This is a genomic window from Saccharothrix sp. NRRL B-16348 (assembly GCF_001280085.1).
GTDB lineage: Bacteria > Actinomycetota > Actinomycetes > Mycobacteriales > Pseudonocardiaceae > Actinosynnema.
Genome location: NZ_LGED01000001.1, coordinates 224,817 through 281,635, shown reverse-complemented (window position 1 = coordinate 281,635; position 56,819 = coordinate 224,817). Strand labels below are relative to the sequence as shown.

The window sequence follows — 56,819 nt, the reverse complement described above, 5'->3', positions numbered from 1 at the left end:
GGTCGGCTCGGAGGAGGCGGACCGCTTCTACGCGCAGGCCGCCATCGACGCCGGTGTGGCGTTCGTCAACGCGCTGCCGGTGTTCATCGCCTCCGACCCGGAGTGGGCGGAGAAGTTCCGCGCGGCGGGCGTGCCGATCGTCGGCGACGACATCAAGTCGCAGGTCGGCGCCACCATCACGCACCGCGTGCTGGCCAAGCTGTTCGAGGACCGCGGCGTCCAGCTGGACCGGACGATGCAGCTCAACGTGGGCGGGAACATGGACTTCCTGAACATGAAGGAGCTGGAGCGGCTCGAGTCCAAGAAGGTCTCCAAGACGCAGGCGGTGACCTCGCAGGTCGACCGCGACCTCGGCAAGCGGAACGTGCACATCGGGCCGTCCGACTACGTGGCGTGGCTGGACGACCGCAAGTGGGCGTACGTGCGGCTGGAGGGTCGCGCGTTCGGCGACGTGCCGCTGAGCCTGGAGTACAAGCTCGAGGTGTGGGACTCGCCGAACTCGGCGGGCATCATCATCGACGCGGTGCGCGCCGCGAAGATCGCGCTCGACCGGGGCATCGGCGGCCCGATCCTGTCGGCGTCGTCGTACTTCATGAAGTCGCCGCCCGTGCAGTACTCGGACTCCGCCGCGCACGAGGCGGTCGAGGCGTTCATCCGCGGCGACGTGGAGCGCTGACCTCCGCGGACAGGCCCCCTGCACCCGGTCCGGGCGCAGGGGGTTCGCCGGGTCAGCGCTTGGACAGCCGCAGCGACTGCCACGAGCCGTCGGCCGTCCAGCCGCCGTCCACCGGCAGCGCGACGCCGTTGATGAAACCGCTCCGGCTCGGGTCGGCCAGGAAGGCGACGGCCTGCGCGATGTCGTCGGGCGCCGCGAACCGGCCCATCGGGACGTGGTCGGTGATGTCGGCGTCGTCGTAGTGCCCGCCGGCCTGCGACTCGACGTCCATCTCGGTCTTCACCCAGCCGGGGCACACCGCGTTGACCCGGACACCGCGCCCGCCCCACTCCACGGCGAGCGTGCGCGTCATGCCGATCAGCCCGTGCTTGGTGGTGTTGTAGACGGCCCGGTCGGCGACACCGCGCAACCCGGCCACGGACGCGATGTTCACCACCGCGCCCTGCCCGCGGGCCAGCATCACCCGCCCCAACGCCTGCGTCAGCAGGAACGGCCCGGTCAGGTTGACCGCCACCATCCGCTCCCACAGCTCCAAGGACGTGTCCTCGAACGGCACGATCCCCGCGATCCCGGCGTTGTTCACCAGCACGTCGACCCGGTCGCCCACCCGCTCGACCACCCTGGCCACGTCGTACGGCGACGACACGTCGCCCACCACGCCGCCCTCGGTCTCCGCGAGGTCGAACCCGACCACCTCGTACCCGTCCGCGCGCAACACCCGGGCCACCCGCAACCCGATCCCCTGCGCCGCCCCGGTGACCACCGCAACTCGTCGCTCCATGGTGGGCACGCTAGGGCGTCGGCAGCGCGCCGGGCAGGTCCGACAGCCGCCGCAGCACGGTGACGTGCGCCAACACCGCCGGATCCGGCGGGAAGTGCTCGTTCGGGACGGCGTAGACGGTCATGCCGGCGGACAGGGCGGCGCGCAGGCCGTTGGTCGAGTCCTCCACCGCCGCGCTGTGGGTCGGGTCGACGCCCAGCTTCGACGTCGCCAGGAGGTAGACGTCCGGCGCCGGCTTGCCCGCGCCCGCCTGTTCGCTGGAGATCGCCACCTGGACGACGTCGGTGAGGTCGGTGGCGGCGAGGAACGACTTGATCAGGACCGGCGGTGACGAGCTGGCGATGGCGACCGGGTAGCGGGACGCCACCTCGCGCACGACGTCCACCGCGCCCGGCAGCACGGGCGGGCCCTCGGCGTACCGCTCGGCCATCTCGCCGATCACGCCCGCCGCCGCCTCGGCCGGTGTCAGCCGCACGCCGACCTCGGTCACCAGGTACGTCGCCCACTCGGGCGTGCTCATGCCCTGCATCGCCCTGGTCGCCGCCGGCCGCCACGTGCCACCGTGCCGGGCGGCGAAGGCTTGGCGCACCTCGTCCCACATCCGCTCGGAGTCCACCAGCACGCCGTCGAGGTCGAACACCACCGCATCCACACCCATGACCGTAGTGCGGGCCCAGTCGCTTCGTCATGCTCAGCAATTGGCCGGGGCCGGCCGCGGACCGAAGTGATTCCCGCCGGCGAGGACTTGCCGGGTTAACAACGGGTGAACGCCGGCCTACTGTCGGTTGGTCCCGTACTGACCGTAGGAGGCCACCGTGGTGCGTCACCTTCCCCTGCTGGCCAACCACTCCGCCGGCCGCGCGGCGATCACCTGCGAGTACCGCTGCGGCGACGCGTGCTTCCACGCCGTGCCGAACACCTCGGGCAACCCGTACTTCGGCGACCTGGTCGACCGGCGCACCGCGATCAAAGCGGCGGTGATCGTCGCCGCCCTCGGCGGTGGCGCGGGCAGTGCGGCAGCGGAACCCCGTCCCACCGAACCGCGTCCCGCCGGCCTGGACTTCGAACCGGTCGCGCCGAACACGCTCGACGCCGTCGTCGTCCCCGAGGGCTATCGCCAGGAAGTCGTGATCCGCTGGGGCGACCCGCTCTTCCCCGACGCGCCGGAGTTCGACTTCGACCGCCAGACCGCCGCCGCGCAGGCCCGCCAGTTCGGGTACAACTGCGACTTCGCCGCGCTGCTGCCGCTCGACCCGACCGGCCGGACGAGCCTGCTGGTGACCAACCACGAGTACACCGGCGAGCCGTTCATGTTCCGCGGCTACGACGCCGAGCACCCCACCCGCGAGCAGGTCGAGATCGCGTGGGCGGCGCACGGCCTGTCCGTCGTGCAGGTCCGCCAGTCCGGCGACGGCCGCCTGAGCACGCGGTTCTCCCGCTACAACCGCCGCATCACGGCCACCACACCGTTCCGGCTGACGGGTCCGGCGGCGGGCTCGGACTACCTGAAGACCTCCGCCGACCCGACCGGCACGAAGGTGTTGGGCACGCTCAACAACCGGCACGAAGGTGTTGGGCACGCTCAACAACTGCGCCGGCGGCGTGACGCCGTGGGGCACGATCCTGTCCGGCGAGGAGAACTTCAACCAGTACTTCGGCAACGCCGACGCGCTCGCCGACCCCCGCCTGACCCGCTACGGCATCACCGGCACGGCCACCACCCGCAAGTGGGAGCGGTTCGACAAGCGGTTCGACCTCGCCCAGGAGCCCAACGAGGCCAACCGGTTCGGCTACGTCGTCGAGATCGACCCGACCGACCCCGAGTCCACACCGGTCAAGCACACCGCGCTCGGCCGCTTCAAGCACGAGTGCGCCAACGTCCGCGTCGCCGGCGACGGCCGGGTGGTCGCCTACTCCGGCGACGACGAGCGGTTCGAGTACGTCTACAAGTTCGTCTCCACCGGCAAGGTCCGCCGGGGCGACAGCAAGGCCGCCCGCCGGCACAACATGACCCTCCTCGACGACGGCACGCTGTACGTCGCCCGCTTCACTGGCGACAGCCCGCCCGCCGAGATCGACGGCTCCGGCACGCTGCCCTCCGACGGCCGGTTCGACGGCCGCGGCGAGTGGATCCCGCTGGTCAGCGGCACGCGGTCGTTCGTGCCGGGCATGACCGCCGAGGAGGTCTACGTCTTCACCCGGCTCGCCGCGGACAAGGTCGGCGCGACCAGGATGGACCGACCGGAGGACATCCAGACCCACCCGCGCACCGGCGTCGTCTACCTCGCCCTGAGCAACAACGTCGACCGCGGCAAGGAGGGCAAGGAAGGCGCGACCGAGCCGAACCCGCGGGTGGCCAACAAGCACGGCCAGGTGCTGGAGCTCGCCGAACGCGGCGGCGACGCCCTCGCGCTCACGTTCACGTGGAACCTCATGCTGGTGTGCGGCGACCCGGCGTCGCCCGACACCTACTTCGCGGGCTACGACAAGACCCGCGTGTCCCCGATCTCCAGCCCCGACAACGTGGCGTTCGACCGGCACGGCAACCTGTGGATCTCCAGCGACTCGGGCGGCGCGCTCAACGGGTACAACGACGGCCTGTACGCGGTGCCGGTGTCCGGGGCGCAGCGCGGGCGGCTCCAGGCGTTCCTGACCGTGCCGCGCGGCGCGGAGACGTGCGGGCCGGTGATCGGCGAACGCGTGGTCACGGTGTGCGTGCAGCACCCCGGCGAGGTGGACGGCGCGAGCGCGGACAACCCGGTCTCGCACTGGCCGGACGGCGGCGACTCGCAACCCCGCCCGGCTGTGGTCGCGGTGTGGCGGGAACACCACCGCATCGGTGCGTGACCGCCCGGCGACACGCGGTGTGAGCTGGTGGTTTCGGCACGCTAACGATCGAGGAGTTCGCCTCGCGTTCACTTCGAAGTCCGCTGCAGGTGGGCTTGCCCTCTTACGGTCGCCCGGTTCCCACTGAGCGATCTCGGAGGTCCGTGTGTCCTCATCCACCGATCGGGGGCGGCGCCTGCTGCCCCTGCTGCCCAACCACCCCCTCGGGCGTTCGGCGATCACCTGCAAGTACCGCTGCGGCGACGCGTGCGCGCACGAGGCGCCCAACACGTCCGACAACGCCTACTTCGGTGACGTCGTCGGCGAGGTCGTGCGTCGGCGCGGCCTGCTGAAGGCGGGCGCGGTGCTCGCCGTCGCGGGCGCGGGTGTCGGGCTGGTCGGTGCCGGCAGCGCCGCCGCGAAGCCCGAGGTCGAGGTCGACGCCGACCTGGGCGGCGGCCGTCGCCGTGACGGCCTCAACTTCGCCGCCGTCGCGCCCAACACCGAGGACCGCGTCGTCACGCCCGAGGGCTACGAGCAGGGCGTCGTGCTGCGCTGGGGCGACCCGGTGCTGCCCGGCGCGCCCGCGTTCGACTTCGACCGGCAGACCCCGGCGGCGCAGGCGAAGCAGTTCGGCTACAACTGCGACTTCGTCGGCCTGGTCCCGGTCGGCAGGCACGACCAGTGGGTGCTCGTGGCGAACCACGAGTACACCTCCGAGGACTTCCTGTTCACGGACTGGGACGCGGACAACCCCACCCGCGAGCAGACCGAGATCGCCTGGGCCGCGCACGGCGCGTCGGTGGTGCTGGTCGAGCGCGACCGGCGCAGCGGCAAGCTGGTGCCCAAGCTGGACCGGCGCTACAACCGGCGGCTGACCGCGACCTCGGAGTTCAAGGTCACCGGCCCGGCGGCGGGCTCGAAGTACCTCAAGACCTCCGCCGACCCGACCCGGCACGAAGGTGTTGGGCACGCTCAACAACTGCGCCGGCGGCGTGACGCCGTGGGGCACGATCCTGTCCGGCGAGGAGAACTTCAACCAGTACTTCGCCAACGCGGACTCGATCACCGACCCGGTCGCCAAGGCGCGGCTGGCCCGCTACGGCCTGCGCGGCGCGGCGTCCGAGCGCAAGTGGGAGCGGTTCGACAAGCGGTTCGACGTGGCGCAGGAGCTCAACGAGACCAACCGGTTCGGCTGGGTCGTCGAGATCGACCCGCTCGACCCCGACTCGACGCCGGTCAAGCACACCGCGCTCGGCCGCTTCAAGCACGAGGGCGCGAACGTGATCGTCGCCCGTGACGGCCGCGTGGTCGCGTACATGGGCGACGACGAGCGCTTCGACTACATGTACAAGTTCGTGTCCGACGAACGGGTCAAGCCGGGCAACAGCAAGCACGCGCGCGAGCACAACAAGAAGCTGCTCGACAAGGGCACGCTGTACGTCGCCAAGTTCACCGGCGACAGCCCGGTCGCCGAGATCGACGGCTCCGGCAAGCTGCCCGCCGACGGCGCGTTCGACGGCACCGGCGAGTGGATCCCGCTGGCCGCGGGCGACCGCTCGTTCGTGCCCGGCTTCACCGCCGAGGAGGTCTACGTCTTCACGCGGCTCGCGGCGGACGCCGTCGGCCCGACCAAGATGGACCGTCCCGAGGACGTCGAGCCGAACCCGCGCAACCGCCGGGTGTATGCGGCGCTGACCAACAACACCGACCGCGGCAAGGCGGGCAAGGAAGGCGCGACCGAGCCGAACCCGCGCCCCAACAACCGGCACGGGCACGTGCTGGAGCTGGAGGAGCGCCGCGGCGACAACACCGCCACGTCGTTCTCGTGGAAGCTGATGCTGGTGTGCGGCGACCCGACGTCGGCCGACACGTACTTCGGCGGTTACGACAAGACCCAGGTCTCGCCGATCTCGTGCCCGGACAACGTGGCGTTCGACGCGCAGGGCAACCTGTGGATCTCCACCGACGGCAACGCGCTGAAGTCCAACGACGGCCTGTTCGCGGTGCCGGTCGAGGGCCCGTACCGCGGCCGGGTGAAGCAGTTCCTGACCGTGCCGAAGGGCGCCGAGACGTGCGGCCCGGTCATCGAGGACGACTTCGTGCTCGTGGCCGTGCAGCACCCCGGTGAGATCGACGGCGCGTCGGCAGGCAACCCGCTGTCGCACTGGCCGGACGGCGGCACCTCCCAGCCCCGCCCGTCCGTGGTCGCGGTGTGGAAGAAGGACAAGGGCCGCATCTGCGGCTGACCCCGAGGTGGAGGGCTCGCGCCCAGCGCCGAGCCCTCCACACCTCGAGAGTCCTACGCCCAGCCCTCGAGAGTCCTACGTTCACGGAGCCTGAATTCAACGCTCACGACGAGCGGCAGAACGCCGAGTGTTGAATTCACCGGTCCTGGAGGTAGGACTCTCGCGCGCTGAACGTAGGACTCTCGCGACGTGGAGGTAGGACTCTCGCGGCGCGAACGTAGGACTCTCGCGGTTTAGGGTGCTGGTATGAGTCGACCCGTTGCCCTGATCACCGGCGCGTCGCGCGGCATCGGCGCGGCCGTCGCGCGTGTCCTCGCGCCGACGCACGACCTGCTGCTCGGCGGTCGGGACGAGAGCGCGTTGGCGGAGCTGGCCGGGTCGCTGGAGTCCGCCCGACCGTGGCCGGTCGAGCTGACCGACGCCGACGCCCTGGCCGACGCCACCGCCGGCCTCACCCGCCTGGACGTCCTGGTGCACAGCGCGGGCATCGCCGAACTCGGCCCGCTCGCCGAGGCGACGGCGGACGTCTGGCGCCGCACCCTCGAGGTCAACGTGGTCGCCGTCGCCGAACTCACCCGGCTGACGCTCCCCCTGCTGCGCGCCGCCCGCGGCCACGTGGTGCTGATCAACTCCGGCGCCGGCCTGCGCGCCAACCCCGGCTGGGGCGTCTACGCGGCGAGCAAGTTCGCCCTGCGCGCGTTCGGTGACGCCCTGCGCGCCGAAGAAGAAGACCTCCGCGTCACGTCCGTCCACCCCGGACGCGTCGACACCGACATGCAGCGCGGTGTCCGCGAGCAGGAGAGCGGCGACTACCAGCCGCACCTCTACCTGCACGCGGACTCGGTGGCACAGGCCGTCGCCACCGCCGTGCACGCGGGCGACGACGCCCACTTCACCGAGGTCGTCGTCCGCCCGCGCCCCCGCTGACCTACCGCAGCCGCGCCGCCACCTCGCGCACGCCCGCCTGCGCCTCACGCCGGTCCACGTTCGTCGTCTCGCCGTCGGCCACGACCTGCTTGCCCGCCACCCACACGTCCTTGACCCGCCGCGTGCCCGAAGCCCACACGAGGTTCGCCAGCACCTGCTCGTCCGGCGCGTCCAACCCCGTGGCGAACGCCGGGTCGTCCACGTCCACGTGCACCACGTCGCCCCACCGGCCGGGTTCCAACGCGCCGAGGTCGTCACGGCCCAACGCCGCCGCACCGCCGCGCGTGGCCAGCAGCAACGCGTCCGCCGCACGCATCGCCATCGCGTCACCCGACGTCACGCGCGCCAGCAACGCCGCCAACCTGGCCTCCTCGAACAGGTCCAGGTCGTCGTTGGACGCCGGCCCGTCCGTGCCCAGCCCGACGGCGACGCCCGCGTCGAGGTACGACCGCAGCGGCGCGATGCCGGACGCCAGCTTGGTGTTCGAGCCGGGGCAGTGCGCGATGCCGACCCCGTGCCTGGCGTAGATCGCCACGTCCTCCGGCGACAGGTGCACGGAGTGCGCCGACAGCACCCGCCCGCCCAACACGCCCGCCTGCTCCAGCAAACGCGGGACGGACCCGTGCGACGCCCGCTGCGCCACGTCCTCCTCCGCCGACTCGGCCACGTGCACCTGCACCAGCGCGCTGCGGTCGCGCGCCTCGCCGGCGATCTCGCCGAGCGCCTCGGGCGTCAGGATGTACGCCGAGTGCGGCCCGTAGCTCAGCTCGACCCGTTCGTCCGGCCCGAACCGCAGCCCGTCGGCGTCGATCCACCGGGTGATCTCGTCGGTCATCGGCCGCCACGGCAGGCCCGGCAGGTCCATGATCGCCGCACCGAACAGCACGCGCGACCCGGCCGCCAGCACCGCGTCCGCGAGCTGCTCGCCGTGGAAGTACATCTCCGCGCTGGTGGTCACGCCGTTGCGCAGCATCTCCACCGCGCCGAGCAGCATCCCGACCCGGATGTCGGCCGGCTTCATCTTCGCCTCGGCGGGCCACATCGCCTCACGCAGCCAGCGCAGCAGCGGCAGGTCGCCGCCCATGCCGCGCAGCAGCACCATCGGGCTGTGCGCGTGCGCGTTGACGAGACCGGGCAGCAGGATCCCGCTCAACCGGCGCACCTCGCCGGTGAACTCGGGCGCGTCGGCCTCCGCGCCGACGTGGGCGATCCGGCCGTCGACGACGTCGACCACGGCGTCGCGCAGGACGGTGCAGGCGGGATCGCAGGGCAGGACCACGGGGGCGTGCAGGCGCAGCGACATGCCCCGATCCTGCCGCACTCGATCGAGCGACACACAACGTGGCGGCGCACGCGTCACCCCGTAACCCGAACAGTGGGTTTGACCATCTGGGGCGGTGGTGATCCGCCGGATGGACGTAATCTCCGAAACGTTGGGAGAGGTGGTGGTCCCGCTGATCCGGCGAAGGAGTGACAGTGGCTCGTAACGGTGGAAGTGCTCAACCCGGCGAGCGTCGCGGCAGGGGGGAACCCGCGGCGGCGGTCCTGCGATCGGAGGCTGACTTCTCCGAGCCGGACCTCTCCCGGGAGCGCCGATGGCTCGCGCTGTTCCTGTTGGTGCACTTGGTGGACGACAACGGTCGGATGAGCACCGCGTACCGGCGGGTGCTCCGGCGTGCGGCGCGAACACCCGGGCACTGGGCGCACGGCCGGTCGCTCGGCGCGGTCCGGGCCGAGGTGTCGCGCTGGATCGGCGTGCAGGCGCGGCCCGACAGCGTGCCGCCGTGGGAGCGGATCGCCGGCCTGGTCCACGCCGCCGTGCACCCGACGCTCGCGCCGGACGTGCTGGCGACCGCCCGCTACCTGCACGGTCTCGTCGTCGGCGTGGAGACCGACGACCCGCGCCCGCGCTGGCTGGACGCGTCGGTCGACAACATCACCACGGCGATGATCGGCGGCCCGGAGTGGGCGCGCGAACACGGCCTGGCCGCACCCGACGACCTCGCGGACGACACCACCGCCGATGCCGCGGCCGACGGGCAAGCGATGTCGGCCACGGAGTCGAGCGCGTACGAGATGCTGTGGACGGTGGTCCGGGTGCACCGCGACGCGGAGGCGCGGATCGCGGAGCTTGAGCACCAGGTCCGTCAGCTGCACGAGGAGAACGCGAGGCTCTCCGGCGACGTGACCACGTGGTTGGGCGACTACCGGCCGACGATCCCCGACCAGGACCGCGGTCCCCGCCGCCGTCCCGTCGTCGACCGCCACCTCGCCGCGGAGGACCCGGGACGGTCCTTCACCTACCCGCTGCCCGCCGAACTGCCCGCGTCACACCCGACCGCGGGCTGACGGCGGCGGCCGCGGCGCCGGTTCGGCGCGGAGGACCCGCGTGGCCCCGGCGGGTCACCGCGTCACGGGCAGGGCGGCGCGCACTTCCCAACCGCCGCCCGCCCGCGCGCCCGCGCTGAACCGGCCGCCCAGCAGCTCGACCCGTTCCCTCATGCCCACCAACCCGTAGCCACCGGACCCGCCGACCGGCGCCGTCTTCTGCGCCCGTCCGTCGTCGGACACCAGCACGTGCACCACACCGTCCGAAACGGACACCGAGACGTCCACTGAGGACACGCCCTCGGCGTGCTTGCGCGCGTTGGTCAGCGACTCCTGCACCAACCGCAGCACCGAGCGCCCCAACGACGGCGGCACGGACACCGGCAGGTCGACGTGCAGCCGCACGGGCTGGCCGGACCGCTCCACCACGCCCCGCACGTCGTCGGCCAGGTCGCTGGACGCGGTGGGCGCGTCGGCCTCGGTGCCGCGCAGCGTGCCCACCAGGCGGCGCATCTCGGTCAACGCCTCGTTGCCGCTGCGCACGATGATCGGCAACGCCTCCTGCGCCGCCGCCGGCACGGCCTGCGCCGCCTGCGCGTGCACGACCATCCCGGTCACGTAGTGCGCGATCACGTCGTGCAGCTCGCGGGCCAGCGCCATCCGCTCGGCGTGCTGCGCCGCGGCGACCTCGGCCTGCACGGCGGTGGCGCGTTCCCGGTCGCGGGCGCGGAAGTACAGCCCGGTGCCGATCGACAGCGCCAGCAGCACCCCGCCGAACACCGTCTGCGGCCAGAACCCGGGCCCGCTGTAGCCGTCCGGCCAGTACGGCGACCGGTACTCCGGCCGCACGACGGCGGCGATCGCCGACACCGCGACGAGCAGCACCACCCCGGCCACCACCCGCGCCGGCGGCACGTGCCGCACCACCACCGCGACGATCGCCATCAGCGCCGCCACCTCGGCCACGACCAGGCCGCCGATCATCGGTGAGATGGGCGCGACGCCCACCACCCGCAGCATCAGGGAGCTCGCCACCACCGCGGTCGCCGCGGTCAGCGCCGCGTCGAACGGGCGCCGGGGCGCGAGCACGGCCAGCGCGCACACCACGACCGCGCCGGGGACGTGCCACCAGCCCACGTCACCGAGGAACTCACCGCCGACGAGGAAGAGCAGTGCGCAGGCCAGCGGCCACTGGCGGCGGAGCAGGGACCGCCACCCGAGCTGAGTGCTCTCCACGGGACCTCACCGTAGGTGGTCGCGGCTCAGGGCGCGTCCGACCCCGGTCGGGCGGCCCGTCAGCCGCAAGGCTGACCCGAACGCCTGGTCAACCACACCAGTGGCCGATGTCGGATGACGAATCGCGGGGTGACTCTTGAGTGGTGAGTCGGGGAACGGGAGGAACACCATGTTCGGAGTGGTCGCTACTTGGGCGGGCGCGGTGCTCGGCCTGCTGGTGCTGGTCCTGATGGCGTTGGCCGGCGTGTTGATCGATTCCCAGCGCTGATCCGGGGTGTTCTCCCGGCTCAGTCGCCGAAACCCGCCACGCGTCGGCGGAGCAGTTCGGCGAGGCGTCCGGGTGACTGCGGCTGGGTCGTTTCCACGGGGGCGGGGGCGAAGCGGGCGGGGCCGCCGGCGCGGGCGCGGCGGGCCGCCGACGGGTCGAGTCGGAACGCGGGCCGGTTGCCGGAGTGGCGTTGCCGCGAGCGCAGCCACGACAGCCGGTGCCGCGACTCGGCGTGGTGGTCGGTGATGGTGACGGCGTCGCGGTCGAAGGAGTGCAGCACGGCCCGGTTCAGCTCGACCACCGCGCGGTCGCGCCACAGCGAGCGCTCGGTGGTCGTGTCCAGGCCGAGTGCCTCGGCGACGGACCGGGCGACGCCGCAGGCGTTCTCGTCGGCGAGGCTCCTGGCGCCGATCTCGGAGCCGACGAACCACGAGTTGAACGGCGCGGCGGGGTAGGTGACGCCGCCGATGGTCAGCCGCATGTTGCTGATCACGGGCACCGCGTGCCAGCGCAGGCCGAGCTGCCCGAACCAGGGCAGGTCGGGGTGTTCGAGGGCCACCTCGTGCACCACGTCCGGCGGCACGGTGAACAGCCGCACGCCCTCGTGCGCGGTCTCCACCACCAGCGGCAGCAGGTCGAAGCGGCCGGGCGGCGAGGGCGGCTGCCAGCCCAGGCCCCGCACGGCGTCGGTGAACCCGCGGTAGCGCAGGTCGCCCGTGCCGTCGCCGTGGCCCGCGTACCGGATCAGCTGCTCGTTCCAGACGCACGGTCCCGGCGCGGTGGGCGTGTCCGGCGCGAACACCGTGACCAGCGGGCGGATCTCGCCGCCGTTGGTGGCCAGGCGCAGGTGCTCGACGCACTCGCCGGCCACGGCGGCGGCGTTGCGGACGCCGCGCAGGTCGCGGACCTTGAGCCGGCGCCACGGCACGCCGCTGGTGCACCAGCCGGAGTCGCGCAGCGCGATCCGCGCGCCGTAGGCCAGCTCGTGGGTGGTGTGCCGGTAGGTGCCGGTCTCGGCGATCTCGGCGCGCACCTCGCCGAGGCGGGGTCCGACGGGTCCGGCTTCGGGGTGGGCGATGTGGAACATGCGGAGGAAGCCCTCCGCCGCGTCCACGTCGAACGTTATCGGTTCGTTGTCAACTACGGTCACGGGCGGCAACCGTAGTTGCGGATCGGTGTCACGCGTCACTGCCAGACGGGGCACATCGGGTGATCGACAAACTCCACCCGATCCGGTGACGAATCCACCCGCAGTCGCCGCTATCGGTCGCCGAGGACCGTGACTTCATGCCACGGTCAGGTGAGCTCGACCCGCTCGAACATCAGGTCGTGGCTGATCCGGTCCTCCTCGACCGCCCGCTGCTCGAACTTCGTCACGGGCCGCCACTCCGGCCGCGGCGCCCACCCGTCGAACCGGTTGCGCAGCAGCGGCTCGGCCGAGCACACCCGGAGCATCTGCTCGGCGTACTCCTCCCAGTCCGTCGCCAGGTGCAGCGTGCCGCCCGGCCGCAGGCGCGACGCCACGAGCTGCACGAACTCCGGCTGCACGAGCCGGCGCTTGTGGTGCTTCTTCTTCGGCCACGGGTCGGGGAAGTAGATCCGCACCTCGGCGAGCGAGCCGGGCTCCACGTGCTCGGTGAGCAGGTCGACCGCGTCACCGCGCAGGACCCGCAGGTTGGTCACGTCGAGCGCCTCGGCGCGCAGCAGCAGCTGCGCCAGGCCGGGCTTGTAGACCTCGACGGCCACGTAGTTGACGTCGGGCGCGGCGGCGACCAGCTGCGAGGTGGTCTCACCCATCCCGGAACCGATCTCCAGCACGACGGGCGCCTCGCGCCCGAACCACTCGTCGAAGCGCACGGGACCGGCCGGGAGCGCCTTGACCTCGTGGCCCAAGCGCTCCCAGTGGCGGTCCCATGCGCGCTGCTGCCCCACGGTCATCCGTTCGCCGCGTTGGACATAGCTGACGACGGAACGGTGGTGCGGCGGTCGCTGGTGGCTGGACGTCACGGGCGTACAGCCTAGGTGGTGCGCTAGGCGATGTTCTCCAGGTCCTCGATCTGCTCGCGCAGCTCGGCGGGGGTGAACTCGATGGGTTGGCGCTGACCGGGGCCCCGGTGCGCGGGGAGCAGGTCGACGAAACCGGGGTGCCGGTCGGTGAACTGCACGGTGGTCGGCTCGGCGGGGCCGTAGACGCCGCTCTCGGACGGCACGAACTCCCAGTAGCCGACCTCGCCCTCGGTCGCCCACGGGACGAACACCCAACCCGGCCGACTGCCCAGCAGCCGGGTCACCTCGTCCTCCAGGGCGAACGCCGCCGCGCGCGAGGCGATCCGGCCCCGGTCGAGGGCCCTGAGCCACCACGGTGCGGGTGCGTCGGGGCCTACCGCGCGGAACAGGGCGAGCACTTGCTGTTCGTCGGCCCGGTGGATCCAGGCTCGACGCGTCTGTGCGGGTGAGTCGGCGACACCGACCCCTCCCGCGGCTTCGATCGCGTGCGACCATTCCAACGCCAACATCGGTTCGACGCGAAGGGCGTGGTCGCGTTGCCGTGGCAGCTCATTGGACCCGGTTGCCGAGTGGTCGGCGTTCAGGTCCGGATCAAGCACCGTCACGGGTTCACCTCCGGGGGGTTCCTTGACGGGGGGTATCCGAATTCGCGTGCGGGCAGGCGCCTGCCTCACGATTCGCGCTTTCCATCTGACCGGGTTCAGAAGCGCTTGTCATGGGGCTGTGCCGGAGTTCACGACGTCTTAACGAACGCCTTACTCCGCTTGCCGGAATCCAGAACTGTGAAACATGATTGACCTGGAATATCTGTGATCCCGAACACAGGGGGAATTGGTGACGGGGAGAGCGGTGGTCGCCGCGATCTTGATCGCGGTGGTCGTGCCGGGCGTTGCCCGCGCGCAGACGATCGAGGAGCAGCAGTGGCACCTCACCGCCTTGGAGGTGTCCGCGGCGCACGCCACCACACGGGGTGACGGGGTGGTCGTCGCGGTGGTCGACTCGGGCGTCGACGACACCCGCCCGGACCTCGCGGGCGCGCTGCTGCCGGGCACCGGGTTCGGCTCCGCGAGCGGCACGGACGGCACCGAGGACAACGACGGCCACGGCACCGCGATGGCGACGTTGATCGCCGGGCGGGCGGTGGACGGCGGCGCGCTCGGCGTGGCGCCCGGCGCGATGATCCTGCCGATCTCGGTCGGCGCGGACGGCGACAAGTTCACCACCGCGTCCGTCGCCGAGGGCGTGACCTGGGCCGTCGACCACGGCGCCGAGGTCATCAACCTGTCCCTGACCTCGCTCGCGACGCTCACCCCCGACCTGCTGCGGGCGGTCAACTACGCGTTCGACAACGACGCCGTGGTGGTCGCGGGCACCGGCAACGACGGCGACGAGCACGTGGGCGCGCCCGCCAACATCAAGGGCGTGATCGCGGTCTCCGGCACGATCGAGGGCAACGGGCCGTGGCCGGAGTCCAACACCGGTCCGGAGACCGTGCTGGCCGCGCCCGCGCAGCGCATCGTCACCGCCGTGCCGGTGAAGGTCGTGGACACCGGCTACGCCGAGGTGGACGGCACGAGCGCGGCGACGGCGCTGGTCTCGGGCGCGGCGGCGCTGGTGCGCGCCCGCTACCCCGAGATGGACGCGGGCAACGTGGTGAACCGGCTCATCGCCACCGCCACCGACCTGCTCGCGCCCGGCCGGGACAACGTCACCGGGTTCGGCCAGGTCGACCCGGTCGCCGCGCTGACCGCGGACGTGCCGCCGGTGGAGCGCAACCCGCTGGCGCCGCCACCGCGCGAGTCCTCGGCCGAACCGCCGCCGCCGACGTCGGACGAGGCCTTGGCCGTGCGGCCGACCGACCCGGACGGCGGCACCAGGCTGATGGTGGCGTTCGGCGGGTTGACCGCGGTCGGGATCGTGGTGGCGGCGGTGGGCCTGCTGCTGGCCCGGCGCAGTCGGGTCCGGCGCGCGCCCGCGCCGGTCGTCACCGAAATCCCGCCGCCGTCCGACGACTTCTGGCGCAACGACCGGTTCTGACCCGCCGCGCGGTCGGCGAATCGTTTCCCGGCGCCGGAGGGGAGAACCGGTCAGTCGGCCGCGTGGTATTCCACGGATTCCTTCGTGAGTTGCATGAAGGCCTCCTCGAGGGAACCGAGTTGCGGGCTCAACTCGTGCAACGTGATGCCGTTGGCCGCGGCCAACTCGCCGATGAACGACGGTTCCACGCCGTGCACGACGAGCGCGCCGTCCGACGCCGCGGCGTCCGCGATGCGGGCCCGTCCGGCCAGCAGTTCGCGCAGCCGGTCGAGCTGCGGCGAGCGGACCCGCACGGTGTCCTCGGTGGCGTCCTTGATGAACTGCTCGGTGCTCGTCTGCGAGATGAGCTTGCCGCGCCCGATCACGATCAGGTCCTGCGCGGTCTGGGCCATCTCCGACAGCAGGTGGCTCGACACGAACACGGTGCGGCCCTCGTCGGCGAGCCGGTGCATGAACTGGCGGATCCAGAGGATGCCCTCCGGGTCCAGGCCGTTGACCGGCTCGTCGAACATCAGCACCTCGGGGTCGCCGAGCAGCGCGCCCGCGATGCCGAGGCGCTGGGACATGCCCAGGGAGAACCCGCCCGCCCGGCGCTTGGCGACCTGGGTGAGGCCGACGATGTCCAACACCTCGTCCACGCGCCGGCTCGGGATCCGGTTGGACTTGGCCAGCCACTGCAGGTGCGCCCGCGCGGAGCGGTTGGGGTGCACCCACTTGGCGTCCAGCAGCGCGCCGACCACGCGCAGCGGGTCGTGCAGCGACCGGTAGTCCCGGCCCTTCACGGTGACCTTGCCGCGGGTGGGGCTGTCGAGGCCGAGGATCATCCGCATGGTGGTGGACTTGCCCGCGCCGTTGGGTCCGAGGAAGCCGGTGACCCGGCCCGGCTGCACGCTGAACGACAGGTCGTCCACGGCCACGGTCTTGCCGTAGTGCTTGGTGAGGCCGGTCGCTTCGATCATGACATCTCCCGTCCGATCACACGCTGGTGGCGGAACCTGAAGCAGAAGAGCCCGGGCCACCCCCCGAAGGTGACCCGAGCTCCCCCTTTCCCCCGGCTGCCCGGCCGCCTGCCCCCGAATGCCTGCGGCGCGGGCGTGCCCGTCTACGCGTCGCGCCGCTTCACCACGACGAGCGAGATGATGTAGATCGCCAGCGCGATGCCGGCGAAGTACGCGAACGAACCCCACGGGCTCAGCTCGCCGATCGCGGGCGGGCCGGCGCCGTCCGGGATACCGCTCGGGTCCGGGTCGCCCAGGATGAACTTCTGGGCCACCAGGAACGGCATCCAGTTCTGGATGTCGTCGCCGATGTTCGGGATGAGGCCGACCACGTTCTCCAGCACGAGCGCGAACACCAGGATGATCGACACGGCGCCCGCGGTCTGCCGCACCAGCGCGCCGATGCCCAGGGCGAGCAGCGCGCCCGCGCCGAAGACGAGGCCGACGCCGGCGACGTGCCGCCAGTCGTTGCCGGAGCTGAGCGCGAGCTGCGAGGTGTCGTCCGCGAGCAGCCAGCTCAGGCCCCACGACCCGAACGAGGCGGCCAGGCCGACCAGGGCGGACAGCAGTACCACGACGACGGCCTTGGCGATCATCGGCGACGTGCGGTCCGGAGCGGCCTGGAACGTCGACTTGATGGTGCCGAAGCGGTACTCGGTGGTGACCGCCAGCGCGGCCATCACCATGATCACGTAAAGCCCGAACGTGTGGGTGAACACCGCGCCCATCACGGGCATCGGCGAACCGTCCCAGTTGGCCGCGATGATCGCGGTCAGGCCGACGGTCAACCCGAGCGCCAGCAGCATGCACCACCAGGGCGAGCGGGTGGAGAAGAGCTTGATCCGTTCAACGGCGAGCAGAGTCATCGGTGGTCACTTCCCCGTCTCGGCGAGTTCGGCGTGGTACTCGACAGAATCGCCGGTGAGCTGCATGAATGCTTGTTCGAGCGAACCGCGTTGCGGGCTCAGCTCGTGCAGCACCACGCCGCTGCCCGCCGCGATGTCACCGATCTCGTCACTGAGGGCACCCGACACGGTGAGCGAACCGTCGGAGTCCTCACGGACGGTGAAGCCCTTGTCGATGAGCATCGCACCCAGCTTGTCCGCGTGCGGGCTGCGCACCCGGACGGTGTTCTCGGTAGACCGCTCGACGAACTCGGTGGTGCTGGACTGCGAGATGAGCTTGCCGCGCCCGATGACCACGAGGTCCTGGGCGGTCAGCGCCATCTCCGACAGCAGGTGGCTCGAGACCAGCACGGTCCGGCCCTCGGTGGCCAGGCCCTGCATGAACTTGCGGATCCAGAGGATGCCCTCCGGGTCGAGGCCGTTGACCGGCTCGTCGAACAGCAACACCTTCGGGTCACCCAGCAGGGCGCCCGCGATGCCGAGCCGCTGGGACATGCCGAGGGAGAAGCCGCCCGCGCGGCGCTTGGCGACCTTGGTCAGGCCGACCATGTCCAGCACCTCGTCGACCCGGCGGTCGGGCAGGCCGTTGGACTTGGCCAGCCACTGCAGGTGCGCCCGCGCGGAGCGGTTGGGGTGCACCCACTTGGCGTCCAGCAGCGCGCCGACGGTCCGCAGCGGGCGGTCGAGCTGCGCGTACGGCTTGCCGCCGATCAGCACCTGGCCCGCGCTCGGCCGGTCGAGGCCGAGGATCATGCGCATGGTGGTGGACTTGCCCGCGCCGTTGGGACCGAGGAACCCGGTGACCCGACCGGGCTGGACGGTGAAGGACAGGTTGTCCACCGCCACCGTCTTCCCGTAGCGCTTGGTGAGGCCGACAGCCTCGATCATGGTTTCTCCCCTGGACGACACATCCCCCGGACTACGTTGAACCTTGCCTGGTCCACCGGGTCGCGCACATCGGCCTGTAGTTGACTCGTCCGTGCGACTTCAGTCTTATCGTGGTAGCTACCTCGGTCGTAGTAATCCGTGTTCACCCTGAGTTGTCCCCTAGGCGTTCACCGGGTCGTTCTCAGGGATGGGATGGCCCTACGGTGTTCGGTCATGGCTCACACCGACGCACCCGAGGGCTGGTGGCGCGAGTTCGTGTCGGCCCTGCCCGCCCGGACCGGCAAGCTGGCGATCGTCCGCGCGGACGGGTCGCCGCACGTCACACCCGTCTGGGTGGACCTCGACGGCGGCACGCTCGTGTTCACCACGAACGTGGGGTCGATCAAGGGCAGGGCGATCCGGCGCGACGGCCGGGTGTCGGTCTGCCTGGACGACGAACGGCCGCCGTTCGCCTTCGTCACCGTGTCCGGGCGCGCCGAGGTCGACGACGACCCGGAGCAGGTGCGCTACTGGGCGGGCCGCATCGGCGCCCGGTACATGGGCGCGCGGCGGGCGAACGAGTTCGCCGAGCTCAACGGCGGGCCGGGCGAGGTGGTCGTCCGCATCCGCGACGCCGTGGTCGTCGCCAAGACCGAGGTGGCGCCGCCCGCGCCCTAGCGGCCGTGCCGCGGTGTCCGGGCCGCAGGCGTCCGACCTGCGCCGATCGTGCCGTCCGGGTGTCCGGGACTGTCCCGTACACCCGAACCCGTTGCCCCGCGGTCACCGGGACGGCTTGCCTGGCTCCCATCCCCGCCGCCATCTCCCAGGGTCGTTCGCGCGCCCGGTGGCGGTGGGAGGAGGGAAGCCCGGACACATGTCACGGAAATCGGTACCGGCGCCACGGCGAAGGCCTGCCACGCCACCGACCGACCCACCGGGGGCGCGGGTCTCGCCGCGCGGCCGCTGGCTCGGGATCGCACTCATGTTCACGTCGGCCGCCGCGGTGGCCGCCGTCGCGTACATCGTCGGTTCCTCGCACGGCGCCGACGCGGCCCGCGTCTCCTTCGAGACCGCGACCTCGTCGCCCGCCGCGGTCGAGGTGCCGCCGTCGGACGAGGACTTCCCCACGATCACCGAGGACGACCTGGCGCCGTCCGAGCCGACGGAGCCGACGCCGCCCGCCGACGAGCCCGCGGAGGTCCCGGCGGACGTGCCGGTCGAGGCCCCGGTCGAGTACGCGCCCGTCGTGGTCGAGGCGCCCGCCGAGCCCGCGTACGCGCCGTTGGTCGACAGCGCCGAGGTGGCCGAACTCGTGGCCGTCACGGTCGCGGACGCGGTCGCCGACCTGGACGCCGAGGTGGCCGCCCTGCGGGCGGTCGTGCCGGACGTCGTGGCCGATGTCGTGCCGGACGTCGCCGTGCCGGAGGCGGTGGAGGAGACCGTCGCGGACGTCACCGCCCTCGCCGACCGCTCCGCCGAGCCGGTCGAGGCGCTGTTCGCTCCGCCGGCCGTCGAGTCCCCTGCCGTCGAGTCCCCTGCCGTCGAGTCGCCGGTCGTCGAGTCGCCGGTCGTCGAGTCCCCGGTCGTCGAGTCCCCGGTCGCCGAGTCGTTCGGCACCAGGGTGTTGGAGAGCGGGCCGCCGGAGGGCGAGCCGTATGCGCCGGCCACGCCGGACTTCGAACACTTCTACGCGGGCGAGCACGAGATCACCTGGTCGGGTGACCACGGGGCGTTGGTGTCCGGGGTCGGCGCCGACGAGGTCGAGATCGCGCCCGCCTTCTCCGGCGGGTGGTGAGCGGCATGTCGGACCACACCGAAGTGGCGGACGTGGCACGGTCGCCGTGGCCGGACCGCGTCCGGCGCGGCCTGGCCGGGCTGGTGGCCGCGGCGGTCGCCGGCGGCGTGATGCTGTCGGGACCGGTCGCGATGGCCGCGCCCCCTCCGCCTCCGTCGTCGTCCGCCGATGCCGGCGGGGACGCGGACAAACCCGACCACCGCAAGCCCAAGGAGTACACGGGCAAGCACCGCGAACCGGGTCGGCCGAGCGTCTGGCCGCCGGTGTTCGGCAAGCCCGGCAAGCACCGCGATGCCGGGATCTTCGAAACGCCGCACGTGGCCAAGCACATCAAGCGCGGCCCCGTGACGCAGACGCTCGTCACGGCCAAGAACAAGGTCACCGGGAAGACCGTCTCGGTCTGGCTCGAGCTCGACAGCAGGATGAGCAAGTCCGAGCGCAACGAGATCATCCGGTGCGTCTTCAAGTGCCTCGGCAAGAAGTACTTCGGGGGCGAGGAAGCGAACCTGGCGGAGATCTCGGGCAAGACCTACGCCCAAGCCGCGTTCGAGTGCGCCGCGACCTGCCTGGACGAGTGGCGCAAGCGCAAGGCGAAGAAGGACAAGGACGGCGACGACGGCGACGACACCGGCGGCACGCCGGCCAAGCAGGATCCGAAGAAGCCGCTGGGACCGTCGTCCGGCGTCACCAAGACGCCCGACGGCACGTCGCCGTCGACCAAGACGCCGGTCAAGACGCCCGTCAAGACCGGGTCGCTGCCGGTGGTCGGCCCCAAGGTGCGCGTGCCGACCGGTGTGCGCGGTGGCCGCAGCGGCATGGTCGGTGACATCTACGGCGGCGTGATGACCCAGGTCGTCGTCGGCGACATGGCGCGGCGGCAGGAGGAGTGGTACCAGAAAGCGCTGAAGGACCCCAAGCTGCGCGATCGGATGATCGACGACTACCTGGCCGGCAAGAAGCTCAACCCGTTCCAGAAGATGGTGCGCCCGCAGCAGGAGTTCTCGCACAACACCGCGCTCATGCTCGGCGAGAGGCTGATCGCGCACCGGAACGCCCTCACCACCGCGAAGAAGGTGGCGGACAAGTCCAACTCCGATCCGCTGTACCAGCAGGCTCGGCGTGAGTGCGGCGGTTACGACACGTGCGTGACGGATCGCGTGAAGAAGTTGCGTGACAAGAACGCGAAGGACATCGCGAAGGCGGACAAGAACGCCAGGAAGTCCAACGCGGATCCGCTGTACCAGCAGGCTCGGCGTGAGTGCGGCGGTTACGACACGTGTGTGATGGATCGCGTGAAGAAGTTGCGTGACAAGAACGCGAAGGACATCGCGAAGGCGGACAAGAACGCCAGGAAGTCCAACGCGGATCCGCTGTACCAGCAAGCCCGGCGCGAGTGCGGGGGCTACGACACGTGCGTGATGGACCGCGTGAAGAAGCTCCGGGCGGCCAAGGCGGCGGCCAAGCCGGTGAAGACGCCGACCAAGCCCGAGAAGGTCACGACGAAGAAGCAGACCGTCGAGCCGAAGAAGCCCGTCGAGACCAAGAAGGTCACGAAGAAGCCGACCGAGAAGAAGATCGACCCGGCGGTGGCGAAGAAGCAGTACGAGGCCGCCTCGAAGGTCTGCGGCGGCTACGACACCTGCGTCAAGGACCGGCTCGCCAAGGTGCGCGGCACCGGCACGAAGGCCGAGACCGTGCCCAAGAAGCAGGAGCCGAAGAAGGCGAAGGAGCCGAAGAAGAAGACCAAGAAGTAGTGGTCTGAGCACGCTGTCCTGGCGGCGGGCCGGCCCGCCGCCAGGGCACCGCGGTTACGCGGCGAAGTACCGGTCCAGCACGGCCGCGGCGCCGTCGTCGAAGATCGTGCCAGTGACCGCGTCCGCGACCTCTCGCACGGCGACGGGCGCCTGTCCCATCGCGACGCCGTGCGCGGCCCACCGCAGCATCTCGACGTCGTTGGAGCCGTCGCCGATGGCCAGCGTGTCCCGCTCGGGCACGCCGAGCTTGGACCGCAGGTCCTCCAGCGCCGCGCCCTTGGTCACGCCGGGAGGCGACAACGTCAGCCACGGCTCGTTGTGGTCGCACGACGCCGTCACGCCGGGCAGCTCGACGTCGAGCATCCGCAGCGCCAGCTCCTCCGGCGTGCGGCCGACCCAGCGCATGACCAGCCGGGACGTCGGCGTGGCCGCCAGCTCGCCGTACGACACCTCGCGCACCTCGCCCCACAGGTCGCCGTCCGGGAACCGGCCGAACGCCAGGTTCCCCACCCCGGTCAGCTCCACCGCGAACACCGCGTCGGGCAGCAGGGCGCGCAGGCGCTCGACCGACGGCCCGGGGTCGAACTCGACCTTCCGGATCACCTCGCGGGTGGTCGTGTCCCACCAGACCGCGCCGTTGGAGCAGATGGCGGTGGTGTCGCGGAGGCCGAGGTCGTCGATGATCGGCCGGGTGCCGACGAGGCTGCGGCCGGTGGAGAGGACGACGTGCGCGCCGTGGTCGACGGCTCGTCCGATGGCCGCGCGCACGGCCGGTGCGACGTCCTCGCGACCCACGGGGGTGATGGTGCCGTCGATGTCCAGGGCGATGAGGCGTGGTCTCCAGGTCACTGGTGTCACCCTACTGGGCGACCATTACTGAACCATGGTTCAATAATGGCGTGGCACGACCGAAGACGATCACGGACGAACGGCTGCTGGCCGCGGCGGCGGAGGTGATCGGCCGCAAGGGGCCGGGGTTCACCGTCGCCGACGTGGCCGAGCGGGCGGGCGTCTCGGTGGGCACGGTGGCCGGCCGGTTCGGCTCGAAGAGCGGTCTGCTCCAGGCCCTGACCAGGCAGACCATGGACGAGAACGTGCGCCGGATGCACGAGGCCGCGGCCGCGGCGGACGACCCGGCGGACGGGCTGCGGGCGGCGTTGCTGACCTGGTTCGAGGGCGTGGTCGACCCGGCCGAGGCGCAGAACCACCTGGCCCAGCTCGGCGTCGACCTGATCGACCCGGAGCTGCGGGCGCTGCTCGCCGAGCTGTACGCGGCGACCGAGCGGACCGTGGTGGAACTCACCCGACCGGTGGACCTGCCGCGCGGCCCGTCACCGGAACGCGCGGCGAGGGTGCTCACCGGGTTGCTCTACGGCGTGTCGATGGACTGGTCCGTCCGGCCGCGCGGCGAGCTGGCCGACCGGCTGGCGCAAGACGTGGACGCGGTGCTGGACGCGTGGAAGGGGAGATGATGTCGGCGTTGGAGGGCAAGGTGGCGGCGGTCACGGGGGCGACGCGGGGCGCGGGACGTGCCATCGCGGTGGAGCTGGGCGCGGCCGGCGCGACGGTGTTCGTCGGCGGTCGGTCGACGCGCGAGCGGAAGTCGCCGATCGGCCGCGACGAGACGATCGAGGAGACCGCGGAGCTCGTCACGGCGGCGGGCGGCCGGGGCATCCCGGTGCGGTGCGACTTCACCGTCCCGGCGGACGTGGACGCGTTCCGCGCCCGCGTCGAGTCCGAGGCGGACGGCCGGTTGGACGTCCTGGTGGACGACGTGTGGGGCGGCGAGGCGGACACCGAGTTCAAGGTGTTCTGGGAGCAGGACCTGGACCGCCAGCTGCGGATGTGGCGCAACAGCATGGAGGCGCACTTCGTCACCCTGCACCGCCTGCTGCCGCTGCTGATCCGCCGGCCGGGCGGGTTGCTGGTCGAGGTGACCGACGGCGACAGCGACGACTTCTACAGCGAGTCGCTCGCCTACGACTCGGTGAAGGTCGCGATCCGGCGGATCGGCACGGTGATGGCGAAGGAGTTGGCGGCGTTCGGCGGCACGTCGGTCGCCGTCACGCCGGGTTTCCTGCGGTCGGAGCAGATGCTGGAGCACTTCGGCGTGACCGAGGCGAACTGGCGTGACGCGATCGTCAAGGAGCCGCACTACGCGATGTCGGAGACGCCGCGCTACGTCGGCCGCGGCGTGGCGGCGCTGGCCGCCGACCCGGACCGCCACCGGTTCACCGGCAAGGCGCTCGCCTCGTGGACCCTGATGCGCGAGTACGGCTTCACCGACGTCGACGGCTCGCGGCCGGACTGGGGCCGCTGGTACGAGGAGGTCTTCAAGGCGGGCGTCGACCCGACGACGGCGGACGTGTCGAAGTACCGGTAACGCCCGACAAGCGTCCGGCCCGGTCAGACGTCGCCGGGCCGGACGAGTCCCGTCTCGTACGCCAGCACCACGGCCTGCACGCGGTCGCGCAGCTCCAGCTTCGCCAGGATGCGCCCCACGTGCGTCTTCACGGTGGCCTCCGACAGGAACAGCTTCCGCGCGATCTCGGTGTTCGACAGCCCCTTGGCGATCAGCACCAGCACCTCGCGCTCCCGCTCGGTCAACGCCTCCAGCACCGCCGCGTCGCGCAGCTCGCCGCCGCCCTCGCCGAGGAACCGGCTCAGCAGCCGCTTGGTCACCGAAGGCGACACCACCGCGTCGCCGCTGGCCACCGCGCGCAACGCCGACACCAGGTCGCCCGGCGGCGTGTCCTTCAGCAGGAAACCGGACGCGCCGTTGCGCAACGCCGACAACGCGTACTCGTCCAGGTCGAACGTGGTCATCACGAGCACCTTCGCGGTGCCCGCCTCGGCGATCCGCTTGGTCGCCTCGACCCCGTCGAGCACGGGCATGCGCACGTCCATCAGCACCACGTCCGGCCGCAGCCGTTCGGCGAGCTGCACGGCGTCGAGCCCGTTGGCCGCCTCACCGACCACGTCGACGTCCTCTTGCGCGCCGAGCACCATCCGGAAGCCCATGCGCATGAGCTCCTGGTCGTCCACGAGCAGTACCCGGATCACGAAGTCACCTTTCCAGCCGGACAGACCGGCACCCTACGACGGGACCAGCGGCAGCACGGCCCGGACCCGCCACCCGCCGCCGGGGTTGGGGCCCGCCTCCAACGTGCCGCCGAGCACGCCGGCGCGCTCGCGCATGCCGATCAGGCCGTTGCCGCCGGACACGGCGACCAGGTCGTGCGGCGTGCCGAACCCGTCGTCGGCCACCTCCACCTCCACCTGATCACCCGCCTGGGTGACGCGGACCACGGCCGAGGCGCCCGCGCCCGCGTGCTTCAACGTGTTCGTCAGCGCCTCCTGCACGATCCGGTAGACGCCGAGACCCAGGCCCGCGGGCAGCGCGGACAGGTCGCCCAGCGTCTCCAGCCGGACGGGCAGCCCGGCGGCCCGGCAGTTCTCGGCCAGTTCGTGCAGGTCGCCCGCGTCCGGCTGGGGCACCCACTGCGTGCCGGACTGGTCCTCCGACCGCAGCACGCCCAGCAGCCGCCGCAGCTCGGTCAACGCCTGCCGCCCGGTCTCGGCGATGGTCCGCACGGCGGCTTCGGCCAGGTCCGGGTTGGTCTTGATCGCGTAGCTCGCGCCGTCGGCCTGCACCACCATCACGCTCACCGCGTGCGCGACCACGTCGTGCAGCTCGCGCGCGATCCGCGACCGCTCCTCGCCGACCGCGATCCGCGCCTGCTGGTCGCGTTCGGTCTCCAGCAGCTTGAGCCGCTGCTCCAGCTCCCGGTTGTAGGCGCGGCGGGCGCCGACGAACTCGCCCATCGCCCAGCTGAACCCGAACACCACCGCGATCACGAACACCATGAACGCGGCCTCGACCCCCGCTCCCATGGGCCACAACGCCCACACGAACGTGCCGATGGCCAGCCAGATCGCGTACAGCAGGCCCTGCCGCCTGCCGACGTACGCGACGATCGTGTACAGCGCGATCGCCAGCGAGAAGTCCGCGAACCGGATCGGCAGCCCGGTGGAGAGGTCGCCGTGGGTGAGCAGTTGGACGGCCCCGCCGAACAGGATCACGTAGGACGAGCCGAGCGGGTACTGCCGGCGGAACACCACCGGCACGATCATCAGCGCGCCGACGAACAGCAACGTGGAGGGCGCCACGCCCGCTTGGTTCGCGGCCAGCACGCCGAGCTCGAACACGAGCAGCAACCCGGCCATCAGGGAATCCCCGAAGACCGGGTGCGCTCGCATCCACAGGCTCAGCCGCCGCACGTGACCAGGTTAGATACCGGTTAGAGCGCCGCGCGTCGCGCCACGGGTTGACGCTCGCCTAGTCCCACAGGCGGATGAACGTCCGCGCCTACCTGGTGGTCTTGATCTGCGTCGGGTCGATCTTGTCCTCGACCGCCTCCGCCACCCGCGGCGCGGGCGCGCCGTGCACGGGTTCGACGCGCGTCTGCGGCGGCACGGTCCGCTGCTGCTCGTACTGGCGGTGCTCCTCGGCCATCTCGTCGGCCAGCTGCTGCTGGAGCTGCCGGTCGCGGATGCGGCCCAGGATCATCATGGTCACCGCGTGCACCAGCGCCAGGATCAGGAGCATGACGCCGAGCTTCACCACGACGTCCTTGACCGGGTCGCCGGTGTTCACCGTGATGATCGACACGATGGCCAGCATCCCGAGCACCACGAGGTGGAACAGCACGGTCGCCAGGCGGGTCATCGACTTGGCCGCTTCCGGGTCCCCGTACGCCCGGCTCATGTACCCCTTGCCGCTGCGGTAGATGAGTTGGCCGTCGATCAGCACCAGCACCACGCCGAGCAGCAGGAACACCGCATATCCCTGTTCCATGGGCGACCTCCCTCGTCGGTCGCGGAAATACCCCGGTCGCCGAGTTCGCAAACCGCGCGTCACCCCGACGTGGCACGATCTCCGGCGTGACGACGCAGGCCAAGCAGCTCGCCGGTCCGCTCTCGGCGGCGGTCGCGAACCTCTGCGTCGGCCTGCGTCCGCAGGTCTCCCCGGCGACCGCGGCGGGGCTGGGCGAGGTGCTGCGGCGGCTGTCCGCGCCCTTGCAGGTCGCCGTCGCGGGCCGGATCAAGTCCGGCAAGTCGACGTTGGTCAACGCCTTGATCGGCCGGCGGGTCGCGCCGACGGACGTCGGTGAGTGCACCCGGCTGGTGACCCGCTTCCAGTACGGCACGGTGGACCGGATCGAGGTGGTGTTCGCCGACGGCCGCAAGCAGGTGCTGCCGTTCGAGTCGAACGGCTCGATCCCGCCGGACCTCGGCGTGGACATCGAGCGGGTGTCGCACATCGAGGCGTACCTCACCAACGCGGTGCTGCGGGACCTGACCGTGATCGACACACCCGGCCTCGGCTCGCTCGACGCCGCGTCGGTCGCCCGCACGGAGGCGTTGCTCGGCGGCGAGCTGGACCCGGTGTCGCGCAACGCGGTGGCCGGCGCGGAGGCGGTGCTGTACGTGGTCACGCAGGGCGTGCGCGCGGACGACCAGCAGGCGCTGGCCGCGTTCACCGCCGCGACTGCGAGCCGCGAGGCGGGCCCGGTCAACGCGATCGCGGTGCTCAACAAGGCCGACACGATCGCCGCCGAGACCGTGGAGGGCGCGAACGGCGACACGTGGCAGGCGGCGGTGCTGCTCGCCGAACGGCAGGCGCTCACCCTCAAGCCGCGGGTCGCGGACGTGCTGCCGGTGATCGGCCTGGTCGCCGAGTCGACCGAGACCGGCGGCTTCACCTCGGCCGACGCGGACGCGCTGCGCAAGCTGGCCGAACTGGACGACGCCACCCGCGAGACCATGCTGATCTCGGCCGACCTGTTCGTGAGCTGGGAGTGCGACGTGCCGGTCGGCACCCGCACCCGGCTGCTGGAGAAGCTCGACCTCTACGGCGTCCGCAAGGCGCTCGAAGCGGTGGACGCGGAGCCGGGCATCACCGCGGGCGCGCTGCGCCGCAAGCTCCTCGACGCCTCCGGGCTGGACGGCGTGCGGGCCAAGCTGAACGCGGTGTTCCGCTCGCGGGCCGACGGCATCAAGGCCGCCGCGGCGCTGGCGTCGGTGACGTCGCTGGCCGCCGCCTCCGGCGACCCGAACGAGCGGCAGCGCGTGCACGACGCGATCGAGGTGCTGCTGGCCAAGCCCGAGGCGCACCAGCTGCGGCTGCTGGAGGCGTTGACGCTGGTCGCGTCCGGCGCCGTGGCGATGCCGAACGACCTGGTGGAAGAGGTGCTGCGGTTCGGCAGCTCGCCGGACCTCGCCGAGCAGCTCGGCCTGCGCGGCAGACCGCCGCAGGAGCTCCTGGCCTACGCGCTGGAACGGGCGGGCTGGTGGCGCTCCTTCGCGTCGTTCGGCGCCACGCCCGCGCAGAGCCGGGTGGCGCACGTGGTGCACCGGGCCTATTTCCTGATCTGGCAACAACTGCGGGGACGGCGATGAGCGGAACGGAACAGGGCGGCACGGCGTCCGACCACGCTGTGGAGACGACGCTGGAGACGACCATCGCCGACGAGCTGCTGGACCAGGCGTTGGCCGAGCGGCGCGCGTTGGTGCAGCTGTGCCTGTACGCGCTCGACCGCGCCCGCAGCGCCGGGGTGGTGGAACGGCTCGAAGAGGGCCTGGCGGCGATCGGCGTGACCGCGGTGCGGCCCGACGGCGAGCGGTTCGACCCGTCGCGGCACGAGGCGGGCGGCACCGTGCCGACACCGGACGCGTCGCTGGACGGCGTGGTGGCGGAGACCGAGGTGGTCGGCTTCGCCGATCGCGGCCGGACGCTGCGCGCGCCCATCGTCACCGTCTACACCGCGCGATGAGCAGCCTGCCGCAGACGGTCCGGCAGACCAGGGAGAAGCTCACCAACCTGGTCCGCGCGCTCGACCCGTCGGCCGCGTCGTTCGTGGAGACCCGCCGGGCCGGCCCGGCGTCGGTGGTGGTCGTCGGCGAGACGAACCGGGGCAAGAGCTCGCTGGTCAACGCCCTGCTGGCGACGCCGAACCTGTCACCGGTGGACGCCGAGGTGGCCACCGCGACGTACCTGGTGTTCCGGCACGGCGAGGAGTGGTCGGCCCGCGCCTGCTACGCCGGGTCGATGTCGCCGGTGCCGTTCGAGCGGTCCGAGATCGTGAACTGGGTGTCGGCGGCGCACGAGCTGCCCGAGGGCATGCTGCCGCCCCGGTACGTCGAGGTCGAGGCGCCCATCCCGCTGCTGGAACGGCTGTCCGTGGTGGACACCCCCGGTGTCGGCGGGCTCGACTCCGTGCACGGCGAGCTGGCCGCCGAAGCCGCCGCGACGGCGACCGCGCTGCTGTTCGTGGTCGACGCCTCGGCCCCGTTCACGCGCGGTGAGCTGGACTTCCTCCGCACGGTCGGCGAACGGGTCGAGACCGTGGTGTTCGCGTTGACCAAGGTCGACCAGTACCGGGGCTGGCGGCAGGTGCTGGAGGCCGACCAGGCGTTGCTGGCCGAGCACGCGCCGAGGTTCCGCGGCGCGGTGTTCCACCCGGTGTCGTCGCGGATGTTCGAGCTGGCGGCCAAGGCGCCGAACCCGGACGCGGGGGCGATGCTGCGCGAGCGGTCCGGGATCGGGGCGTTGCAGGAGGCGTTGCAGGAGCTGGTGGTCGGCCGGGCGGCGATGCTCGGCGAGGCCAACGGGCTGCGCGCGCTGGCGACCGTGCTGGACGAGCTGATCGCGCGCAACGAGGCGGACAAGCGCGCGCTGTCGTCGGGCGAGGAGGAGGCCGAGACGCTGCGCGGGCGGCGTGACGAGCTGAACTCGCAGCGCCGTTCGTCGACGCGGAGCTGGCAGGTGCGGCTGCGCGGCGAGGTGCAGCGGGCGCGGGTGGAGGGCGCGCACGAGGTCAGCCGCCAGATGCGGGACGTGCAGACGTGGTTCCGCACGGCGATCGACTCGGCCGACCGGGAGCGGCTGGCGGCGTTGCCGCAGGAGGTCGACACGGCGTTGCAGGTGGTGTCGGGGCGGATCAGCGCCGGGTTGGGCGTGCGGCTGTCCCGCGTGGCCGACTCGGCGTTGGCCGACCTGTTCTCGCCCGAGGAGCTGGCCGTGATCCGGAGTCAGTTCGCGCGCGGCGTGACGCCGCCGGTCGTGCTGCGGCCCCCGGAGAAGCGCGCGCCGACTGCGGAAGACAAGCTGCTGGTGTTCATGGGCGTGTCCGGCGGGTTGGGCGCGGGCCGGCTGGCCGCGTTGCCGCTGGCCGGGCTCGGGGTGGCGGCGCTGAACCCGATCGTGCTGCCGGTGACCATCGCCCTCGGTCTCGGCGCGGGCTGGTGGATGGCGCGGACCAGGAAGCACTCGGCCGACAAGCAGCACCTCAAGCAGTGGCTGTCGGACGCGATCGCGGACGCGCGGTCCACCGTGGACCAGCTGGTCGCGGAGCAGCTGATCGAGGCCGAGCAGCAGCTGTCGCTGGCGTTGGACGACGCCCTCGGCAAGCGGGTCGACGCGATCGAGGCGGAACTGCGCGAGGTCGACAAGGCGTTGCGGATGGAAGCCGGCGAACGGACCCGCGCGTTGCAGACCGTGACGCGTCGACTGGCCGAGCTCACCGCGGGCCGGACGAAGGTCGACGAACTGCTGGCCCGCATCCGCGCGGTGCGCGACCGCGTTTGAGTAAATGGCGAACCCTGATTAACGAGCCATTTTAAGAATAGATGCGGCCTGTCACCTGAACGGACTAAGATCGACAACGTTTGCGCAGGTGACAGGCTCGTTGTGGGCGCAATTTAACGTGGTGTTGCCTAGTTCTCCCTCCTTGTGGTGAATCTCGTGGCGGTCCACTTAACGGGTGCTTGACCATTACGACACGCCCGTTCACGTGCGACTGATTCGCTCATTCCGGGTTATTAACCGGACTCGGGGGCGAATCGCGATGAAGTTCAACAGGGACCAGGTGGTCGCGGCGAGCCTGGTCGGCACGGTGGTCGTCGTCCTGGGTTTCGCCTCCGGGCTGGGCCGCCCGCCGACCGTGGCGGCGGACCAGCAGTCGACCGCCCACCCGCCGCAGGACCACGTGACCGGCACGGCCGACCCGGCCGACCCACCACCCGCCGTCCACGTCGGACAGCCGCAGCGGCACCAGGGCACCGCCGTGCCGCCGGTCCACCCCGACCCGACCCACCCCAACCCCGTCCACCCAGAGCCGAACCACCCGGACCCCACCACGCCGCCGACGACACCGCCGATCACCAAGCCGCCGACCCAGCCGCCGTGCGACGTGGACGCGATCAGCGCCCTGCTGGCCGGGCTCGGCGCGCTGGTCGACGGCCTGCCGCTGGTGTCCGACCTGACCGGCGCGCTGCCGCTGCTCATCGACACCGCCGCGCTCACCGACACCGGCGCGCTCGGCGCCCTGACCGGCACCCTCGGGTCACTCGGCGGCCTGCTCGGGGGTGCCACGCCGACGCCGCTCACCGGTCCGCTCGCCGGTGTTCTCCCCACCGGCGCGCCGGGCGGCCTCCAGCCCGGCACGGCCGTGGGCGGCGTCGGCGGCCTGCCCGATCTCGCCGGTGTGGTCGGCACGGCCACGTCGACCGGCGCGCTGCCGATCTCCGGCACCAACAACGCGCAGCTCAACGGCCTGCTCGGCGACCGGTGCGGCCTCCTCGTCCAGCCGGGCGACGGTCGGGTCGTCGGCTTGCTGAGCACGCCGTGAGCCTCGCGCTGGCGGCGGGCGACGCCGCGAAGTCCTGGTTCACCCTGGCCCGGGTCGTCGACTACACCGGCACCGTCCTGTTCTTCGGCGGCGCGGCGTTCCTGGCGTTCCTCTGGCCGGCCGGCGCGAACGAGCGCCGCCCGGCCCGCCTGCTCCTCGCGGCCTGGCTGCTCGGCCTGCTCGGCACCGTCGCCGGCCTGCTCCTGGAGGCCGCGTGGATCGGCCAGGTCGCGCCGGCGGACGTCGACCTGGCCGTCGTGCTCCCCGTCCTGGACATCCCGTTCGGGCGGGCGTGGGTGGCCCGCGGCCTGCTGTGGGTGCTGGCGGGCGTCGTGCTCGCCGACCTGCTGCGCCGCGGCGAACGCGCCGTGACGTCGTTGCCGTGGCGGGTCGGCGCGGGCGCGGTCGCGTTCGGGGTGCTGCGGACCAGCGGCATGACCGGTCACGCCCCCGACCTCGGCTGGTGGGCGCAGGTGGCCGTGCTGGTGCACCTCGCGGCGATCTGCCTGTGGGTCGGCGGACTGGCGCTGCTGCTGCTCGGCGTGCTGCCGCGCCGGGACCTCGCCACCCTCGCCGAGGTCGTGCCGCGCTACTCGAAGCTGGCCCTCGGCTCGGTGTCCGCGCTGGTCGTGGCCGGTGGCGTGCTGGCGTGGCGGCTCAACGGCCTCACCCTCGACACCGACTACGCCCGGATCCTGGCGATCAAGCTCGGCCTGTTCGGCGTGCTGCTCGCCGCGGGTCTGGTCAGCAAGAGGTGGGTCGACCGCCGCCTCGCCACCGCAACCTCCGCCGCACCGTTCGCCCGCTCGGTCGCCCTGGAGACCGTGCTCGCGATCGCCGTGATCGGCGCGGCGGGCTTTCTCGTCACCGCCAGCCCAGGCCGGTGAACCGAATGAAGAAGGAGTCCACAGTGGACAGCACGGAACCACGGCGTGGCGGCCGGTTCGCCCTCGTCCTGGCCGCCCTCGGCATAGCCGGAGCGGTGTTCAGCCTGGCCGCCGTCGGCACGTCGGCGCCGAGCACCACCCCCGCCGCCCAGGTCGACCTCGCCGCCCAGGCGGGCCACCACGCAGCCGCGGCGGCACCGCAAGCCGCCGCCCCGGCCGCCGCGTCCGCCAAGTCGGTGACGATCTCCGGCTACGCCTACAGCCCGGCGGCGCTCACCGTCGCCGTCGGCGACACCGTGACCTGGACCAACCAGGACACCGCGCCGCACAACGTGGTGGTCACCTCCGGCCCGGAGAAGTTCACCTCGCCCACCCTGCAGAAGGGCCAGTCCTACACGTTCACGTTCACCAAGGCGGGCAGCTACCAGTACTACTGCTCGGTGCACCCGGACATGAAGGCCTCGGTCACCGTCGCCGGCGGCACGACCACGACCACCGCGCCGCCCACCACCGGCCACCCCACGACCCACCCGACCACGACGACCACGGCTCCGCCCACGGGCCAGCCGCCGACGTCGTGCGTCCCGAAGGAGACCCTGGAGCCGTTCATCGCGCACCTGAAGGCGGCCCACCTGGAGAGGTCGCCGTTGGAGCAGGTGACCGACGCGCTGGCGTTCGACCAGTACGTCAAGTCGCACACCGTGCTGCTGGGCCAGATGCTCGACCCGGCGCTCAACAGCGCGCTCAGCGGTGAGGTGCTCGCGCCGCTCCTCGCCCACATCAAGGCGGCGCACCTGGAGACGTCGCCGTTGCAGCAGGTCGACGACGCGTTGGCGTTCGACCAGTACATCAAGTCCCACACCGTGATGTTGGAGCAGATGCTCGACCCGGTGTTCGCGCAAGCGACCTGCTGATCAGCCGGCGACCCGGTCGACGACGCCCGGGTCGCCCCGCTCCTGGGAGACCACCTCATGCGCGCCCTGCTCGCCGCCGTTTTCCTGCTGTTCCTGTCGGCTCCTGCGGAAGTCGCCGTTGCCGCCGCACAAGGCCACCAGATCCCCATCGCCCAGTACGCCTACCAGCCCGGTGAGATGACGGTGCGCGTCGGCGAGACGGTGACCTGGACCAACCAGGACCAGGCGCCGCACGACGTGGTCACGACGGCCGGGCCCGCCGTGCTCCGGTCGCCGCTGCTGGCGCAGGGGCAGTCGTGGAGCTTCACGTTCACCGTGCCCGGCGTCTACGACTACTACTGCTCGGTGCACCCCGACATGCGTGCGCGCGTCACCGTGCTGCCGGACGAGACTCCACCGGCGGCGGCCCAGCCGGAGACCACCCAGCAGCCCGTGGTCGAACCACCACCCGCCGCGATCCCCCCAGCTCACACGGCTGCGCCGACCACCACGACCGCGGCGACGCCCCAGGTGGTGGCCGCCGCGCCACCGCCGCCGAACGGCTTGGACCCGATGCTCCTGCTGGCCGGCCTGGTGGCGGCGGTGACGACGTTCTGCCTGCTCCTGCTCGGTTCCCGGCCCGAGAGGGAGTGATGACGCTTCCGCAGCGGAACCGAACAGGCATAACGTGAGTCCTACCCGTACAGGACGCAGGAGGGTGGGACACCGGTGTACATCGACGAGACAGGCGCGGCCGACGGCGAGCTGAAGGTCACCGTCGGCGACGAGGAGTACACCGCCGAGGCGACCTACGACCTCGACCAGGACGGTGTCGAGGAGAGCGCGGTCGTGGAGACCGACGACGGCGGGCACCTCGCGTTCAGCGACACCGACGGCGACGGCGACGCCGACCTGATGAGCTCGTTCGACGCGGACGGCGAACTCACCGGCCAGGCCGCGTTCGACGAGGACTCCGGCGAGTGGGTCGCCGTCGAGCCGTCGGACGACCGGACCGAGCAGACCAACACGAACGCCGGCAAGGCGATCGTCGTCGACATGGAGGGCGGCGAGGACCAGAACGTCGGGCCCGCCACCGAGGACACGGACGGCGACGGCCGCGCCGACACCGCGGTGGTCAAGGACGAGGACGGCGACACCTGGCTCTTCACCGACGCCGACGGCGACGGCAGCGCCGACCTGGCCACCGAGATCACCCAGGACGGCGAGGTCACGGTGTCCCGGCACACCGGCGACGAGGAGTGGACCGAGGTCGAGCACGGCCGCATCGGCGAGGACGGCAAGTACACGCCGGACAGCGACGAGGTGTGGTCGGACGGCTCGGGCGACTCGGGCGAGAAGGTCACGGTGTCGGGCGTGGTCCGCATCGACTCCGTCACCGGCCAGTGGATCAGCCCGAACTGACCTGCGCGAGGAATGCCTTCCACCCACGGGCCGCGAACACCAACCGCGGCCCGTCGGCGTTCTTCGAGTCCCGCACGCCCACGGCGGCCTCGGTCAGCCTCACCTCGACACAGGCATTGCTACCGCCGGAGCTGCGGCTGCTCTTGATCCACCCCGTGTCGCGCGCGGTCACGTGCCCTCCTTGATCCGCCCGATCAACAGCGCTCGGGTGTCCGCCCGGCTCAGCGCCAACTCCTTGACCCGGGCGAAGATCCGCTGCATCGGCTCGACGTCTTCAGGTTGATCGTAGTAGGGCGCGGGGCCGTGCAGGCTGGTCGCGAAGCCGACAGGTGTGGAGTGGGCGAAGTCCAGCACCACCAGGCCACCGCCCAGCGCCGGGTTGTCCGCCGTGCCCGCCGGCACCACGCCGATGTCGAGGTCGGGGTAGCTCTCCAGCAACTGGAGCAGGTGCAGCACCTGGCCGCGCATCACCGACTCGTCGCCGATCACGTGGTCCAGCGAGTCCTCGGTGAAGACGATCTCGATCCGCTTGGCCGCCCCGGTCTCGAACACCCGGCGCTGGTGGTCGAGCCGGAAGGCGGTGCGCTCGGCGGTCTCCGACTCCGAGTCTGTCCAGTAGATCGAGTTGGACAGCGCCATGATCGCCCGGACGTAGTCCTTCGACTGCACCAGACCCGGGATCACCCCGCACTCGTACCAGCGGACCCTGGTGGCCGCGGCCTGCAACTCCGCCAAGCGCTGGAAGGGTTCCGGCAGGTTGTCGACGTATCCCCGTCGGGGTGCCCGCCGCCGGGCTGCCGCGCCGAGCGCGAGGATCGTCTCGCGCTCCCGACCGTGAGCGCCGTAGAAGTCGAGGAGCTTGGTCAACTCGTCGACCCCGAGCCCGCCTTTGCCGTTCTCGACCTGGCTGATCCGGCCTGGCGTGCGCCCGATCACCGCTCCGGCCTCGCCCTGCGACTTCTTCGCCTGGGTGCGCAGCCGGGTGAGGGCGAGCCCGAGTTGAAGGCGCTCGATGGTCTGCCGCGCCAGCGCCATGTGTCCACTCCATCGGGTTATCGCTAACGGGCTATCTAAACCCTAATCTATAGGGGTTACTCGGCGTGTCCGAGGACATACAACCAGCTAGGAGGAGAAGCGTGGCGCAGAGGGTGATCCGCAAGGAGCGTGAGCGGCGGGAGTGGCTGCTCCGGTGCCAGACCGACCGGGGCGAGGCTGCCGTGTGCACGATCAACGTCAACAACGGGGTGCTCGAACTGCTCGGCCCGGACGACAAGTTCTGCTTCCAACTGGAGGACACCTCGATCGCGGACTTCCGGGCGGCGTTCGACGCGGCCATCGCCCGCGCCGAGGCGGACCTGACCGCGAATTCGAGTGCGGAGGTCGTGCGCCTGTCGCGATGATGGCCGCATGGTCATCCGCCCGCTGACGGCCGACGACATCGGCACCGTCGTGGAGTTCTCGCTGCGCGCGTGGGCTCCGGTGTTCGACTCGTTCCGCGCCGCCCTGGGCGTTCCGATCTACACCGCGCTGTTCCCGGACTGGGAGTCGACGCAGGCCCGAGCCGTCGAGGACGTCTGCCGGGACGACGCGACAGCCGTGTGGGTGGCCGACCAGCAGGACCGCGCCGTGGGTTTCGTCGCGATCCGGTTGGAAGACGGCGAGATCCACATGCTGGCCGTCGACCCCGACCACCAGCGGCAGGGCATCGGCTCCAGCCTCACGTCCTTCGCGGTCGAGCGCCTCCGCGAAGCGGGCGTCACCCTGGCCGTCGTCGGCACGGGCGGCGATCCCGGCCACGCCCCGGCGCGCCGCACCTACGAACGCGCGGGCTTCACCGCGTTCCCCCAGGTCCAGTACTACAAACGGCTCGACGGGTGACCGGGCGCGAGCAGTTCCGGGCTCCGGACGGCACCCTCCTCACCTACCGCGACTTCGGCGACGGCCGTCCGCTCGTCCTGTTCGCCGGAGACTCGGACGACACGGCCGATCTGTGGCTTCCGCACGTCGAGCCCCTGGTCGCCCGTGGTCACCGGGTGATCCTGGTCGACCTGCCGGACTTGGTGCCGACCGCCGCCGGGCTCGCCCTGCTCGACCACCTGGCCACCACTGACTACGACCTCGGCGGTCACGGCGTCGGGGCGCTGCTCGTGGTGCGGATGGTCTTCGCCGGCGCGACGCCACACCGCGTGATCGTGGCCGGCCTGACCCCTGACGCCGCGTCCCGGGAAGGACTCGGCCGGGTCCGCGCGTCGACGCTCGTCCTCACGACCCCCGGCCCGGACGGCCCGGTGGCCGGCGGTCTGAACCTCACCGTGCCGGACTTCGCCTCACCTCAGGTCGTCGCCGCGATCAACGGCTTCTTCGACGCCAACCCCGTGCGCCCCCGCCCACCGCGGCGCAAGACCCGACCCGCCGACGACGCGTGGCCGCGCCGACCGTGGAGCACGCCGATCGGCGCGGTGGTCGAGCACGACGGTCCGGTCACCCGCGTCCACCACGGCGCGCACGGCACGGTCGAACACCCCGACCTGGCCGGAGTCGACCTCGCCGACCTCGTCGAACGCCAGCTGCGCCACTTCGCCGAACGCGGTGAGCCGGTCGAGTGGAAGACCTACGCGCACGAAGCGCCCGACCTCCCCGCGCACCTGCTCGCGGCCGGCTTCACGCCGGGCTGGGAGCGTTCCGTCCTGGTCGCGGACGAGATCACCGCGCCGCCGAGCGGTGACGTGCGTGAACTCCGAGACGAGGACCTGCCGGAGGTGCGACGGCTGGCGCGGGGCCACCACCGCACGCCGTTCGCCGACCTCGAGGCCGACGGCCCGGCCCGGCTCTACGACGCGAACGTCCAGGTCGTGCTCGAACGCGGCCGTGTCGTGGGCGCGGGGTGGGCGGAGCCCGCAGGTGGTGGCGCCGTGGTGATCGGTGGTCTCACCGGCCAGTGGCCGCAGGTGTTGGCGGCGTGGCGGCAGTGGGCCGAGCCGGAGTCGACGTTCTTCGCCGAAGCGGACGGCGAGCTGCGTGCCGTGTTGCTGGGCGCGGGCTTCCGCGAGGTCGCCACCGCCCGCTCCTACCACTGGACGCCGCCGCGCCCGGCCGCCGCGACGCGTCCGGTCGTCCCGCTGTTCGATCAGGCGGAGTACGACGAGGTCTGGCGCCGGGTCTACCGGCGGCTCGACTTCCGGCCGAGCACGAGCGCCTTCCCCGGCATCGCGGAACCACCCGGATCGGTGACCTGGCACCTGAACGTCGGGGAAGACGGCGTGGACGGACTGCAGAGCGTGATCATCGCTGGGCTGCGGGAGGGCGTGGGCGAGGAGCTGTACTGGCTCGACTGGCAGCACGTCGGCTACCGGTTCGACCCCGACCGGGTCGGCCGGCCGGGGCAACCGCGGTGGCCCGGCCACGTGTACCCGGACGGTGACTACTTCCTGTACGTCACCCGCGATCTGCGCCTCGGCACGTTCGGGCACCCCTGGGAACACACGCTGTGCGTGTTCGGTGAATCCCTTGTGGCACAAGTGGAACAGCCGTTGATCGCGTTGCTCGGCCGGCCCGTCCGCCGTTCCTGAAACGTTCGAGAAATCCGGGCATTTCGGAGCAGCAATTCTTGCGCCCGGCCGTGAGAGCGCTCTCGCAGCGTTACTGTTCAGCCACCTGAACGTGTGGCGATCGACGCACCGGATCGCCCTTGCATTCCGCCGACTAAAGCCCAGGTCACAGCCGGATTTGTGGTGATCGGGTGCTGAATCGATTCCAGAATCGGTTTTGTGAGCCAGCCGACAGGTCAGATGTGCGTTACCCGGGATTAACCCGGCTAACCTCCGTCTATCCCCTTAAACGGCACGCCCTCCACCGGGCGGGCGGAGCCATTCCCGAGGACGTCCCACCAGGACAACGGCGTCCACCGTGGGCTGGCGCTCAGCTAGGAGACGAGACGAGATGACGGCAGTGACCATTCCCGGTCTCGACCACGCACCGACCAACCACGCGCGCCTGGTGTCCTGGGTGCGTGAGGTCGCAGAGCTGACCTGCCCCGATGAAGTGGTGTGGGCCGACGGCTCCCAGGAAGAGTGGGACCGGCTCACCGCCAAGCTCGTGGACGCGGGGACCTTCGTTCCGCTGAAGAAGAAACCCAACTCGTTCTGGGCGGCGTCGGATCCCACCGATGTGGCGCGGGTCGAGGAGCGCACCTTCATCTGTTCGGTCGACCCGCGGGACGCGGGCCCCACGAACAACTGGATGGACCCCGCCGAGATGAAGGCGACGATGACCGAGCTGTACCGCGGGTGCATGCGCGGTCGGACGATGTACGTGATCCCGTTCTGCATGGGGCCGCTCGACGCCGAGAAGCCGATGCTGGGCGTGGAGATCACGGACTCCGAGTACGTCGTCGTCTCGATGCACATCATGACCCGCATGGGCACGAAGGCGTTGGCGCGTTTCGGCGACGACGCCGACTTCGTCCAGGCGCTGCACTCGATCGGCGCGCCGTTGGAGCCGGGCCAGGCCGACGTCCCGTGGCCCTGCAACGAGACGAAGTACATCACGCAGTTCCCCGAAGAGCGGATGATCTGGTCGTTCGGCTCGGGGTACGGCGGCAACGCGTTGCTGGGCAAGAAGTGCTACTCGCTGCGCATCGCCTCGGTCATGGCGCGCGACGAGGGCTGGCTGGCCGAGCACATGCTGATCCTCAAGCTCACCTCGCCGGAGCAGAAGTCGTACTACATCGCGGCGGCGTTCCCCAGCGCCTGCGGCAAGACCAACCTCGCGATGCTGGAGCCGACCATCCCGGGCTGGAAGGTCGAGACCCTCGGCGACGACATCGCGTGGATGCGGTTCGGCGACGACGGCCGGCTGTACGCCGTCAACCCGGAGAACGGCTTCTTCGGCGTCGCGCCCGGCACCGACTACCACACCAACCCCAACGCGATGCGCACGATCGCGAAGGGCAACTCGCTGTTCACCAACGTCGCGCTGACCGACGACGGCGACGTGTGGTGGGAGGGCATGGGCGAGCCGCCCGCCCACCTGACCTCGTGGAAGAAGCAGGACTGGACGCCCGGCGGCGAGGAGCTGTCGTCGCACCCGAACTCCCGCTACTGCACGCCGATCGCCCAGTGCGACATCAAGGCGCCCGAGTGGGAGGACCCGAAGGGCGTGCCGATCTCCGCGATCTTCTTCGGCGGTCGCCGCGCCACCACGATCCCGCTGATCACCGAGTCGCGCGACTGGCAGCACGGCGTGTTCATGGGCGCCACCCTGTCCAGCGAGACGACCGCCGCGGCCGTCGGCAAGACCGGCGTCGTGCGGCGCGACCCGATGGCGATGCTGCCGTTCATCGGCTACCACGCCGGCGACTACTTCCAGCACTGGATCGACACCGGCAAGTCGGCCGACGCGGACAAGCTGCCGAAGATCTTCTACGTGAACTGGTTCCGCCGCGGCGACGACAAGCGGTTCCTGTGGCCCGGGTTCGGCGAGAACTCGCGCGTGCTGAAGTGGGCCGTCGAGCGCATCGAGGGCAAGGCCGCCGCGGTGGAGACGCCGATCGGGCACGTGCCGACCGCCGCCGAGCTGGACCTGGACGGGCTGGACGCGCCCCGTGCGGACGTCGAGGCCGCGCTCGAGTTCGACGCCGACGAGTGGCGTGCCGAGATCCCGATGATCGAGGAGTGGTTCGCCAAGATCGGCGAGAAGGTGCCGACCTCGCTGCGTGACGAGCTGGAAGCGCTGAAGTTCCGCCTCGGCTGAGCTTCTCCTCCCCGAGACCTCTCGGCGTGAGACCCGGTGGCCAACGGCGTCCACCGGGTCTCTTTTTGGTTGCTCCGGGTGATTTCGGGCTCGGCCGGAGGTACCAAGGAGGGGTGACCCAGCAGGACGATTTCCTGGGCGGACTGCACTACGACCGGCTGCCGGACGCGGAGGTGGGCCCGGCTCCGGGAGTCGTGCGGTATCACCCGGTCGGGGTGGCGGCCGAGCGGAAGCGCACGCGGGTGTCGGCGTGGTGGCACGTGGGCGGCTTCGTGCTCGGGGCCGTCGCGGCGGCGTTCGGGGCGTTCGCGTGGGGCTACGCGCTGGACCAGTTCGACGAGGTCCGGCTGCGCGGGCTGGTGGCCTTGGGACTCGCGGGACTGCTGGTGGGTCTGGTGTCGCTGGGGAAGCTGTCCCCAGCCGCGCCGCTGGCCGCCGGGCTGGCCGCGTTGACCGCCTCGGTGCTGTTCGAGTCGGGCGCCTACCCGTTCTTGCCGGTGCTCAGGCCGGTGTTCGAGAGCGGCGCGCCGGTTCTGGTCGGCGTGCTGCTGGTGGTGTTGTCCTGGCGGCGGCGCTAGTTGTCCACAGGGTGTGGATGGAACTGTGCACAGCCTGTGGGTCAGTCGCGATCCGCCTGGTTCAGGCGGGCAGCGCGTTCTTCCCCAGGCCCCACAGCCGGCCGGTGAACGGGCGCGTCGCCTCGGCGTAGCAGACCGCCGACGTGTAGCCCTCGGACCACGCCAGGCTGCCGAACGCCCGCCAGGACGCGAAGACGTCCTCCCGCTGCGCGCCGACGTAGTTCGTGACCGCCTTCGCGCAGTGCTCGGCCGCCTTGGCGTTCACTTGGTCGAGGGACGGCGTCGGCTCTTGGTGACTACCCAGCGCGAGCACGCCCGGCACGGCCTCGGCCTTGTGCGGCTGGTCGCAGGCGGTGATCCCGGGGTCCTTGGCCTCGCCCGGTGACGCGGTCGCGCACAACTGCACCGTGCCGAACCCGGCGGCCTTGAGGAGGTCCTTGGCGCTGGTCTTGCGCCGCACCCGCGTGCCGTCGGGCTTCAGCTCCACCACCGTGCACACGCGCCAGCGGTCGCCCTTCGCCCAGCCGTCCCGGCTCGGCCACAACGCGTGGGCCTGCAGCCGGGTGGCGTCGTGGTCGGGGCTGCCCAGGTACTTGGTGAGCGCGGCGCGGCAGGCGGGCAGGGCGGCACGGCGCAGGTCGCGGTCGTTCGGGTACTCGGCGCCGAGGCCGTCCACCAGGCCGACCTCGGTCACCTCGGCCTCGTGCTCGGTCTTGCAGTCGAGCACTGCGAGGCCGGTGTCCGTGCACTGGCCCGCCTTCGGCAGCTGGTCGGCGGTCGGCGTGAGGGAAGGCCGGACGACCTCGCCGTCCGGCACGCCCGGCACCTGCGCCGTGCAGGCGGCGAGCGACAGCGCGGCCAGTGCCACGACCGCCGCCCGCCAGCCCTTCACGTGGTCAGATTACTGACACCAGCGCGGTCACCTGGTCGGCGATGGCGCGGCGCTCCAGCTCGAACGCCGCGTCGGTGAGCGCGGTCGGGTCGGCGGGCTGGCCGAGGACCGGGATGTGCAGGTGGCCGCCCGCGGTGGTGGTGGCGCCCAGCCCCAGCCGCAGCCGGTTCGCCCGGTACATCGACTCGTTGGACAGGTAGTCGCCCCCGCTGCCCTCCGCCGCCTGCGCGCCGGGCGTCGGCTCGTCGGCGCGGCAGTCGGCCGTGCCCGTGCCGGGTGCGGGGACCGTCCCCAGCGGCCACTCGCAGAACGACCGGTTGTAGTAGACGGGGAACGGCGTGGTCCCCGCGGCGATCATGCGCTGGTGCGGCAGCGTGGTCTCGATGAACTCGTGCGCCGGCTGCGGCCACCCCACCGCGTCCGGCACCACACCGGGCACCGACACGTTGTTGTTGTCCGGGTACACGCCCCGGAACCGCCCGGCCCACCGCTCGACGTCGAACTGCCCGTCGCGGCCCTGGCTGATCGTGACCAGCGCATCGGCCCTGAGACCGAGCGCGGTGCCGTAGAACCGCTCCACGATCCCCTGGTCGAACGTGCCCCACAGCACCGGCAGCACGGCGGCCTCCACCACCACCGGCCCGGACGGCGTGCTGATCACCTTCCCGTCGAGCTGCAACGCCGACGCGCCGGCGGGGTTGCTCCGCCGCACGGACGTGCCGAAGAGCTGGAACGGGTCGAACCCGGTGACCGCGATCCGCCGCACACCGGCGCCGAACCGCACCTGCTCAACGCCCCGCGAGGTGCGGTCGAACGCGTCGACGAGCCTCGCCCGCCCGGCCGCGTCGAGCTGCCAGCCCTGGGGCTGCCACTGCCGCAGCGCCTTCGTCGCGAGCAGCCGTGCCCAGTACAGCGGCCGGTCGTCGTAGGAGTCCCAGGTCTGGGGCGACTGCGCCCGCTTCACCGCGGCCTGCCACAGCTGCGTCCCGGCGGCGACGGCGTGGTACATGACCTGCGCGTGGGAGATCGGCTCGCACAGCCGGGCGGTGAACCGGCTGACGTCGTCCTCGAAGCCGGCCAGCCGCACCAGCTCGGGCCCGACCTCCGGTCCGGTCGGGGTGAGCCGGTCGCCCAACCGCTGCTCTTCCACGGTGATGGGCGCGTTCGGGTCGAAGCACGGCGCGGGCTGCGCGTGCGCGACGCCGGGAAGGGAGAGGAGGGACAGACCGAGTGTGAGAGTCATCACTGCCTGGAATCGTCTGATCACGCCCGCGATGCTGCCCAACCACCACCGAGCCGAGGAACCCGCCGAACGGCCCGAGGGCCGAACGGAAGGTCTTTTCACCCGTTCGGGCACAAAGCGGGTCGACCACTTGCCACTATGAGTCCCGCTCACGGCGCGCGTGTCGCCCAGGTGAAACTCACGGAGGTCTTGTCGTGTCGGCCGAGTTCGACCAGCTCGTCGCCCAGTTCGAACAGTTCCAGTCCAAGCTGCACCGGGTCGACCAGCAGGTCGCGGGCATCGACGAGATGCAGCAGGAGCTGGCCGCGATGGAGGTGGTGGCCACCTCGCCCGACCGGGCCGTGACCGTCGTCGCGGGCCCGTCCGGGGCGATCAAGGACATCCGGCTGTCGGACATCGCGATGCGCCGACCGCCGCACGCGCTGGCCGGCGCGATCATGGCGACGCTGCGGCAGGCCGTCGCCGAGGCCGCACGTCGCCAGGCGGGCATCGTGGAGAACGCGCTCGGCGACGACATGCACCTCACCGACCAGGTGCTGGAGACGCAGGCCCAGCTGTTCGGCGTCTCGCCGCAGGAGCTGCGCGCCATGACCGAGCAGGCCGCGGCCGGCCAGAACCCGCCGCCCGTCGCCCCTCCCTACGCCGCCCCGCCGCCTCCCATGGCAGGTCCCGGCCCCAACCGGATGCCGCCGCCTCCGCCCGGTCCGGCCGCCCGCCCGGCCCCGCCGCGCAGGCAGGCTCCGCCCGAGGAACCGGACGACTTCTCGCAGCGCGGGTTCCTGCGCGACGACGCGCCGCCTCCGCCTCCGCCCCGCCCGGGGCCGGGGCAGAACCAGGACGGCCGTTTCCTGAACCTCTTCGACGACGAGGACCGGTGAGCACGCGATGAGTGGTTTCGACGTCAACCCCGAGGAGCTGCGGGCGTTCGCCGGCAAGCTCGACGGCCACCGCGGCACCGCCGCCGAGATCGCGGGACTCGTCGCCAAGGCGGACGTGGGCGACAAGTCGTGGGGCGTGGTCGGCCTGTTCGTCAAGGACGACTACACCCGGATGCTCGGCGACCTCAACGACCTGTTCCAGGCCTTGCAGGACGGCCTGCAGTCGGGCGCGGACAAGTTCAACGGCGCGGCGCAGGACTACGACGCGCAGGAAGAAGCCGTCAAGCAGTTGCTGAACGGCCTGCAAGTCCAGCTCGACAACCAGTAAGGGCGGGGGAATCCAAGATGGCTGAAGTGAAGACCGAGGCCGGCGGCGTCGAGATCACCGTCGGCGAGAAGGACACCAGCCAGAAGATGGCGGAGGCCGCCCCCTTCTACGGCAACTACCTCAAGATCAAGGAAGCGGCGGGCAAGGCGGAGGAGAAGGGCGGCGCCGAGGTCACCGGCCTGATGTCCGAGGGCTCCGCGCTGATCGGCTCGCTCGGCACGTCCGCGCTGGGCATCGCCACCGACCCGATCGGCTGGCTGGTCGGGCAGGGCCTGAACTTCCTGATCAGCGTCGTGCAGCCGCTGGAGGACGCGATCCACTTCGTCAGCGGCGACGGTCCCGCGCTGGCGCAGGCGGCGGAGAACTTCAGCGCCATCGGCGAGGGCGTGGCCAAGCTGCGCGAGCAGTTCGACCAGGACCTCCAGAGCTCGGTGACGGCCTGGGGCGGCCCCGCGTCGGAGGTGGCCGCCACGAAGTTGGGCGAGTTCGCCAACGGCATCGACGGCGTCGCCGGTCAGGCCGGTGAGCTGGCGCAGATGCTCCAGACGTCCAGCATGATCATGACGATTGTCGAGGACTTCATCAAGGCGATCCTCACCGAGCTGATCACCTGGCTGGTCATGATCTGGATCCCCGCGCTGGCGGCGGCCGTGCCGAGCTTCGGCGCGTCGACCGCGGCGGCCGGCGCCGCGACGGGCGTGCGGGTCGCCACCACCGGCAGCAAGGTGGCCCGGATCGTGGCCAAGCTGAAGCAGTTCCTGACCAAGATCCTCGACTTCCTGCGCAACCTGGCCAAGCGGGTCGGCAACGTGAAGACCGCCTTCCAGCGCTCGATGGCCAACAAGCACGCCGGCAGCCTCGCCGCCGACGCGCTCAAGGCGGGCGGGGACAAGTCGGCGCTGGTCAAGCTGTGGAGCAAGGACGGCATGCTCGGCGAACGGCTGCAGGACGGCTTCGGCAAGTCCATGGCGGGCGCGGTCACCGACGCGGCGGCGTCGCAGCTGGGCATCGGCACGGGCGCGAACGCGGGCATCGACAAGCCCCTGCGCAACCAGTCGGCCCAGGAGAAGGCGGACCAGTACGCCGGCATCGGGGAAGACCAGTCGAAGCAGCAGACCGAGGGGTACCTGGACATCTGATGAACGACACCCTGCTCAAGCTCTCGCCGCTGATAGCGATCATCGTCGCCGTGGTCGGCCTCGCGTACTGGTGGCGTTGGCGCAGTGACCGCAAGGAGGAGAGCTCGCACGCCGACGCGCTGGCCGCGCTCGCGGGCAGCCTCGGCGGTCGGGTCGCCGGCCCCGCCGAGGTCCGCGCCTGGTCCGCCGACCTCCTGCCGCCGATGAAGAGCTCGACCGAGGGCTTCGCCGGCCGGCTGGGCACGGTCCGGCCGCCCCGCTTCGAGACCGCGCTGGACTTCCGGCGCGGCAACTGGGCGGTGCGCGTCGGCGAGGCGTCGATGGAGAAGGCCAACTCGACCAGCTCGGCCACGGCCCACGAGCACCGGATCGAGGTGGCCACCGCGCCCGTGGCGCCGATGAAGATCGGCCGCCGGATCCTCGTCGACTTCCGGGGCAGGCCGCTGGCCCCGGATCGCGCGGGCGCCGCCGGCCCGGCCGCCGAGGCGCCGGTGACCGCGGTGCACGAGCAGCGGCAGTGGCTGCCCGCCGCCGTGCCGGAACCGGTGGCCCGGGAGTTCACCGTGTTCACCACCGACCCGTCCGCCGTGGCGCGGGCGTTCACCCCCCAGGCCGTCGAGTGGCTGCTGGGCCAAGCGGGCGCCAACCCGTTCGTGAGCGCGATGCCCCTCCTGCTGACCTTCGAGGCGGGACTCGTCTTCACCACCTCCCCGCAGCGCATCGACCCGGACCACGTCCTGGCCAAGGTCGACGCCATCCTCGGCCTCCTCGACCGGATGGGCATCGCCCCGGCCCACCCGCCCGTGACGGCCTGATGGTCACGCGCTGAGCCGGTCCAGCCCGCCCGAGAACGGTCCCAGCACCACACCCGCGTCGGTCAACGCCGACCGCACCGCCCGGGCGACCGCCACCGCGCCCGGGCTGTCGCCGTGCACGCAGATCGAGTCCACCGGCATCCGCAGCACCTGCCCGTCCACCGCACGCACCCGCCCCTCGGTCGCCAGCACCACGCACCGGGCCGCGATCGCACCCACGTCGTGCAGCACGGCGCCCGGCCGACGCCGGTCCACCAACGTCCCCGCCCCCGTGTACGCCCGGTCGGCGAAGGCCTCGTAGCGGACCGGCAGGCCGGCCACCTCCGCCCGCTTCAACCACACCGCGCCCGGCAGCCCGAGCACCGGCAGCGCCGGGTCGAACGCGCGCACCGCGTCCACCACCGCGTCGGCCTGCGCCTCGTGCGTGACCAGCGCGTTGTAGAGCGCGCCGTGCGGCTTGACGTACCCCACCCGCGTCCCCGCCGACCGGGCGCACGCGTCCAGCCCGCCCAACTGGTACAGCACCTCGGCGGTCAGGGTCTCGGGTGACACGTCGACGAAACGCCTGCCGAAGCCGTTCAGGTCCCGGTAGCCGACGTGCGCGCCCACCGCCACCCCGCGTGCCGCCGCCAGCTCGCACGTCCGCCGCATCGTCTCCGGATCGCCCGCGTGGAACCCGCAGGCGACGTTCGCGCTGGTCACCACGTCGAGCAGGGCCCGGTCGTCGCCCAGGGCCCAGCGGCCGAAGCCCTCACCCAGGTCCGCGTTGAGGTCCATGAACCCTCCCCTCACGTGTCATTCAATGTAGGGATTGTTCAACGATCCTTCAATACTCCATTTGATTTGTCGGACTAGACTCGTTCACCATGACCACAGCTCAGGCGGACGGCTGGCTGAACGCCCTCGCGAAGGACCGCGGCGACCTCGACCGCTCCAGCACCGCCGAGCGCGTCGCGGACAAGCTGCGCACCAGCGTGCTCGACGGTGACATCCAGCCGGGTCAGCAGCTCAACGAGAAGGCCCTCGGCGAAGCCCTCCGCGTCTCCCGCAACACGCTGCGCGAGGCGTTCCGCCTGCTCACCCACGAACGCCTGCTCGTGCACGAGTACAGCAAGGGCGTGTTCGTCCGCCGCCCCGACGTGCCCGACATCGTGGACCTCTACGCCGCGCGCCGGGTCATCGAGTGCGGCGCGGTCCGCCGCTGGCCGCACGTGGAGGACGACGACCGGCGCGCCGTCCGCGACGCCGTGGCCCTCGGGCTTGCCTTCCGCGAGCAGGGCGACTGGACCGGCGTCGGCACCGCGAACGTCAAGTTCCACCAGGCGATCACCGCGCTGGCCGGCAGCGCCCGGCTGGACGAGGAGATGAAGCGGCTGCTCGCGGAGGTGCGGCTGGCGTTCCACGTGATGGGCGACCCCGAGGAGTTCCACCGCGACTACCTGCCGTTGAACCAGTCCATCGTGGACCGGCTCGACGCGGGCGAGGTTCGGCAGGCCGAAGAAGCGTTGCTCACCTACTTCGACCGGGCCGAGAACCACTTGGTCACCGGCCTGCGCGCTGAGCGGTAGTTGGTCACGATCCAGCTACTTCATCCGGCGGTAATGCACCCGACATGGTGACTACTGTCCCCCTTCCGACCTACCATGCGCGACACCGCGTCACCGGGCCGCCGTACGGAGGGGCACATGCCGTCTGCTCGAAAATCCAGCCTCCGCTGGAGCAACTGGAACCTGCTGCTGCTGGTTCCGCTGCTCATGCTCATCACCCCCTGGTTCAACTTCGATGAGCCGAGGGTGCTCGGGCTGCCGTTCTTCTACTGGTACCAGTTCGCCTGGGTCCCGGTCGGCGTGCTCTGCGTGGGCTTGGTCTACGTCAAGACCAAGGACGAACCCGTCGTCAAGGGCAAGCCGGACCGGCTGAGCGTGGACGACCTGGACGAGGGGGCCAAGTAATGCAGTGGACCGAGTTGGTGGTGTTCAGCGCGCTCTTCCTGCTGGTCACCGTGCTGGGCTTCTTCGCGGCCCGGTGGAAGGCGGGCGACACCCTCGATCACCTGGACGAGTGGGGACTGGGTGGTCGCAAGTTCGGCTCCTGGATCACCTGGTTCCTGGTCGGCGGTGACCTCTACACCGCTTACACGTTCGTGGCCGTGCCCGCGCTGGTCTTCGGCGCCGGCGCCATGGGCTTCTTCGCGCTGCCCTACACGATCATCCTGTACCCGATCGTGTTCCTGCCGCTGGTCCGCATGTGGTCGGTGTCCCGCGTGCACGGCTACGTGACGCCGGCCGACTTCGTCCGCGGCCGGTACGGCTCGCACTGGCTCGCGCTGCTGGTCGCCATCACCGGCATCGTGGCCACCATGCCGTACATCGCGCTGCAGCTCGTCGGCCTGGAGGCCGTGCTGCGCACGATGGGCCTCAACGGCTCCGGCATCCTCGGCCACCTGCCGCTGTTCATCGCGTTCGTGATCCTGGCGCTGTACACGTACCAGTCGGGCCTGCGCGCGCCCGCGCTGATCGCGTTCGTCAAGGACACGCTGATCTACATCGTGATCCTCGTCGCGGTGATCTACCTGCCGTCCAAGTTCGGCGGCTGGGGCGCGATCTTCGACACCGCGCAGGCGAAGTACGCCGCGACCGAGAGCAAGGCCGACGGGATCATCCTGACCGGCAACAACCAGCTCCAGTACGCCACGCTGGCGCTGGGCTCGGCGCTGGCGCTGTTCCTGTACCCGCACTCGCTGACCGGCATCCTCGCCTCGCGCGGCCGCAACGTGATCAAGCGGAACATGGTCGCGCTGCCCGCGTACTCGCTGCTGCTGGGCCTGCTGGCGATGCTCGGCTTCGTCGCCATCAGCGCCGGCGCCAAGCCGATCACCAACCAGGCCACCGGCCGCCCGGACACCAACACGATCATCCCCGTGCTGTTCGGCCAGGAGTTCCCGGGCTGGTTCGCCGGTGTCGCGTACGCGGCCATCGCGATCGGCGCCCTGGTGCCCGCGGCGATCATGTCGATCGCGGCGGCGAACCTGTGGACGCGCAACATCTACAAGGAGTACCTGAAGAAGGACGCCTCGCCCGCGCAGGAGGCCAAGCAGGCCAAGCTGGCGTCGCTGGTGGTGAAGTTCGGCGCGGTCGCGTTCATCGTGTTCATCGACCCGCAGTTCTCCATCGACCTGCAGCTCATCGGCGGCGTGATGATCCTGCAGACGCTGCCCGCCGTGGCGATCGCGCTCTACACCCGGTGGTTCCACCTGTGGGGCCTCATCGCGGGCTGGTTCGTCGGCATGGGCTACGGCATGTACCTGCTCTACAACATCGGCAACCCGGCCGTCGGCAAGGCGCACTTCGCCGGTTCCGCGCTGCCGCTGGACAAGCTGTCGCTGTTCGGCTGGCACCCGTTCGCCGGCTCCGCCGTGCAGATCTACGTCGGCGCGGTCGCCGTCGTGGCGAACCTGGTGGTCGCCGTCGTCGTGACGCTGATCGTGAAGCGGACCCGGGTGTCGAACGGGACCGACGAGACGCAGGGCGACGACTACCACGTGGACGAGGACAGCGACCGGGTCAAGCCCATCGCCGTGCACTAGCTAGCCCAGCACCAACCTCGCCGCGCCGACGAGTCCCGCCCGGCCACCGAGCCGGGCGGGCTCGACGCGCAAGGCGTCCAGGTAGGACAGTCCGCAGTGGTCGGCGACGGCACGGCGGATCGGGTCGAACAGCAGCTCGCCCGCCTGCGCCACGCCGCCGCCGACCACCGCCAGGTCCAGGTCCACCACCGCGGCCGTCGCCGCGATCGCCAGCCCGACCGCCCGCCCGGCCCGCTCGAACGCGGCCTTCGGGATCTCCTCACCGGCGCCGGCCGCCGCCGCCAGGTGCGCCGCGTCCGCCTCGTCCGGCGCCGCCCACCCCTGCCGACGCGCCCAGGCCACCATCCGCGGCCCGCCGGCCACCGTCTCCGCGCACCCGCGCCCACCGCACGTGCACGGCTCGCCGTCCGGCTCGACCACCACGTGCCCGATGTGCCCGGCGTTCCCGGTGCGCCCGCCGAACGCCCGTCCACCGAGCACCAGCCCACCGCCGACGCCCGTGCTCACCACCAGCCCGAGCATGAACCGGCTGCCCCGCCCCGCGCCGAGCCAGTGCTCGCCGAGCGCCATGCACGGCCCGTCACCCGCCAACTCCACCGGCACACCGGGCAGCAACGCGGACACCCGCTCGCGCAACGGGAAACCACGCCACCCGCGCACGTTGATGGGGCTGACCGTCCCCGCGTCGGCGTCCACCGGCCCGGCCGACGCGATCCCGACCCCCGCTACGCCCTCGCCCCGCGAGACCTCCTCGACCACGGACGCCACCGCACCCCAGGTCCGCTCCGCGTCACCGAGGGGCGTCGCCACCCGAACCGCCCGCCGCACCGCGCCATCCCGGTCCACCAGCCCGCCGGCGATCTTGGTGCCGCCGACGTCCAGTGCCAGCACCAGATCCGTCACGGCCGCCACCCTAGGTCAGGCGCCGCCGTCAGCGCTTCAACATCCGGGTCACGCCCGCCGCCACCGTCGTCGCCAGGACCCACCCCATCACGATCAGGCCGGACGCGATCCACTGCGACGTGCCCGGCGCGTTCCACCGGTTCTTGTTGCCGAAGTCCACGATCGGCACGACCAGGTCGATGGTGAACAGCCACGGGTTCCACGACAGCTCGTCGTCCGCGTTGATCTCCTTCAGCTCCGGCCCGGCGGCGAACCAGAGGCTGCCCACCAGCCACGTCACCACCAGCCACGCCAGCGCGCGGGCCGGGCGGTAGCCGTAGCCGACCATCGCGCGTTGCAGCCAGCTCCACAGCAGCACGAGCGGTCGCAGCCAGCGGCGGCCCTCGGCGACCGCCCGGTACCGCAGCCGCTGCTTCTCCACCAGCACGGTGGCCGCGTGCTCGTCGTTGCCGCCGGCGCGCAGCATCTCGGCGAACTGGTCGTACGGGCCCGGCCGGTACGTGCGCCGCATCGCCTGCCGCAGCCAGCGCAGCCGCCGGTCGACCTCGCCGTCGTCACGCAGGTCGATCGGGTGCCGCAGCGAGTCGTAGCGGAACTCCTCCAGGTCGATCCGCCCGGTCGCGCCCCAGAAGTGCTCGTTGTCGTCCAGGACCGTGCAGCGCACCTGCCGCAGCGTCACGTCGCCGCGCGGCGGGCTGATCGGCGTCAGCTCCAGCTCCTGCACGGCCATCCCGAGCAGGTTCAACGCGTGCGCGTCGAGCTTGTCGCCGAGCACCGCGCCGCTGAACGTGGCCATCCGGCCCACCTGCGCCCGCCTGGCCCGCACGCCGCCGTGCGCGACGAACTCCTTCGCGCCGCGCGCGCAGATCAGGTCGCGCCCGATGACCGCGCCGCCGACGTCCAGCGACGGCTTGCCCGCGGGCTGGTGCCGGTACCGGCCGGGGCGGGTGATCCGGCTGCCGCGCAGGTCGAGGTTCGCGCCGACGTGCACGGCGCGCAGCTCCAGCCCGCCGGTCACCTCGACCTCCCGTGCGGCGAAGTTGCTGCCGATCCGCGACCGGTTGCCCAGCACGGCGTCCGCACGCGGGTTGTCCAACGTGGACCCGTCGAGGATGAGGCTGCCCTTGGCCTGGAGGTCGACCATGCGCAGCTGGCCGCGCACGGTCGCCTGGCGGCCGATGATGTCGCCGCCGACCGTCGTGCCGTCGAGGTGCAGGGCGCGCCCGAACCCCGTCGGCTCGGCGGTGTCCGTGGCCAGCGCGCGGCCGTAGCCGGTCGGCTCGCTGTCCGCCTCGCCCATCGCGTCGAACGTCCCACCGGACAGCGACAGCGTGCCGCCGAGCGCGGCGTTGACCATGCGCACGGCGCCCGCGCTGGTGAAACCCCGGTCCAGCTGGACGTCGCCCTCCACCGCGATGCGGTCGAACACGAGCGTGGCGTTCGGGTCGGAGTGCGGGTCCAGCGCGTCGTCGTCGGCCCGGCCGTCGGCGGCGGTCGAGCCGCGCAGCGTCAACGCCGAGTCGACCCGCGCGCCCGCGAGCAGCACGGTGCCGCGCAACGCGCAGCCGTTCATCAGCAGGTTGCCGCCCACGTGCAGCCCGGTGCCGTTGAACGCGTGGCCGTGCGGGTTGGTCAGCCGCCCGCCGCTGAAGTTGCAGTAGCCGCCGACGTGCGCGCCCGCCATCCGCAGCTCGCCGGTCACCCGCACCCGCTGCGCCAGCAACCCGCCGGCCACCTTCAGCCGGTCGGCGTGCAGGGCGATCCCGTCGGCCAGGACCAACGCGCTGTCCCGCAACGACAGCGAACCGGCCACGTCCGCGTCGACCAGGTCGACCAGACCTTCGACCGTGCTGCCGGCGAGCGAGACCTCGTTGGCGCTGCTCAGGTTCCGCGCCGAGAGGCCGGGCAGCCAGCAGTCGGCGAACTCGATCCCGGCCAGCTTGCCCTGCCTCAGGTCCGGCGGCTCCTCGAACCGGCAGCGCACGAACTCCAGCAGGTACGGGAACTCCACCGCCCGCAGGTCGAGCGTCCCGGTCAGGAACCTGTCCGCGACCCGCACCACCGGCGGCATCCCGGCCCGCCGCCGGGGTAACCGCCACGTCCCGTCCGGCTCGCCGACGCCGCGCAGCACCTCGGCCGCGGCCATCCGGGCGGAGCGCGGCGGGCTGGGGTCGAACACGTCCAGCCCGCGCGCCCCCACCTCAGCCATGAGATCGACTCTAAGGCCAGAGACCGACACCCGTCCGGGGATCGATCAGGTGCTGCGGGGTCCTTGGTGCGTCGGGTCGAGCACGCGGGCCAGGAACGACTGCGTGCGCTCGTGCTGCGGCGCGCCGATGACCTGCTCGGCCGGGCCTTCCTCGACCACGTACCCGCCGTCCATGAACAGCACCCGGTCGGCCACCTCGCGGGCGAACTGCATCTCGTGCGTCACCACGAGCATCGTCATGCCCTCGTCGGCCAACTGCCGCATCACCCCGAGCACGTCGCCGACGAGCTCCGGGTCCAGCGCCGAGGTCGGCTCGTCGAACAGCATCACGTCCGGGTCCATCGACAGCGCACGGGCGATCGCCACGCGCTGCTGCTGGCCGCCGGACAGCTGGCCGGGCATGGCGTTGACCTTGTCCGACAACCCGACCCGCTCCAGGTTGCGCAACGCGACTTCCTGCGCCTGCTTCGCGTCCCGCTTGAGCACCTTGCGCTGCGCCACCATGAGGTTGTTCAGCACGTTCAGGTGCGAGAACAGGTTGAACGACTGGAACACCATGCCGATGCGGGTGCGCGCGGCGTCGATGTCCACGTCCGGGTCGGTCAGCTCGGTGCCGTTGACCACGATCGTGCCGCCGGTCGGCTCCTCCAGCAGGTTCACGCAGCGCAGCAGCGTGGACTTGCCCGAGCCGGACGGCCCGATGATGCACACGACGTCACCGCGCTCGACCCGGACGTCGATGCCCTTGAGCACGTCCAGCGTGCCGAACGACTTCTTCAGCCCGGTGATCTCGACCGCCAGCTCGCTCACGCGGACACCCCCAACCCGGTCGATTCCGGCGTGCTGATCTTCTTGCCGCCCGTGCGCCGCTCCAGGTACCGCGACAGGTGGCCCAGCGGCAGCGTGATCAGCAGGTAGCACAGGCCGACCACCAGGATGGGGGTCAGCGACGGCGACCGGCTCAGCGTCTCGCGGCCGAACTTGGTCAGCTCGTACTGGTCGCGGGCCAGGCCGATGATGTAGATCAGCGACGAGTCCTTGGTGAGCAGGATCAGCTCGTTGGTCAGCGGCGGCAGGATGATCCGGAACGCCTGGGGGATCACCACGGTCAGCAGCGTGCGGCCGTGCGACATGCCGAGCGACCGGGCCGCCTCGATCTGGCCCTTCGGCACCGCCTGGATGCCCGCGCGGATCGTCTCGGCCATGTACGCGGCGCCGACGATGCCCAGCGCCAGCATCACGGTCGAGTAGATGTCGAACTGCAGCCCGAACGCCAGCGGCACGCCGAAGCTCAGCGCGATGAACACCAGCAGCGCGGGCACGCCGCGGAAGAACTCGATGTAGATCGTGGCCAGCCACCGGTACGGCCCGACCGGCGACAGCTTCATCAGCGCCAGCACCAGGCCGAGCGCCAAGCCGAACGCGAAGCCGAGGGCCGTGTAGACGAGCGTGTTCTTCAACGCCACGGTGATGACGTTGGGGAACATCTCCGCGGCGATGTCGAGGTTGAAGAAGCTGCGCTGGATCTCGCTCCAGTCGGCGACGACCGCCAGGACGGCGGCCACCACGACCAGCAACGCGTACTGGCTGACCCGGAACACCTTGGCGCGTTGTCGCTTGGAGAGTGCCATGTGGGTTACCTCGTGGGTGGGGTGGACAAGGCGCGGGGCCGGTGCGGTAGCACCGGCCCCGCCGTCAGCCGACTACTTCGACTCCGGCTTCTTGCCGAACCACTTCTCGTAGATCCGGTCGTACTCGCCGCTGTCCTTCGCCTTCTTCAGGACCTCGTCGAACTTCGCCTTCAGGGCGGTGTTGCCCTTCTTGAAGCCGACGCCGTACTTCTCCTGCGTGTCGAACTCCGCGACGACCGCGGTGTCCGGGAACTCCTTGACGTAGTCCAGCAGCACGCCGTTGTCGTTGATGGCCGCGTCCACCGCGCCGGTGCGCACGGCGGTCTCCATCAGCGGCAGGTCCTCGAACTGGACGACCGTGTAGCCGTGCTTCGCCGCGTTCTCGTTGGCGTAGATCTCGCCGGTGGTCTCCAGCTGGACGCCGATCTTCTTGCCCTTGAGGTCGTCCAGGGACTTGACCGGGGAGTCCTTCTTGACCAGCAGCGCCTGCGAGGCGTCGAAGTAGGGCTCCGAGAAGTCGATGACCTCCGCGCGGTCCGGCTTGATCGTCATGCCGGCCGCGGCCAGGTCGCACTTGCCGGTGTTGAAGACCTCGCCGGAGGTGATGGTCTCGAACGGGGTGTCGAAGATTTCCTGGGTGACGCCCAGTTCCTTGGCCACCAGATCGACCAGGTCGACGTCGAAGCCGACCGTCTTGTCGCCCTCGGAGAACTGGAAGGGCTTGTAGGAAAGGTGGGTGCAGGTGACCAGCTTGCCGCTCTGGACCAGGGTGATGCCCGAGCCGCTGTCCTGCGAACCGGTGTTGACCTTGGTCGCGCACGCCGTCATCGTGGCCGCCAAGGCGAGCACGGGGAACAGGGCGAGCGCAGCGTGCCTGGTACGACGGGCCACGGCGTCACTCCTCGTAACTGTGTCGGTCGAGTGTTCGGCATACTGCCACTTGGGTGACTGGGTGCACAGCACGTGCGTGTTACAGAACTTCGGTGTGCATGAATCTTGCGTCACAGGGCACGTATGGCCGCAAATCATTCAGCCGGTTGGCTTTAATCACACAATTGATTCACCCAGAGCGCCCGTTTGGCGACGATCCGTCAACAGGCTGGCGACCAGCGCCGTCCACCCCGTCTGGTGCGTCGCGCCCAGTCCTTCGCCGGTGTCGCCGTCGAAGTACTCGCTGAAGGTGACGTGCTCGCGCCACAGCGGGGAGTCGGTCGACTCGATCCGCTTGCCGTCCGCGGGCCGGCGCCCGTCGTGGTCGGGCAGGAACAACGACACCAGCCGTCTGACCAGCTCGTCCGCCGCCTGGCCTGCCGTCACGTGCCGGGTGCTGCGGGTGGGAAGTTCCACGTGGAACCTTCCGCCGTGGAACTCCTCGATCGTGCGCAGGGCCTCCACGAGCAGGGCGTTGGTCGGGAACCACACCGGGCCGCGCCAGTTGGAGTTGCCGCCGAACATCGGCGTGCGCGACTCGCCCGGCTCGTAGCCCATCCGGTGCTCCTGGTCCGCGACCTGCACCTCCAGGCCCTCGCGGTGCGCCGCGGACAGGCTGCGGATGCCGTGCGGCGAGAGGAACTCGCCCTCGTCCAGCATCCGGCTCAGCACCCGGCGCAGCTTGCGCTCGTCCAGCAGGCTGAGCAGCGCGCCGCCGCCGCTGCGGCTCAGGAACTGCTGCAGCTCCGGCCGCTTGGCCAGCAGGTGCTCCAGCCGCCGGGCGAAGTCGGGCAGCTCCTCGAACACCCACGGCTCCAGCACCGCGCAGGCCAGCACCGGGATCAGGCCCACCATCGACCGCACCCGCACCGGCTGCGACTCGACGTGCCCGTCCGGCAGGCGCCGCGACACCACGTCGTAGCAGAAGCCGTCCGTCTCGTCCCAGATGCCGCGCCCGCCGGAACCGAACTGCGTGGACGCCTCGGCGATGCTCAGGAAGTGCTCCACGAACTTCGTGGCCACGTCCTCGTACGACTCGTCGTGCCGCGCCAGCTCCAGCGCGATCTGCATCAGGTGCAGGCTGTAGGCCGCCATCCACGACGTGGCGTCCGACTGCTCCAGCCGCCACTGGCCCAGCATCGGCTCCGACCGGTTCACCGGGCCGATGTTGTCCATGCCGAGGAAGCCGCCCTCGAACAGGTAGCTGCCGTCGGCGTCCTTGCGGTTGACCCACCAGGAGAAGTTCAGCAGCAGCTTGTGGAAGACCTTGGCCAGGAACTTGCGGTCCTTGACCTCCTCCGACCGGTAGACCTGCAACGCCGCCCACGCGTGCACCGGCGGGTTGACGTCGCCGAACTCCCACTCGTAGGCGGGCAGCTGGCCGTTCG

General features: G+C 71.4%; 54 protein-coding genes and 2 pseudogenes (2 of these 56 cut by a window edge). 31 read left to right on the top strand and 25 right to left on the bottom strand.

Annotated features, from left to right (window positions below; translation table 11 throughout):
• A protein-coding gene (locus ADK67_RS01400; RefSeq protein WP_053714482.1) for an inositol-3-phosphate synthase crosses the window boundary here: on the top strand, positions 1–676 show its 3' portion. 416 nt of this gene lie to the left of the window's left edge; only the last 676 of its 1,092 coding nucleotides appear in the window; the start codon falls outside the window, past its left edge; it ends in the stop codon at positions 674–676.
• 52 nt (positions 677–728) lie between these two features.
• On the opposite strand, the gene ADK67_RS01395 is transcribed toward ADK67_RS01400, so the two are convergent.
• Together ADK67_RS01395 and ADK67_RS01390 are read right to left on the bottom strand one after the other, a co-directional pair.
• Positions 729–1,457, bottom strand: a complete 729-nt coding sequence (locus tag ADK67_RS01395; RefSeq protein ID WP_053714682.1) for an SDR family NAD(P)-dependent oxidoreductase — start codon at positions 1,455–1,457, stop codon at positions 729–731.
• Positions 1,458–1,467: 10 nt separating this feature from the next.
• Positions 1,468–2,109: an HAD family hydrolase gene (locus ADK67_RS01390; RefSeq protein ID WP_053714681.1), complete on the bottom strand. Its 642-nt coding sequence runs from the start codon at positions 2,107–2,109 to the stop codon at positions 1,468–1,470.
• Positions 2,110–2,275: 166 nt separating this feature from the next.
• Here ADK67_RS01390 and ADK67_RS01385 point away from each other — a divergent pair.
• The 3 genes and pseudogenes from ADK67_RS01385 to ADK67_RS01375 all read left to right on the top strand — a co-directional run bounded on the left by ADK67_RS01385 (position 2,276) and on the right by ADK67_RS01375 (position 7,459).
• Positions 2,276–4,304: pseudogene (locus tag ADK67_RS01385) on the top strand (PhoX family protein).
• Positions 4,305–4,449: 145 nt separating this feature from the next.
• Positions 4,450–6,532: pseudogene (locus tag ADK67_RS01380) on the top strand (PhoX family protein).
• Positions 6,533–6,778: 246 nt separating this feature from the next.
• Positions 6,779–7,459 carry an SDR family oxidoreductase gene (locus tag ADK67_RS01375; RefSeq protein ID WP_053714481.1) on the top strand — a complete coding sequence of 227 codons (681 nt, stop codon included), beginning with the start codon at positions 6,779–6,781 and terminating at the stop codon, positions 7,457–7,459.
• A gap of 1 nt (position 7,460) precedes the next feature.
• On the opposite strand, the gene ADK67_RS01370 is transcribed toward ADK67_RS01375, so the two are convergent.
• Positions 7,461–8,762, bottom strand: a complete 1,302-nt coding sequence (locus ADK67_RS01370; RefSeq protein ID WP_053714480.1) for an amidohydrolase family protein — start codon at positions 8,760–8,762, stop codon at positions 7,461–7,463.
• A gap of 323 nt (positions 8,763–9,085) precedes the next feature.
• Between ADK67_RS01370 and ADK67_RS01365 the strand changes: the two genes are divergently transcribed.
• The gene (locus tag ADK67_RS01365) at positions 9,086–9,808 is read left to right on the top strand and encodes a hypothetical protein (protein WP_157619839.1); all 723 of its coding nucleotides are present in this window, start codon (positions 9,086–9,088) and stop codon (positions 9,806–9,808) included.
• 54 nt (positions 9,809–9,862) lie between these two features.
• On the opposite strand, the gene ADK67_RS01360 is transcribed toward ADK67_RS01365, so the two are convergent.
• From ADK67_RS01360 to ADK67_RS01345, 4 genes are all read right to left on the bottom strand, one after another.
• On the bottom strand, positions 9,863–11,023 hold the full coding sequence (locus ADK67_RS01360; protein WP_053714478.1) for a sensor histidine kinase: 1,161 nt from the start codon (positions 11,021–11,023) through the stop codon (positions 9,863–9,865).
• Positions 11,024–11,310: 287 nt separating this feature from the next.
• Positions 11,311–12,441, bottom strand: a complete 1,131-nt coding sequence (locus ADK67_RS01355) for a nitric oxide synthase oxygenase (RefSeq protein ID WP_269435968.1) — start codon at positions 12,439–12,441, stop codon at positions 11,311–11,313.
• A 146-nt stretch (positions 12,442–12,587) separates the two neighbouring features.
• The gene (trmB, locus tag ADK67_RS01350; protein ID WP_053714476.1) at positions 12,588–13,229 is read right to left on the bottom strand and encodes a tRNA (guanosine(46)-N7)-methyltransferase TrmB; all 642 of its coding nucleotides are present in this window, start codon (positions 13,227–13,229) and stop codon (positions 12,588–12,590) included.
• 92 nt (positions 13,230–13,321) lie between these two features.
• Positions 13,322–13,903: a hypothetical protein gene (locus ADK67_RS01345; protein ID WP_053714475.1), complete on the bottom strand. Its 582-nt coding sequence runs from the start codon at positions 13,901–13,903 to the stop codon at positions 13,322–13,324.
• A gap of 229 nt (positions 13,904–14,132) precedes the next feature.
• On the opposite strand from ADK67_RS01345, the gene ADK67_RS01340 reads away from it, so the two are divergent.
• On the top strand, positions 14,133–15,335 hold the full coding sequence (locus tag ADK67_RS01340; protein ID WP_053714474.1) for a S8 family serine peptidase: 1,203 nt from the start codon (positions 14,133–14,135) through the stop codon (positions 15,333–15,335).
• A 50-nt stretch (positions 15,336–15,385) separates the two neighbouring features.
• Here ADK67_RS01340 and ADK67_RS01335 read toward each other — a convergent pair whose 3' ends face one another.
• From ADK67_RS01335 to ADK67_RS01325, 3 genes are all read right to left on the bottom strand, one after another.
• The gene (locus ADK67_RS01335) at positions 15,386–16,294 is read right to left on the bottom strand and encodes an ABC transporter ATP-binding protein (RefSeq protein ID WP_053714473.1); all 909 of its coding nucleotides are present in this window, start codon (positions 16,292–16,294) and stop codon (positions 15,386–15,388) included.
• A gap of 143 nt (positions 16,295–16,437) precedes the next feature.
• Complete coding sequence (locus ADK67_RS01330; RefSeq protein ID WP_053714472.1) at positions 16,438–17,199, bottom strand: ABC transporter permease; 762 nt, start codon at positions 17,197–17,199, stop codon at positions 16,438–16,440.
• 6 nt (positions 17,200–17,205) lie between these two features.
• Complete coding sequence (locus ADK67_RS01325; protein WP_053714471.1) at positions 17,206–18,126, bottom strand: ABC transporter ATP-binding protein; 921 nt, start codon at positions 18,124–18,126, stop codon at positions 17,206–17,208.
• A 213-nt stretch (positions 18,127–18,339) separates the two neighbouring features.
• Here ADK67_RS01325 and ADK67_RS01320 point away from each other — a divergent pair, with 213 nt between their 5' ends.
• The 3 genes from ADK67_RS01320 to ADK67_RS01310 all read left to right on the top strand — a co-directional run bounded on the left by ADK67_RS01320 (position 18,340) and on the right by ADK67_RS01310 (position 21,654).
• Entirely contained in the window at positions 18,340–18,783 is a 444-nt protein-coding gene (locus ADK67_RS01320; protein WP_053714470.1) for a PPOX class F420-dependent oxidoreductase, read from the top strand.
• A gap of 304 nt (positions 18,784–19,087) precedes the next feature.
• Positions 19,088–19,900, top strand: a complete 813-nt coding sequence (locus tag ADK67_RS01315) for a hypothetical protein (protein WP_053714469.1) — start codon at positions 19,088–19,090, stop codon at positions 19,898–19,900.
• A 5-nt stretch (positions 19,901–19,905) separates the two neighbouring features.
• Positions 19,906–21,654: a hypothetical protein gene (locus ADK67_RS01310; protein WP_157619838.1), complete on the top strand. Its 1,749-nt coding sequence runs from the start codon at positions 19,906–19,908 to the stop codon at positions 21,652–21,654.
• A gap of 54 nt (positions 21,655–21,708) precedes the next feature.
• Here ADK67_RS01310 and ADK67_RS01305 read toward each other — a convergent pair whose 3' ends face one another.
• A complete protein-coding gene (locus ADK67_RS01305; protein ID WP_053714467.1) occupies positions 21,709–22,503 on the bottom strand; it encodes an HAD family hydrolase in 795 nt (264 codons plus the stop codon).
• A 50-nt stretch (positions 22,504–22,553) separates the two neighbouring features.
• On the opposite strand from ADK67_RS01305, the gene ADK67_RS01300 reads away from it, so the two are divergent.
• Positions 22,554–23,126, top strand: coding sequence for a TetR/AcrR family transcriptional regulator (locus ADK67_RS01300; RefSeq protein ID WP_053714466.1), 573 nt, complete (start codon positions 22,554–22,556; stop codon positions 23,124–23,126).
• A complete protein-coding gene (locus tag ADK67_RS01295) occupies positions 23,126–24,037 on the top strand; it encodes an SDR family oxidoreductase (protein WP_053714465.1) in 912 nt (303 codons plus the stop codon). Before ADK67_RS01300 ends, ADK67_RS01295 begins: the two co-directional genes overlap by 1 nt.
• 23 nt (positions 24,038–24,060) lie before the next feature.
• On the opposite strand, the gene ADK67_RS01290 is transcribed toward ADK67_RS01295, so the two are convergent.
• The 3 genes from ADK67_RS01290 to ADK67_RS01280 form a co-directional block, all read right to left on the bottom strand.
• Entirely contained in the window at positions 24,061–24,717 is a 657-nt protein-coding gene (locus ADK67_RS01290) for a response regulator (RefSeq protein WP_053714464.1), read from the bottom strand.
• A gap of 33 nt (positions 24,718–24,750) precedes the next feature.
• Positions 24,751–25,914: a sensor histidine kinase gene (locus tag ADK67_RS01285; RefSeq protein WP_053714680.1), complete on the bottom strand. Its 1,164-nt coding sequence runs from the start codon at positions 25,912–25,914 to the stop codon at positions 24,751–24,753.
• A 109-nt stretch (positions 25,915–26,023) separates the two neighbouring features.
• Positions 26,024–26,512, bottom strand: coding sequence for a hypothetical protein (locus tag ADK67_RS01280; RefSeq protein ID WP_063797463.1), 489 nt, complete (start codon positions 26,510–26,512; stop codon positions 26,024–26,026).
• Positions 26,513–26,598: 86 nt separating this feature from the next.
• Here ADK67_RS01280 and ADK67_RS01275 point away from each other — a divergent pair, with 86 nt between their 5' ends.
• The 8 genes from ADK67_RS01275 to ADK67_RS01240 all read left to right on the top strand — a co-directional run bounded on the left by ADK67_RS01275 (position 26,599) and on the right by ADK67_RS01240 (position 34,548).
• Positions 26,599–28,116 (top strand): dynamin family protein, encoded by a 1,518-nt coding sequence (locus ADK67_RS01275; protein WP_053714462.1) that lies wholly within the window; start codon positions 26,599–26,601, stop codon positions 28,114–28,116.
• The gene (gene grpE / locus ADK67_RS01270) at positions 28,113–28,490 is read left to right on the top strand and encodes a nucleotide exchange factor GrpE (RefSeq protein ID WP_053714461.1); all 378 of its coding nucleotides are present in this window, start codon (positions 28,113–28,115) and stop codon (positions 28,488–28,490) included. The genes ADK67_RS01275 and grpE overlap by 4 nt, the downstream gene beginning before the upstream one ends.
• A complete protein-coding gene (locus ADK67_RS01265) occupies positions 28,487–30,304 on the top strand; it encodes a dynamin family protein (RefSeq protein WP_053714460.1) in 1,818 nt (605 codons plus the stop codon). Before grpE ends, ADK67_RS01265 begins: the two co-directional genes overlap by 4 nt.
• Before the next feature lie 259 nt (positions 30,305–30,563).
• Positions 30,564–31,346: a hypothetical protein gene (locus ADK67_RS01260; protein ID WP_053714459.1), complete on the top strand. Its 783-nt coding sequence runs from the start codon at positions 30,564–30,566 to the stop codon at positions 31,344–31,346.
• On the top strand, positions 31,343–32,233 hold the full coding sequence (locus ADK67_RS01255) for a copper resistance D family protein (protein WP_231647963.1): 891 nt from the start codon (positions 31,343–31,345) through the stop codon (positions 32,231–32,233). The genes ADK67_RS01260 and ADK67_RS01255 overlap by 4 nt, the downstream gene beginning before the upstream one ends.
• Positions 32,234–32,256: 23 nt before the next feature.
• Positions 32,257–33,147 (top strand): cupredoxin domain-containing protein, encoded by an 891-nt coding sequence (locus ADK67_RS01250; protein WP_231647962.1) that lies wholly within the window; start codon positions 32,257–32,259, stop codon positions 33,145–33,147.
• 57 nt (positions 33,148–33,204) lie between these two features.
• A complete protein-coding gene (locus ADK67_RS01245) occupies positions 33,205–33,780 on the top strand; it encodes a cupredoxin domain-containing protein (RefSeq protein ID WP_053714457.1) in 576 nt (191 codons plus the stop codon).
• Between the two features lie 75 nt (positions 33,781–33,855).
• On the top strand, positions 33,856–34,548 hold the full coding sequence (locus ADK67_RS01240; RefSeq protein WP_053714456.1) for a hypothetical protein: 693 nt from the start codon (positions 33,856–33,858) through the stop codon (positions 34,546–34,548).
• On the opposite strand, the gene ADK67_RS01235 is transcribed toward ADK67_RS01240, so the two are convergent.
• Positions 34,535–34,720, bottom strand: a complete 186-nt coding sequence (locus ADK67_RS01235; protein WP_053714455.1) for a DUF397 domain-containing protein — start codon at positions 34,718–34,720, stop codon at positions 34,535–34,537. The two genes, ADK67_RS01240 and ADK67_RS01235, sit on opposite strands and share 14 nt — an antisense overlap.
• Positions 34,717–35,583 (bottom strand): helix-turn-helix domain-containing protein, encoded by an 867-nt coding sequence (locus ADK67_RS01230; protein ID WP_053714454.1) that lies wholly within the window; start codon positions 35,581–35,583, stop codon positions 34,717–34,719. The genes ADK67_RS01235 and ADK67_RS01230 overlap by 4 nt, the downstream gene beginning before the upstream one ends.
• 101 nt (positions 35,584–35,684) lie before the next feature.
• Between ADK67_RS01230 and ADK67_RS01225 the strand changes: the two genes are divergently transcribed.
• The 5 genes from ADK67_RS01225 (at position 35,685) to ADK67_RS01205 (ending at position 40,877) form a co-directional block, all read left to right on the top strand.
• Positions 35,685–35,948: a hypothetical protein gene (locus ADK67_RS01225; RefSeq protein WP_053714453.1), complete on the top strand. Its 264-nt coding sequence runs from the start codon at positions 35,685–35,687 to the stop codon at positions 35,946–35,948.
• 7 nt (positions 35,949–35,955) lie between these two features.
• Positions 35,956–36,426 carry a GNAT family N-acetyltransferase gene (locus ADK67_RS01220; protein ID WP_053714452.1) on the top strand — a complete coding sequence of 157 codons (471 nt, stop codon included), beginning with the start codon at positions 35,956–35,958 and terminating at the stop codon, positions 36,424–36,426.
• Positions 36,423–38,117: a DUF2716 domain-containing protein gene (locus ADK67_RS48130; protein ID WP_231647961.1), complete on the top strand. Its 1,695-nt coding sequence runs from the start codon at positions 36,423–36,425 to the stop codon at positions 38,115–38,117. The genes ADK67_RS01220 and ADK67_RS48130 overlap by 4 nt, the downstream gene beginning before the upstream one ends.
• Positions 38,118–38,487: 370 nt before the next feature.
• The gene (locus ADK67_RS01210; protein WP_053714451.1) at positions 38,488–40,299 is read left to right on the top strand and encodes a phosphoenolpyruvate carboxykinase (GTP); all 1,812 of its coding nucleotides are present in this window, start codon (positions 38,488–38,490) and stop codon (positions 40,297–40,299) included.
• Positions 40,300–40,412: 113 nt separating this feature from the next.
• A complete protein-coding gene (locus ADK67_RS01205) occupies positions 40,413–40,877 on the top strand; it encodes a hypothetical protein (RefSeq protein WP_053714450.1) in 465 nt (154 codons plus the stop codon).
• A gap of 61 nt (positions 40,878–40,938) precedes the next feature.
• Here ADK67_RS01205 and ADK67_RS01200 read toward each other — a convergent pair whose 3' ends face one another.
• Together ADK67_RS01200 and ADK67_RS01195 are read right to left on the bottom strand one after the other, a co-directional pair.
• Positions 40,939–41,769, bottom strand: a complete 831-nt coding sequence (locus tag ADK67_RS01200) for a septum formation family protein (RefSeq protein WP_053714449.1) — start codon at positions 41,767–41,769, stop codon at positions 40,939–40,941.
• Between the two features lie 4 nt (positions 41,770–41,773).
• The gene (locus tag ADK67_RS01195) at positions 41,774–43,012 is read right to left on the bottom strand and encodes a hypothetical protein (protein WP_063797462.1); all 1,239 of its coding nucleotides are present in this window, start codon (positions 43,010–43,012) and stop codon (positions 41,774–41,776) included.
• Positions 43,013–43,206: 194 nt separating this feature from the next.
• Here ADK67_RS01195 and ADK67_RS01190 point away from each other — a divergent pair, with 194 nt between their 5' ends.
• The 4 genes from ADK67_RS01190 to ADK67_RS01175 are packed head-to-tail and all read left to right on the top strand — an operon-like array spanning position 43,207 to position 46,172.
• The gene (locus ADK67_RS01190; RefSeq protein ID WP_053714448.1) at positions 43,207–43,890 is read left to right on the top strand and encodes a YbaB/EbfC family nucleoid-associated protein; all 684 of its coding nucleotides are present in this window, start codon (positions 43,207–43,209) and stop codon (positions 43,888–43,890) included.
• A 7-nt stretch (positions 43,891–43,897) separates the two neighbouring features.
• Complete coding sequence (locus ADK67_RS01185; protein ID WP_053714447.1) at positions 43,898–44,218, top strand: type VII secretion target; 321 nt, start codon at positions 43,898–43,900, stop codon at positions 44,216–44,218.
• A 17-nt stretch (positions 44,219–44,235) separates the two neighbouring features.
• On the top strand, positions 44,236–45,357 hold the full coding sequence (locus tag ADK67_RS01180) for a hypothetical protein (RefSeq protein WP_053714446.1): 1,122 nt from the start codon (positions 44,236–44,238) through the stop codon (positions 45,355–45,357).
• Positions 45,357–46,172 (top strand): hypothetical protein, encoded by an 816-nt coding sequence (locus ADK67_RS01175; protein WP_053714445.1) that lies wholly within the window; start codon positions 45,357–45,359, stop codon positions 46,170–46,172. The genes ADK67_RS01180 and ADK67_RS01175 overlap by 1 nt, the downstream gene beginning before the upstream one ends.
• A gap of 3 nt (positions 46,173–46,175) precedes the next feature.
• Here the strand turns inward: ADK67_RS01175 and ADK67_RS01170 are convergent, their stop codons facing one another.
• Positions 46,176–46,949, bottom strand: a complete 774-nt coding sequence (locus tag ADK67_RS01170; RefSeq protein ID WP_053714444.1) for a LamB/YcsF family protein — start codon at positions 46,947–46,949, stop codon at positions 46,176–46,178.
• Between the two features lie 89 nt (positions 46,950–47,038).
• Here ADK67_RS01170 and ADK67_RS01165 point away from each other — a divergent pair, with 89 nt between their 5' ends.
• From ADK67_RS01165 to mctP, 3 genes are all read left to right on the top strand, one after another.
• Positions 47,039–47,740 carry a GntR family transcriptional regulator gene (locus ADK67_RS01165; protein ID WP_053714443.1) on the top strand — a complete coding sequence of 234 codons (702 nt, stop codon included), beginning with the start codon at positions 47,039–47,041 and terminating at the stop codon, positions 47,738–47,740.
• A 117-nt stretch (positions 47,741–47,857) separates the two neighbouring features.
• Complete coding sequence (locus ADK67_RS01160; RefSeq protein ID WP_053714442.1) at positions 47,858–48,124, top strand: DUF3311 domain-containing protein; 267 nt, start codon at positions 47,858–47,860, stop codon at positions 48,122–48,124.
• The gene (gene mctP, locus ADK67_RS01155) at positions 48,124–49,758 is read left to right on the top strand and encodes a monocarboxylate uptake permease MctP (RefSeq protein ID WP_053714441.1); all 1,635 of its coding nucleotides are present in this window, start codon (positions 48,124–48,126) and stop codon (positions 49,756–49,758) included. The genes ADK67_RS01160 and mctP overlap by 1 nt, the downstream gene beginning before the upstream one ends.
• Here the strand turns inward: mctP and ADK67_RS01150 are convergent, their stop codons facing one another.
• The 6 genes from ADK67_RS01150 to ADK67_RS01125 form a co-directional block, all read right to left on the bottom strand.
• Entirely contained in the window at positions 49,759–50,661 is a 903-nt protein-coding gene (locus ADK67_RS01150; RefSeq protein WP_053714676.1) for an ROK family protein, read from the bottom strand.
• A gap of 28 nt (positions 50,662–50,689) precedes the next feature.
• Positions 50,690–52,870 (bottom strand): hypothetical protein, encoded by a 2,181-nt coding sequence (locus ADK67_RS01145; RefSeq protein WP_053714440.1) that lies wholly within the window; start codon positions 52,868–52,870, stop codon positions 50,690–50,692.
• A gap of 45 nt (positions 52,871–52,915) precedes the next feature.
• Entirely contained in the window at positions 52,916–53,680 is a 765-nt protein-coding gene (locus tag ADK67_RS01140) for an amino acid ABC transporter ATP-binding protein (RefSeq protein WP_053714439.1), read from the bottom strand.
• The gene (locus ADK67_RS01135) at positions 53,677–54,501 is read right to left on the bottom strand and encodes an amino acid ABC transporter permease (RefSeq protein ID WP_053714438.1); all 825 of its coding nucleotides are present in this window, start codon (positions 54,499–54,501) and stop codon (positions 53,677–53,679) included. Before ADK67_RS01135 ends, ADK67_RS01140 begins: the two co-directional genes overlap by 4 nt.
• A gap of 72 nt (positions 54,502–54,573) precedes the next feature.
• A complete protein-coding gene (locus ADK67_RS01130; RefSeq protein WP_053714437.1) occupies positions 54,574–55,392 on the bottom strand; it encodes a transporter substrate-binding domain-containing protein in 819 nt (272 codons plus the stop codon).
• Between the two features lie 156 nt (positions 55,393–55,548).
• Positions 55,549–56,819, bottom strand: the final stretch of a protein-coding gene (locus ADK67_RS01125) for an MGH1-like glycoside hydrolase domain-containing protein (protein WP_231647960.1). It continues 1,417 nt past the right edge of the window; only the last 1,271 of its 2,688 coding nucleotides appear in the window; the start codon falls outside the window, past its right edge; the stop codon is at positions 55,549–55,551.

Coding starts and splice junctions, on each gene's coding strand:
- ADK67_RS01395 (WP_053714682.1), bottom strand. CDS start 1,457: ATGGAGCGACGAGTTGCGGTGGTCACCGGGGCGGCGCAGGGGATCGGG.
- ADK67_RS01375 (WP_053714481.1), top strand. CDS start 6,779: ATGAGTCGACCCGTTGCCCTGATCACCGGCGCGTCGCGCGGCATCGGC.
- ADK67_RS01370 (WP_053714480.1), bottom strand. CDS start 8,762: ATGTCGCTGCGCCTGCACGCCCCCGTGGTCCTGCCCTGCGATCCCGCC.
- trmB (WP_053714476.1), bottom strand. CDS start 13,229: ATGACCGTGGGGCAGCAGCGCGCATGGGACCGCCACTGGGAGCGCTTG.
- ADK67_RS01335 (WP_053714473.1), bottom strand. CDS start 16,294: ATGATCGAAGCGACCGGCCTCACCAAGCACTACGGCAAGACCGTGGCC.
- ADK67_RS01330 (WP_053714472.1), bottom strand. CDS start 17,199: ATGACTCTGCTCGCCGTTGAACGGATCAAGCTCTTCTCCACCCGCTCG.
- ADK67_RS01325 (WP_053714471.1), bottom strand. CDS start 18,126: ATGATCGAGGCTGTCGGCCTCACCAAGCGCTACGGGAAGACGGTGGCG.
- ADK67_RS01320 (WP_053714470.1), top strand. CDS start 18,340: ATGGCTCACACCGACGCACCCGAGGGCTGGTGGCGCGAGTTCGTGTCG.
- ADK67_RS01315 (WP_053714469.1), top strand. CDS start 19,088: ATGTTCACGTCGGCCGCCGCGGTGGCCGCCGTCGCGTACATCGTCGGT.
- ADK67_RS01310 (WP_157619838.1), top strand. CDS start 19,906: ATGTCGGACCACACCGAAGTGGCGGACGTGGCACGGTCGCCGTGGCCG.
- ADK67_RS01295 (WP_053714465.1), top strand. CDS start 23,126: ATGTCGGCGTTGGAGGGCAAGGTGGCGGCGGTCACGGGGGCGACGCGG.
- ADK67_RS01285 (WP_053714680.1), bottom strand. CDS start 25,914: ATGCGAGCGCACCCGGTCTTCGGGGATTCCCTGATGGCCGGGTTGCTG.
- ADK67_RS01280 (WP_063797463.1), bottom strand. CDS start 26,512: ATGGAACAGGGATATGCGGTGTTCCTGCTGCTCGGCGTGGTGCTGGTG.
- grpE (WP_053714461.1), top strand. CDS start 28,113: ATGAGCGGAACGGAACAGGGCGGCACGGCGTCCGACCACGCTGTGGAG.
- ADK67_RS01265 (WP_053714460.1), top strand. CDS start 28,487: ATGAGCAGCCTGCCGCAGACGGTCCGGCAGACCAGGGAGAAGCTCACC.
- ADK67_RS01260 (WP_053714459.1), top strand. CDS start 30,564: ATGAAGTTCAACAGGGACCAGGTGGTCGCGGCGAGCCTGGTCGGCACG.
- ADK67_RS01245 (WP_053714457.1), top strand. CDS start 33,205: ATGCGCGCCCTGCTCGCCGCCGTTTTCCTGCTGTTCCTGTCGGCTCCT.
- ADK67_RS01230 (WP_053714454.1), bottom strand. CDS start 35,583: ATGGCGCTGGCGCGGCAGACCATCGAGCGCCTTCAACTCGGGCTCGCC.
- ADK67_RS01220 (WP_053714452.1), top strand. CDS start 35,956: ATGGTCATCCGCCCGCTGACGGCCGACGACATCGGCACCGTCGTGGAG.
- ADK67_RS01210 (WP_053714451.1), top strand. CDS start 38,488: ATGACGGCAGTGACCATTCCCGGTCTCGACCACGCACCGACCAACCAC.
- ADK67_RS01195 (WP_063797462.1), bottom strand. CDS start 43,012: ATGACTCTCACACTCGGTCTGTCCCTCCTCTCCCTTCCCGGCGTCGCG.
- ADK67_RS01185 (WP_053714447.1), top strand. CDS start 43,898: ATGAGTGGTTTCGACGTCAACCCCGAGGAGCTGCGGGCGTTCGCCGGC.
- ADK67_RS01180 (WP_053714446.1), top strand. CDS start 44,236: ATGGCTGAAGTGAAGACCGAGGCCGGCGGCGTCGAGATCACCGTCGGC.
- ADK67_RS01175 (WP_053714445.1), top strand. CDS start 45,357: ATGAACGACACCCTGCTCAAGCTCTCGCCGCTGATAGCGATCATCGTC.
- ADK67_RS01170 (WP_053714444.1), bottom strand. CDS start 46,949: ATGGACCTCAACGCGGACCTGGGTGAGGGCTTCGGCCGCTGGGCCCTG.
- ADK67_RS01165 (WP_053714443.1), top strand. CDS start 47,039: ATGACCACAGCTCAGGCGGACGGCTGGCTGAACGCCCTCGCGAAGGAC.
- ADK67_RS01160 (WP_053714442.1), top strand. CDS start 47,858: ATGCCGTCTGCTCGAAAATCCAGCCTCCGCTGGAGCAACTGGAACCTG.
- mctP (WP_053714441.1), top strand. CDS start 48,124: ATGCAGTGGACCGAGTTGGTGGTGTTCAGCGCGCTCTTCCTGCTGGTC.
- ADK67_RS01145 (WP_053714440.1), bottom strand. CDS start 52,870: ATGGCTGAGGTGGGGGCGCGCGGGCTGGACGTGTTCGACCCCAGCCCG.
- ADK67_RS01135 (WP_053714438.1), bottom strand. CDS start 54,501: ATGGCACTCTCCAAGCGACAACGCGCCAAGGTGTTCCGGGTCAGCCAG.